The sequence below is a fragment of the Kribbella sp. NPDC058245 genome (assembly GCF_042882005.1).
Classification (GTDB): Bacteria; Actinomycetota; Actinomycetes; order Propionibacteriales; family Kribbellaceae; genus Kribbella.
The window spans coordinates 102593-158386 of record NZ_JBHVWY010000007.1; the positions used below are offsets into that span (position 1 = coordinate 102593).

Here is a 55794-nt window from a genome sequence, read left to right on the forward strand (position 1 = left end):
CGGATGCGATCAGCGTCACGGCGTACACGTGATGGGTGAACGCGTCCGCATTCTGGAACGCGCTCTGGAATGCGATGCTGAGCAGGAACGCGAACAGGATCTGCGTGCCGGTCTGCGCCAGCCGGAGCTCCTGGAGCAGCTCACTCCATTGCCGGTCGAGTCGCTCACCGGCGTCTTCCTCGGGGCGGCTGTATCGCTCGTGCTCGGTCATCGTGCCCCATTGTCGCAATACCGGCCGGGGACAAGGAAAGGGCCACACACCCGAAGGTGTGTGGCCCAATCTTTCAGTTTCGAGAAGAGCTGATCCGAAGATCAGATCGGGCGGATGTTCTCCGCCTGAAGGCCCTTCTGGCCCTGGGTGATCTCGAACTCGACGCGCTGGTTCTCGTCCAGCGAGCGGAAGCCCGAGGTCTGGATGGCCGAGTAGTGCGCGAACACGTCCGCGCCACCGTCATCCGGGGTGATGAAGCCGAAGCCCTTGTCAGCGTTGAACCACTTGACAGTACCGACAGCCATTGTTGTCTATCTCCTTGATGGCTTGTAACAAGACGCGATCCACACCTCATGGACCGCGTGTCGCCGAAAGGCCCCAGACGACGAAACCGGCCGTACAGCACAGCGAAAGTCAGTGGGAGTCCAAAACTGCAACGCGATAACTGTAGCCGATCTGGGGCCGCGGGGAAGGGGTGATCGAGAACACGTGTCGCTGATTGTCGCCGGTTGCCACGCTCCGTGGTCGGATGAATTCGCCGGCCGGGCGCTCGCGACACCCCGGTACGGCGGGGTAATCCCGCGCCGACCTGCTGATTCGTGCTCCGGAGTGGGTCGGAAGCGATGGCAACGTGAGACAAAGCGGCCGGTACGGCGGGTAATGGGCGCGCGTTGATGATCGAATTTTCCGGCGTGTCGCGCGGCTCTGGACATTCGTTGCACGGCACGCAATCGTGGTGGCCCACCGCCCCGAGGAGTGCTCTTGATCGTCACCGTGACCCGCAGTGGAGGGTTCGCCGGGCTCGTCGCCCAGGGCTCGCTCGACACCAGTAGCGAGCCCGATTCCGAGCAGCTGGAGGCCGCCGTACAGGCTCTGGCCGACGCGGACCTCGGGACCGGCCAGCCGCAGCCTGATCGGTACGTGTACCGGCTGGAGGTGCGCCCGGCCCCGGATCGGGACGCGACGCACCACACAGTCGCCGAGCAGGACCTGGACGAGTCCACGGCCTGGCTGCTCGAGCGCATCCTCAGCTAGCGCGCTCAGCGCTCAGCGCTCAGCGCCAGGCGATCTCCGGTGCCCGGTAGAAGTTGACGCTGAGCGCGTCCCAGCGCGAGCCCTGACCGGCCAGCCGGTCCTTGTACGCCGTCCAGTTGAGCGCGGACGCCTGTGACCAGCCGAGCTCGGCGATCCCAGGCAGCCGCGGAAACGCCATGAACTCGACCTTGTCGATATCGTCCAGCGTCTCCGACCACACCGGTGCCTCCACCCCGGCCACCGCGCTGGCAGGCAGGTTCGGGATCAGGGCCGACGGATTCCAGCTGTAGGCCTTCTCGACGCTGACCAGGCCGGCCCACGACAGGCCGTACGGGGTGTCCTTGTTGTACTTCATGTCGAGGTAGGCGCGGTTGGCCGGCGACATGACCACCGTGGCGCCCTTGGTCGCCGCTTGGCGTGCGAGGTCGCGCGACGCGGTGTCGTCGGTACCCCAGTACTGGACGATGCTCCCGGCCGGGAGAGCGGTATCTCCGATCTCGTGCCAGCCCATTACCCGCTTGCCCTTGCTGGCGACGATCGTCGATGCCTTGTTGAGGAAGGTCACATAGTCCGCGTGCGGCGTGGAGTGCGCCTCGTCGCCGCCGAGGTGGACGATGTCGCCGGGCGTCTGCGCAGCGATCTCACCGAACACGTCGTTGAGGAACGAGTAGGTGACGGCCTTCCCGACGCACAGCGAGCTGAATCCGACATTGGTACCGGTGTAGAGCGGCGGGGCGACCCCGTTGCAGTTCAGATCCGCGTACGACGCCAGCCCGGCGTTCGTATGACCAGGCGTGTCGATCTCCGGGATCACGGTGAGATAGCGCTCTCCGGCGTACCGGACGATCTCTGCGAAGTCGGCCTTCGTGTAGTAGCCGCCCGGCGTACCGCCGACCTCAAGGCTGCCCCCGTACGTCGCCAGTCGCGGCCAGCTGTCGATCTGCAGCCGCCAGCCTTGGTCATCGGCCAGATGCAGGTGCAGCTTGTTGAGCTTGTAGAGCGAGGCGAGGTCGATGTACCGCTTGACCTCGGCGACCGAGAAGAAGTGCCGGGAGACGTCAAGCATCGTGCCGCGGTAGGCATAGCGCGGTGAGTCGGAGATCGCGGTCCCGGCGATCGTCCACGGACCGGCCTGCGTGGTGGATGCGTCCGCTTTGGCGGGCAGGAGCTGCCGCAAGGTGGTGACGCCGCGGAACAGGCCCTCCGGCGTGGCCGCGGTGACTGTGACGGCCGTGCGGTCGACCCTGAGCTGGTAGCCCTCAGCGCCGAGGGAGCTTGCCCCGTCGGTCGAGAGCCGGATCGTGCCGGTGCTGGCGAGTGGGACAGTGAAGCCGGTCGAGCGCCGCAGCTGGGCGGACAGCTGTTCGGCCACCTTGGTGGCAGCTGCGCGTTCGTCCGGGCTCGCGACGACGCTGACGGCCGTCGACGACTGCAGCGTGAATGTCTCGCCGGCGAGGGTTTGCTGGGAGACCGGCTTCGGGATCAGGGCGGGCGCCGATGCTGCCGCGGCCGCGGGTGAGAGGGCGAACAGGGGAGTTGCCAACAGGGCGGCGGTCAGGAGACCGGTCAGAGGACGACGGGGGCGGAGTAGTCGCTTCATGACCGTAAGTGTTCGGGCAAGCACTCTCCCCGTCAACGCTTTGCAACTACCCGGGGTGATCTCCTTGACCGATCAAGCAGGCGTGTCGAAAGGTGCGAACTGTCCCATCGACCTGTCATCGTAGGCGGCCGGGCCTTCTGACCAGAGGGGCCCGATAGGTCCTGCCCCGACAGGGGCAGGCTGTCGAAGAGAACGAAGCTGGAGGACAGATGACGCAGGTGGCAGAGCAGCCGGGCAGTACTGCCGGGCGGCTCGGCTCGGTGGTTCTGGATTGCCCGGACCCGCTGGAGCTCGCCCGGTTCTACTCGGCGCTGCTGGGGCTGGATGTCGACGAGAACGGTGACAACGACTGGCGGAGCCTGACCGGCCCCGGGTCGTCGCTCGGTTTCTCGACCCTGGCCTTCCGGCGCTCGGAGGAGTACTTGCCGGCCACGTGGCCCGGCACCGATGCGCAGGATCTCCACCTCGACCTCATCGTCGAGGATCTTTCCAGCGGCCACGCCACTGTGGTCGCGCTCGGAGCGGAGCCGCTGGACCCGCTCGACCCCCCTCCGGCCGACAATGCGCGCGGCTGGCGGATCTATGCCGACCCGGCGGGACACCCGTTCCGGATCTGCCTGGAGTAGCACCCGACTGATGAAACCCAGCCCGTCCCGGCGCACCTTGCCGGGGCGGGCCTTTTACTGACCTTCGAGGTATGCGACGGCCTCAGCCTGCTTGAACCATCGCGCCCATCCCAGTACGTCGGCCTGGAACTGGCCGTCGGTGATCGACAGATCGGCCCCGTGCGCGACCAGGTACCGCAGCGTGTCCAGCGTGCCGGTCCCCGCCGCAAGGTGCGCCGCAGTAGCACCGCTGGTGGTCTTCGCGCTGACGTCGAAGCCCTTGTCGGCGAGCTGCGGGATGAGCTCCCACTGCTTGGCCGCGGCCGCCTCAGCCACGAGCGTCGGTCGTTCGGCCGGCGTGACCTCGCCAGCGAGCGTCGCGAGGTCCACGGGATGCGTCCCGCGGTAGAAGTCGCGGACAGCGCCCACCTCGGCGCCGTGATGGATCAACTCGTCCAGGATGTGCAACGCGAACGCCGTACCGTCATCGGCCGCGTAGGGTCCCGCGATCGGACCCATCGGCCGAGCCAGATCCTCCTGACTGAGTGAAGCCAGTCGCCGCCGCCAAACGCCGTACGCGACCTCGAGCGCGCTCCGCGCAGCGTCGGCAGACCCAGGCACCGCCGGTACGCCGTCCTCCGGCTCAGGCTGGTGACCGAACCATGTCGCCGTGCGCTCGGCCTGCAGGATGTCGACGATGTGCGCGATCCGCCACGCGAGCGTCGTGAACGGCGCCGGCTCCGGCGCGATCATCACGTAGTCGGCCGCGAAACCGTCGTCGGTCTTGCGGACGCTCCAGGAGCCGTCGAACGGCTCCCAGAAGTACTCCTCGTCGGTCATGCCCTGGATCCGCGTCCGCAGCCGCTCCCAGGCGAAGTCGGACAGACCGAGCAGATTCTCCAGTGTCGTGGTCATGAACCCACCGTAGAACGACCTGCGGACAGGATCGGTCCGCAGCTTGCGGCAGACTGAACTTCATGGACACCGCGACCCGGCTGCTCCGACTCCTGTCGCTGCTCCAGTCCCGCCCGCAATGGGACGGTGCCGAGCTCGCGACCAAGCTCGACATCACGCCCCGGACGGTACGGCGCGATGTCACGAGACTGCGCTCGCTCGGTTACCCCATCGACGCCGAGGCCGGTATCGGCGGCGGCTACCGCCTAGGCCCCGGCGGACGCCTCCCACCACTCCTCCTGGAAGACGAGGAAGCAGTCGCGGTCGCAGTCGGTCTCCGCGCCGCAACCACCACGACCGTCTCCGGCGTCGAAGAGGCAGCGATCTCCGCCCTGGCCAAACTCAATCAGGTCCTGCCCATGCGGCTCCGGGAACAGGTAGCCGCGATCAGCGCCCAGGTAACCCAACTACCGCAGGGCGATCTCCCCACCATCGACGGCGACGTCCTCACCACCCTCGCCGCCGCCTGCCGCGACACCGAGGGTCTCCACTTCGCCTACCGCACCCACAACGGCACCGACACCAACCGCAGCGTCGAACCCCTCCGCATAGTCCACACCGGCCGCCGCTGGTACCTGGTCGCCCGAGACCGCGACCGCAATGCCTGGCGCACCTTCCGCGTAGACCGCATCACCAACCCCGAACCAACCGGCATCCGCCACCACTTCACCAACCCACCGGACCCTCTGGCCTTGGTTGCCGAAGGCACCAACATCGCCCCCTGGGACCTGGTCGCCCGCATCCTCGTCCACGCCAACGCCGCAACCGTCACGCGCCACATCCCCGCCAACCAGGCCGTCGTACACCCCATCGACGCCACCACCTGCGAACTCCGCTTCGCCGCCAACGACCTGGCCCCCCTAGTCACCCAGGTCACCCGCATCCCCTGGCCCTTCGAAATCCTCGACCCACCCGAACTCCGAACCGCCGTCCAAGCCCTAGCCCACCGCCTCCTCAACGCCTAACCCCCGCCGCCGCCCGCCCATTTGATGGGTCCACCCATCAGCGTGTGGGTTCACCACCCGCATGCAGTTGGTGAACCCACAATCTCGTGGGCCCACCCACCAAATGGCGTCGACCGGTCGCCTCCTCAACGGCGAACAGGAGGCTCCCGCGGCTAGCGTCCGAAGGATCGCAGTACGTCGTCGGCGTGTTTTTGGACGCTAGCGACCCCTCAACGCAGCGGCCTGATCCAGCAGAACGGCGGGAGTGCGGACGTGAGCCACCGACTAACCTCGTCCAGGCCGCCCGGTCAACGCTTGGCCAGGCGTGGCGAGGAGTGCGGTCGCGGACTTAGACGGTGCTGGCGGTCCGGGTGAGATACCTCGCGTAGATGGTGAACAGCGCGAACCCGAGTTTGCGGTAGAGCGGCAGGCCTTGGTCGGTCGACTGCAGCAGCACCACGTGTGCGCCGTACTCGAACCCGGCCCGGACTGCTGCCCGAGTCACCAATTCGGCATACCCCAGGCGCCGGGCGTCCGCGCGGGTGGCGACCCAGTAGACACCCGCCTCGCTGCCCGACAGGACAGTCATCGCGCACGCGACCGGTCGGCCTCCGGCCCGTACGACGAATGCCGCCACCTCGGGCGCAAGCAAAACTGCGGGCGACGCGAAGTGCGCCACGGCTGCGGCGTCCCCAATGAGGCTTTCGTGAACCGCAGCGAAGCCGGCCGCCCCCGCCGAATCAGCAACTCGCTCCAGCTCCGCGCCGCACGGGACCACGAATGGACCGGGCGGTTCGTACGTGGCCATTCCAACGGCGGTCGAGCGAAGATGCAGGCCCGAGGCAACCGCTGCTCGGATCAGGTCTTTATCGCGCCGAGTCGACGCCCACAGGATCAGCTCGCGGGAGTGCTGAAGCGAGAACGACAGGACTTCCTGCACCACCGCGTTCGCATCCGCGCCCGGGTCGAGGCGAAGCCCGGCATTGTGAAACGCACCAACGAAGGGCGTGGCGGCCGCCACGAGCAGGACGGCGGCATTCTCCGCCACAGTGGCGTTCGCCGCGAAATGCCGCAATGCCGCCGCGACATTCCGGTCCGCGGCGGCGTGCAGCATCAGGACTGGGCGAGGGCTTTGCGGATGCGCTTTTCGGAGACCGGGTACGGCGTGCCGATGGTTTGGGCGAAGAGGCTGATCCGGAGCTCTTCGAGCATCCAGCGGACTTCGAGGAGTTCGGGGGAGGGGTACTTGCCGGTCGGTACGGCGCGCAACCGTTTCTCGTACTCGTCCGTGAGGGTCTGGACGATGGCCATTCCGGAGCGGTCGCGCATCGCGTTGGCGCCGATCTTGTCGAGGCGCTGCTCCATTCCGCGCAAGTACCGCACCAGATCAGGCAACCGCGCAGCCCCGGTGCGCGTGATGAACCCCGGGTTGATGAGCGCCTCCAACCGACCGCGCACATCCGACAACGCCGCCAGTAACGCCGGCGATGACGCCCGCGAGATCGCCTTGTCCACCGTCCGCGCGTGCCCGAGCACCTGCTCCACCTGCCGCAGGATCCCGAGCACGGTGTCCGCCAGATCCGACCGTACGGCGTCTCGCAGTACCGAGAACGCGGTCAGGTTCCAAGCCGGCCCATGCGCCGCCGCCATCAACTGATCGACCGCAGCAGCGATCGCGTCATCAAGCAGTTCACCGACATTGCGATGCGGACCGGCCATCAGCGTCAGCTTCTGCGCGCTACTCAAACCACGCTGTACGACGTCGATCACCGACGGCATCGTGAGGAGCAGCAACCGGCGGGTGCCGTCCCACATCGCGGCGGTCTGGTCGCGCTCGGACTCCTGGAGCCGGATCGCGACCGTCTTGCCCTCGTCGACCAACGCCGGATACCCAGCCACAGTCAGCCCGTTGCGATGCTCCGAGAAGCTCCGCGGCAGATCACCAAACGTCCAGTCCGTCAGCCCCGAACGCTCCAAACCGCTGACGGCCTTCGACGCGACTTTGGAGATCGCGGCTGTCGTCTTCGGCTTCAACCGTTCCTTGAGCTTGGCGAGATCCTTGCCCTCGGCCACTGTCTTGCCCTGGTCGTCGACCACCCGGAACGTCATCCGGAGGTGCTCCGGCACCCGGCTCCAGTCCCAGTCGGTGTCGTCGATGATCACTTCGCGCAGGTTCCGCAGCTCGTGAGCCATCGCCGTTGTCAGCGGCCCAGAAGATGGATCGAGGAACGGCAGGATCTGCCGCGCGTGATCCGGAGCCGGCACGATGTTGCGCCTGATGGCCTTAGGCAACGACTTGATCAGCGTCGTGACGAGCTCCTCGCGGAACCCGGGCACACTCCACTCGAACCCGTCGGCGCTCACCTGGTTCAGCACCAGCAGTGGCAGATGCACGGTCACCCCGTCGGCGTCCGTACCAGGCTCGAAGGCGTACGTCAGATCGAAGGTCATCCCGTTCTGCGACCACTGCAACGGGAATTCTTCTTCGCGAACCTCCGCACCCTCGCGCACCACCAGCGACCGCTCGAAGTCGAGCAGGTCGGCATCGCGCTGCCGAGCCGTCTTCCACCACGTGTCGAAGTGCCGCCCGGTGACGACGTCCGCGCCGATTCGCTCGTCGTAGAAGGCGAACAGCGTCTCGTCGTCGACCAGCAGGTCGCGGCGACGGGTGCGCTCCTCGAGCTCCTCGACCTCCGCGATCAGCTTCCGGTTCTCGTGGAAGAATTTGTGATGGGTATCCCAGTCGCCCTCGACGAGCGCGTGCCGGATGAACAGTTCGCGCGACGTCTCCGGGTCGACCTTGCCGTAGTTCACCTTGCGCCGGGCAACGATCGGTACGCCGTACAGGGTGACCTTCTCGTAGGCCATCACCGCGCCGGCCTTACGTTCCCAATGCGGTTCGGAGTAGCTGCTCTTGATCAGGTGCGGCGCGAGGTCCTCGGCCCACTCGGGCTCGATCTTCGCGTTCACCCGCGCCCACAGCCGCGAGGTCTCGACGAGCTCGGCGGCCATCACGAACTGCGGTGGTTTCTTGAACAGGCCGGACCCGGGGAAGATCGCAAAACGTGTGCCCCGGGCACCGAGGTACTGGTTCTGGTTCGCCGGATCCTTCATCCCGAGATGCGAGAGCAGCCCGGCCATCAGCGAGATGTGCACGCTCTGCGGGTCGGCCGGCTCACCGCTGTTCAGCGTGACGCCGATCTGCGAGGCGACCTGACGGAGCTGCGCGAAGATGTCTTGCCACTCACGGACGCGCAGATAATTCAGGTACTCGCCACGGCACATCCGGCGGAACTGGTTGCCGGACAGATCCTTCTGCTGCTTCTTCAGATAGGCCCACAGATTGAGGTACCCGAGGAAGTCGCTGTTCGGGTCGCGGAAGCGCGCATGCGCCTGCTGAGCCTGGGCCTGCGCCTCGGTCGGCCGCTCGCGCGGATCCTGGATCGACAGCGCCGCGGCGATCACCATCACCTCACGGACACACGAATGCTTGTCCGCCTCGACGATCATCCGCGCCAACCGCGGGTCCAGCGGAATCTGCGCGAGCTGCTTGCCGGTCGGCGTAAGCCGCCGGTGCCGCTCACCACTCTTGGCCGGCTCGATCGCCCCGAGCTCGGTCAGCAGTTGCAGGCCGTCGGTGATGCTGCGCTTGTCGGGTTCGTCGATGAACGGGAACGCCGCGATGTCGCCCAGCCCGATCGCGGTCATCTGCAGGATGACGGAGGCGAGGTTGGTGCGCAGGATCTCCGGGTCGGTGAACTCCGGCCGGCTCTCGAAGTGCTCCTCCGAGTACAGCCGGATGCAGATACCGTCGCTGGTTCGCCCGCAACGCCCCTTGCGCTGGTTGGCGCTGGCCTGCGACACCGCCTCGATCGGAAGGTGCTGCACCTTCGTCCGATGGCTGTACCGCGAGATCCGCGCCGTACCGGGGTCGATCACGTACTTGATCCCAGGCACCGTCAACGACGTCTCGGCCACGTTGGTCGCGAGCACGATCCGCCGATTACCGCTCGTCTGGAACACCCGATGCTGCTCGGCATTCGACAGCCGCGCATACAACGGCAGCACCTCGACCGCGCCGGGCCGTCCGCGCTGAGCGGCGTACTTGTCGTTCAAGGCGTCAGCGGTGTCCCGGATCTCCCGCTCGCCGCTCAGGAACACCAGTACGTCGCCGTCCGCCTCGTACTCGAGTTCGTCGACAGCGTCCAGGATGGCCTGCGTCTGATCGCGATCGATCGTGGCCGGGTCGTCCGGATCGTTGATCGGCCGGTACCGCACCTCGACCGGATACGTCCGCCCGGACACCTCGACGATCGGCGCCGGCGTGCCCTTGCTGTCCGCGAAGTGTTCGGCGAACCGCTCCGGGTCGATCGTCGCCGAGGTGATGATCACCTTCAGGTCGGGACGCCGGGGCAGCAGCTGCTTGAGGTAGCCGAGGATGAAGTCGATGTTGAGGCTGCGTTCGTGCGCCTCGTCGATGATGAGCGTGTCGTACCGGCTGAGGTCGCGGTCGCGCTGCAACTCGTTCAGCAGGATGCCGTCGGTCATCAGCTTCACCAGCGAGCGCTCGCTCACCTTGTCGGTGAACCGCACCGCGAACCCGATCGTCTCGCCGAGCTCCGTGTCGAGCTCCGAGGCGATCCGCTCCGCCACCGTCCGCGCCGCCAGCCGCCGCGGCTGCGTGTGCCCGATCATGCCCCGGATCCCGCGCCCGAGCTCCAGGCAGATCTTCGGCAGCTGCGTCGTCTTGCCCGACCCGGTCTCGCCGGCCACGATCACGACCTGGTGCGCCTGGATCGCCGCCGCGATCTCGTCCTTCAGCTGGCTGACCGGCAACTCCGCCGGATACGTGATCTCCGGTACGGCGGCCTTCCGGAACGCGACCCGCCCTTCGGCCTGCTCGATCGCGCCGATCACGCCCTGCAGCGCGTCAGCCCGCTTCCGCGCATCCTGCGTCCCGCGAACCCGCTCCAGCCGCCGCCCCAACTGCTCCCGGTCATACGCCGTCAACTCACCCAGCCGAGCAACCACCTCAGCCAGATTCACCTCCGGTACGACGTCCGCCGAGCCCGCGCCGCCAGCCGTCTCTTGCCCAGCGCGCGCGCCACCGCCGTCGCGCGGACCTCCCGGCTTGTTGCCGCCCGAGCGTCGCCGACGCCGCGGCCGCCCACCGCCGCCCGGGGAGCCACCACCCGGAGCGCGATCGCCTTCGGCGCGTGGGGCAGAGCTTGGGGTAGGCGTGGGGGAGTCCTGGGAAGGACCGGGGACTGGGGAAGGACTCGACAACTCGGTCCGGGCATCAGGCATGTCACCACCAAGTTTAGGCGGCCCGGCCCACCCGCTCACGTGGTTTACCCGTTCAGCAGTCGCGATAGATGCTGGCCAGCTGCTCCCGCGACAACGGCGGCTCCGGCAACGGGTGTGCCGCGGTCGCCCGCAGCCCGTCCAGGATCAACGCGAGATGACGCCGCCAAACCGTCGTACCGGACCCGGCCGTCGCCTCGATCGTGCGCGTGATCGACCACGTCACGAACGCCATGTCTTCGAGCGTGAAGTCCTTCCGCAGCCCGCCGTCCGCGCGCGCTCGAGCCACGATCCGGCTCATCAACTCGTACCCGCGCGCCAAATCCGCGGGGGAGGACGACCCGGCAAGCTCGTTGTACCCGCGATCCGCCGCCTGCAGTTGACTCACCTGCTCGACGAAGTAGACGAAGCCGTCCCCACGGATCCGCCAGCCCGAGCGCGTGCTCACCGAGCCGCGCCACCGTCTCCACGTTGTCCGCGAACGCCGCTCGAACCAGGTCGTGGCGAGTGGGGAAGCGTCGCCCGCAACACCGGCACGATCCTCATCCCCGGCGGCCTCAGCGGCAAATACCCCATCCCCATGCTCGGCGCCCTGGCCCCCGTTTCCGCCGCCCTCCGCATGTATGTCCTCACCCTCAACGCGGCCCTCAAGGACACGGGAGTCCACGCCGCCACCCTCACCATCGGTGGCCTGATCGAAGGCGGCGACATCCACGCCACCGCCACCCAGTTCCACCCAGAGCTCGACCTCCCCACCCTCAACCCCACCGAAATCGCCAACACCGCCTGGACGATGTACGGCGATCGCACCAAGCCAGAGGCCGAGTTCGCAGCCATCCCCATCCCGACGCACTGAGCACCCGCCAACCAGCTGGTCGACGGGTGTTCAGGGTGCAGCTGGTACGGCGTCAGTCGTCGTGGGGCGCGGCGGCCTTGACCGCGAGGACGGGGACCGGGGACTCGAGGAGGACGCGCTGGGCGGTGCTGCCGAGGATGAGCTTGCCGACGGGGGAGCGGCGGCGCAGGCCGAGGACGATCAGGCCGACGTCCTCGGCGGCGGCTGCCTTGAGGAGTTCGCCGGCGACGTCGCCGTTCGAGACGGCCTGCTGGATGGTCACCTCGACGCCGTGCTCGCGCAGTTTCGCCGAGGCGGTTTCGAGCTCGGCCTCGTTGGCGTAGCGGGCGTCGATGTAGGCGTCGCCGCGGCTGGTGTTCAGCAGCAGCACCGAGGCGCCACGGAGGGCGGCCTCGGCTCCGGCTGCCACCAGCGCGGCCTCACCCTCGGGCGTGGGCACGTAACCGACCAGGATCTTCACAGGGCCACCCTAGTCGTCCTCGCCGAACGTCAGGCGCTGGTGGGCGGGCTGAGTGCCGCGGATCCGGGCGACGATCCTGGGCAGGTACGGCACGAACAGCGCGAGCACGGTCAGCACGATGATGACCAGGCTCAACGGCCGGGTGAAGAACACGCTGCCGTCGCCGTTGGAGATGACCAGTGCCCGGCGGAACTGCTCCTCCATCGTCGGGCCGAGGATGACACCGAGGATGACCGGTGCGATCGGGAAGTCGAGTTTGCGCATGAAGAAGCCGGCCACGCCGATCACGAGCGCCATCAGGACCTCGTAGCCCGAGCCGGACAGCGAGTACACCCCAAGGCACGCGAAGACGAGAATTCCGGCGTACAGGAGTGGCCGCGGGACCTTCAGGACCTGCACCCAGATCGCGATCAGCGGCAGGTTCATGATCAGCAGGATCAGGTTGCCGATGTAGAGCGACGCGATCAGCGTCCAGACCAGCGTGCTGTTGTTCTCGAACAGTTGCGGCCCGGGCTGCACGTTGAAGATCTGGAACGCCGCGAGCATCACCGCGGCCGTCGCCGACGTCGGGAGACCGAGCGTCAGCAGCGGGACCAGTACGCCGGAGAACGACGCGTTGTTCGCGGCCTCCGGGCCGGCGACGCCCTCGATCGCGCCGTTGCCGAACTCGTCACGACCCTTCTTGCGCGCCTGCCGCCGTTCGATCGAGTACGACAGGAACGTCGGGACCTCGGCGCCGCCGGACGGGATCGCGCCGAACGGGAAGCCGAGCGCCGTACCGCGCAGCCACGGCGCCCACGAGCGCTTCCAGTCCGACTTGGTCAGGTACCCGGTCCGCAGCCGGCCCTTCTCCAGTACGGCGGGCCGATCCGGCGTCGATCGCAGTTTCGATGCCACATGCAACGTCTCGCCGATCGCGAACAGACCGACGATCACGATCACCACGTCGATCCCGTCGAGGAGGCGCAGCGAACCGAACGTGTACCGCGGTGCACCCGACAGACTGTCGAGTCCGATCAGCCCGATGAACAGGCCGACCGTCAACGACAGCAACCCGCGGACCATCGAGTGACCGACCAGCGCGGTCACGGCAACCATCGCGAGCAGCGTGACCGCGAAGTAGTCGGTCGCCTGGAAGTGGCTGGCCAGGCTGCCGATCGGCTTCGCGACGAACGTCAGCAGCACGGTCGAGATGGTGCCGGCCACGAACGACCCGATCGCCGCCGTCGCCAGCGCCGCCCGGGCCCGGCCCTTCAAGGCCATCTTGTGGCCCTCGATCGCGGTCGCCACCGAGGCGGACTCGCCGGGTGTGTTGATCAGGATCGAGGTCGTCGAACCGCCGTACATGGCGCCGTAGTAGATCCCGGCGAACATGATGAACGCGCCGATCGGGTCGGAGAAGTTGAAGGTGATCGGCAGCAGCAGCGCGATCGTCAGCGCCGGGCCAATGCCGGGCAGGATGCCGACGAGCATGCCGAGGGTGACGCCGAGGACGGCCCAGAGCAGGTTCATCGGGTCGAGGACAGTGCCGAATCCGTGCAGCAGGTCGCCGCCGACACCGAGCGCGATCACAGGCCGAGCACCCCTTCCGGCAGCGAGATGTCGAGGAAGCGGGTGAAGGCGATATACACCACGACAGCCAGTACGACGGCCACTACCGCATCACGCCAGAGTTGCCGACTGCCGAGCACTCGGGCCGCCGCGAAGAACAGCAAGGCGGTCGCGATCACGTAGCCCAGTGGGACCACCAGCAACGCGTACAGCACCAGGAGCGCTGCGAGCGCGACCGGCTCGAACCAGCTGCGGTCGCCTTCAGGCTTGACCTTGGGTGCGCGCAGACCCTCGATCAGGTAGCCGATCGAGAAGAGCAGCCAGGCCGTTGTCACGAGCAACGGAAAGAACCGCGGTCCGGCCGGGTCGAAACCCTTCGGGCTGCGGATGTCGAAGACGCCCACCAGGAACGTCGCGCTCAGGACGATCAGCACGATCGCCGCGATGATCCGGACCAGCCGCGACGCCTCGACCTCTACATCGGCGGCCTTGGGGGCTTCGACTTCTTCGGTGGCACTCATACGATCCCCAGCTCCTTCAGGAGAGCCTGCACCCGGGTGGTCTCATCGGCGATGAACTTGCTCGCGTCGTCACCGGTCTTGAAGAAGTCCGACCAGCCCTGCTTCTTCCGGATCTCGTCCCACTCCGGCGAGTTGTTCACCTTCGTCACGAACTCGACCAGCCGTTTCCGGTCCGCGTCCGGGATCCCGGGCGGCGCCACGATCGCACGCCAGTTCTGGACCTCGGCGTCGTACCCCTCGGACTTCATCGTCGGCAGCTTCTTCCCGTCGACGGTGAGCTGCTCGGCGCCGGTGGTGGCGAGGACGCGCATCTTGCCGGCGGTGATCTGCTCCTCGAACTCGCTCATCCCGGAGATGCCGACGGTGACGTCACCGGACAGGATCGCCGCGGTCGCCTCACCGCCACCGGAGTAGCTGATGTACTTCACCTTCGACGGATCGGCGCCGGCGGCCTTCACCAGCGTGCCCGCCGTGATGTGGTCCGTCCCGCCGATCGTGCCGCCGCCCCAGCTGACCTTCGCCGGGTCGGACTTGTAGAGGTCGACCAGGTCCTTCAGGGTCTTCAGCGGGGAGTCGGCCTTGACCACGATCACCTCCTGCTCGGCGGTGATGGTCGCGATCGGGGTGGTGTCGGAGACTTTGATCTGGGACTGGTTCAGGGTCAGTGCGCCGACCATCACCAGCCCGGTGATCATCAGCGTGTGCGGGTCTTTGCGGTTCTTGGTCACCAGTTTGGAGATGCCGACCGCACCACCCGCGCCGGTCACGTTGACGACCGAGACCGAACGTTCGCCCAGCAACTTCTTCTCCTGGACCACGTGCTGGAACTGGCGGGCCGTCAGGTCCCAGCCGCCACCAGGGGCAGCGGGCACCATGATCTCGACATTGCGGCTCGGGAAGTCGCCGGCGACGCTGCCGCCGTCGAGTGTCTTCGACAAGGCCGAACAACCGCTGAGCAGCAGGCTGCCGGCCAGGCCCGCGGCGACCAGCGCCGTCCTGTGTCGCGCCATGGGATGCCTCCGGGGCGTGAGGGGTCGATGGGTGGGAAAGTAGCAGCATTCCACCAGGAGGTACAGAGATTCCGTTCTACGGTACGGCGGGTTATCGTCGAACCGCTGGTTGAACTGCGAAGCGTGGGAGATGGGGACCGATGGCCGACGGCGACGGGGTTCGGAGCGTGCACCGCGCGCTGGACCTGCTCGAACGCTTCGATGACGAGCACCCTAGCTGGACGCTGGCCGCACTGACCACGGCGAGTGGGTTGCCCAAGACAACGGTTCTGCGACTCGTGACGACGCTCGAGCAGCGCGGCCTGGTCGCGGCGATAGGCCCGGGCAAGTATGCGATCGGGCCGGGCTTCCTCCGGTGGTCGCGGCTGAGCAGCGCCACGATGGAGATCCCGCCGGCGGTTCGGGCCGCGATGGGACGGCTGGCCGCCGATACCGGTGAGACCGCCAACCTCTATATCCGCGTCGGGCGTGCGCGGGTCTGTCTCGCGCAAGCCCTGGGCACGTTGAGCATCCGGCACTCGATCGCGGTCGGCTCGTCGATGCCGTTGTGGAGCGGTGCCGCGTCGAAGGTCCTGCTGACCGACCCGCCGGTGCTGTCGGTCGATCCGTCCGTGATCGAAGAGATCGCTCTCGAAGCACCCCGTCCACCGGGCTTCGCCAAACGCCTCCGCGCTGCCGCGACCGATGCCGCCGCTCGAGGCTTCGCCATCAGCCATGGTGAACGCGAGCTCGGCGCCTCCGGCGTCGCTGCTCCCATCCGTCGTCCCGATGGCCGCGTCGTGGCTGCCATCGCCATTGGCGGTCCGACCACCCGGTTCAGCGACGACCGCCTGCCCAACTACATCAACGCCGTACGCCGCTGCGCCGCCACGATCATCACCACCAACTGGAGCGGCTTCAGTGCGACCTGATGCGGACCTGCTGGTTGGGGTGCGAGTGCTCGACCTCACCAACGTGCTGGCCGGTCCTTTCGCCGGTTACCAGCTCGCGCTCATGGGTGCGGAGGTGATCAAGGTCGAGGTCCCGGGAACCGGCGACCTGGCTCGCAACCTCGGGGGAGACCCTGAGCTCTCCGCAGCAGGTCTCGGCATCTCGTTCCTCGCTCAGAACAGCGGGAAGCGCTCTCTCACCCTGGATCTCAAGAACCCGGCCGGCCGCGAGGTCTTCGAGCGCCTGGTCGGCGAGGCCGACGTACTGCTGGAGAACTTCCGTCCCGGCGTCCTCGCCCGCCTCGGCTTCCCAGCCGACACGCTGCGCGAACTGAACCCGGGCCTCGTGTACTGCGCTGTCTCCGGTTTCGGCCAGACCGGTCCGATGCGCGGACGACCGGCGTACGACCAAATCATCCAGGGCCTGTCCGGGATCATGAGCGTCACGGGAACGCCAGAGAGCGCTCCAACGCGTACCGGCTTCCCGATCGCCGACACCCTCGGCGGGTACGCCGCCGCCTTCGCCATCTCGGCCGCACTCGTGAAGCGCTCTCGCACCGGCATCGGCAGCTTCCTCGACGTGTCCATGCTGGAGACCGCGGTCGCCGCCATGGGCTGGGTCGTTTCCGACTACCTGGTCGGCGGTCGGGTCCCACGGGCCATGGGCAACGAAAACGCCACCTCTGCCCCGTCCGGCACCTTCCGCACCGCCGACGGCGCGCTGAACATCGCCGCCAACAAGCAAGAACAGTACGTCGAACTCTGCCGCGTCCTCGACCGCCCGGACCTGCTCACCGACGAACGCTTCGCCACTCGCGAGTCCCGCAAGACCCACCGCTCTGAACTCAAAGCCGAACTAGAGAAAACCCTCGAACGCCATTCGGTCGCGCACTGGGACAACCTCCTCGCGGACACCGGTGTACCGGTCGCTCCCGTGCTCTCCGTCGAGGAAGCGCTCACTCTGGATCAGCTGAGCGAGCGAGAGCTCTTCCACGAGGTCTCCATGCCCGACGGCAGAGAGCGCTCTCTGCGCGTTCTCGGCAGCAGTGTCCACGTAGACGGCCAAGCCGTCGGCCCCACCACCCGCCCACCCCGCCTGGGCGAACACACCACAGACATCCTCACCGAACTCGGCTACACCCAAGCCGAAATCGAGTCCCTAGCCAAGGAAGGCGCCACATGACCAGTACGACGGACGCCGCCGACTGGTGGGCGACGGGGATCTCGGACATCGCTCCCGGGACCATTCGCTTCCACGGCTACGCGATCGAGGACCTGATCGGTGCGGTGTCCTTCCCGCAGATGATCTGGCTGATGGTCCGCGGCAACCTCCCGACCGCAGGCCAGACAAGCCTCCTGGAACGCACACTCGTCGCCGCCGTCGACCACGGCCCCCAAGCGCCCTCGATCGCCGCCGCCCGCATGGCCGCCTCCTGCGGCCTCCCGCTCAACAACGCGATCGCTACCGGCGTCAACCTCCTCGGCGACATCCACGGCGGCGCCGGCCAGCAATGCCTAGAACTCCTCTACGACCTCGACCGTACCGGCCAGCACCCCGCCGACCTAGTCGCGTCGTACAAGGCCCGCAAGGCCTACCTCCCCGGCTTCGGCCACCGCTTCCACCCCCACGACCCCCGCCGCGACCCCCTCATCGAAGCTGCCCACCAAGCCGTTGCCGAAGGCACCATCTCCGGCCACCACCTGCAAACCGCCCTCGCTCTGGAGAGCGCTCTCGCTCCCGTTCCCATGAACGTAGACGGCGCCACCGCCACCATCTACGCCGAACTAGGCTTCGACCCCCCACTCGCCCGAGGCCTCTTCATCCTCTCCCGCTCCGTAGGCCTCCTGGCCCACGCCCACGAGCAATCAAAAGAACCCACCCGCCTCAAAGGCCCCCTGCCCAGATCCATCCTCCCCACCTACACCGGCCCCCCACCCCGCGACCTTCCGGCCTCCTGACCTACTGAAACTTGTTGCGGAGGACTTTGCCGGTGGCGTTGCGGGGGAACTCGTCCACGACCACGATCTCGCGGGGCGTCTTGTAGCGGGCCAGTTCGCCGCGCACGTGGGCGATCAGCTCACCCGGTGTTGCCGGCGAGCGCAGTACGACGTACGCCACGAGTCGCTGACCGAAGTCGTCATCCGGTACGCCGATGACCGCGGCCTCGGCGACGGCCGGGTGCCGGGCGAGACACTCCTCGACCTCTACCGGGTACACGTTCTCGCCACCCGACACGATCATGTCGTCCTCGCGCCCGTCGATGAACAAGCGCCCGGCCCGATCGAGATGGCCCATGTCCCCGGTACTCATCCGCCGGCCAACGACAGCCTTGCTCGACCCATCCGAGTACCCGCCGAACACCAGCCCGCTACTCACAAAGATCCGTCCGGTCTCACCCACCGGCACTGGCTGACCGGCATCATCCAGGATCCGCACCGAGCTCCCAAGACACGCTCGGCCGACCGTCCCCGGCGCAGCCAGCAGGTCAGCCGACGAAGCAATCGTCGCGATCCCCACCTCACTCGAACCGTAGGCATCACACAGCACCGGCCCGAACCGCTCAATGAATTCCGACGCCAGCGAAGCCCCCAAGGCCGACGCCCCGGACAGCACCACCCGCAGAGAGCTCAGATCGCGCGGCCCAGCCTCCAGCAGCCGCCGCAACATCACCGGTACGGCGACGATCACGCCGACCCGATGTTCCTCGACCTGGTCCAACACCGCCTCCGCGTCGAACTTCCGCGCCAGCACCAACGGCGAGCCCAGGAAGAACGCCATCATCGAGGTCAGCAACCCCAGCCCGTGGAACAGCGGCGGCGCGATCACCATCGGATCGCCGGACCGCAGCCCACAGCGCCCCAGCGCACTTGCCATCAACCCGGCCAGGCCCATCGCGGTCGGCACCCGCGGCGCACCCTTCGGCGTACCGGTGGTTCCTGACGTCAGGATCGTGATGTGCCCCGGGCTCTCCGGTTTCGGCGCCTCGGGAGCATCCGATGCGACCAGTGCAGCCAGATCAGACGGTACGGCGGGAATCCCGGCCGGCACGGTGAATTCCGCATCATGCACGAGCAGGTCCGGCGCATGCCGTTCCAGCACGGCCGCGAGCTGTGGGGGAGCGAACTCCGTGTTCACGAACAACACTTCCGCCCCGACCCGGGACGCGGCCAGCGTCGCCTCCAGGAACCCGCGATGGTTCCGGCACAGGATCGCAACCTTGCTCCCGGCAACGATCTTGTGATCCGCATGCAGACCCGCCGCGATCCGCTCCACGCGCCGATCGAGTTCGCCGTACGACGTGGTTCCGTTCTCGTCGATCACGGCCGCCCGCTCGGGATACCGCACCGCGGCCACCGCACCGAGCGCAGCCATCGACTGCCCCCACTGCCGCAGCGCCCGTTCGATCCCGATCACGTGTGCCGGATGAATCGGCCGCCACAACCCGGACCGAGCCACCGCCAGTGGAACCCCGGCGGCCTCCAGCAGCGCCCTCATTCCGAACTCCGCGGCTTCCGCACCCGATCCGATCGCCGGAAGTACCCCTCCAGCAACCGATCCGTCGGCACCCGGAACAGATTCCCCAGTACATCAGCCGGCCTGACCATCGGCGGGGTGATGTTATTGGGGCGAGTAGCGATCGCCGTACAGACCTGATCCGCCGCCTGCTCCGGACTCAGCCCGGGCATCTTGTTCAGCATCGGCGTCGGCTCACTCATTCGCGTGTGCACCAGGCCCATATAGACAGTCGACGTCGTCACCCCGTCGCCCCGGATCTCCTGCGCCACGCACCGCAACCACACATCGAACGCCGACTTCGACGCCAGGTACGCCGACCATCGCGCCATCGGGGGAGTCCGCACCCCGGCGGTGGACACGTTCACGATGTGACCGGAGCGGCGCGACCGCATCGACGGCAGCAACTCCAGCACGAGCTTGGCCGGCCCGAGGTAGTTGACCGCGTTCGTCCGCTCGATGTCATGGAACCGCTGATAGGAATCAGCCACCGACCGCCGGATCGACTTCCCGGCGTTGTTCACGAGGACATCGACGTGCCCGTGATCGTCAAGAATCGTCCGAACCAGCGCTTCAACAGCAGCCGGCTCGGCCAAGTTCGTGGGGTAGGCAAAAGCCTTCCCGCCGGAAGCATTGATCTCGGCGGCAACCGCCGAGAGTTGGTCGGCCGTCCGCGCCACCAGCAAGACGGTCGCGCCGGCTCGCGCCAGCCGGCGTGCGGTCGCTTCGCCGATCCCGTACGACGAGCCTGTCACCAGCACCACGCGGTCACGCACCGAGGCCGCGAGCCGGTCGTCCGGGATCCGGGACCGGCCGTTCGTCAGAGCGACGAGCAACGGCCATCCGGGCGGGCGCTTCGCGGTCACCATGCACGCGACATTACCCGCAAGTAGTCCCCAGCGACAGGGGAAAGTTAAACCGAGTTTACAGCGGAGCTGCCGGGGTCGGCGGCCACCGGACCCCGGCCTTCCGCACGAGCTACTGCGAACTTCAGACGGTCCCGCCGGCCGCGGTCGGCGCCGTCGGGTCGCTGCCGCCGTCGCCGACGGTCTCGCGGGCCATGAAGTCCTCGAGGTGGAACAGGTTGTCGCCGGCCCGCTTCGCGACGTTCACGAGCGTGTTCATCGCGGCGACCTCCTCGACCTGCTCCTTGAGGAACCACTGCATGAACTGCTCGCCGACGTAGTCGCTCTCGTCGCGCGCGGTCCGGGCCAGCGTCTCGATCTGCTTGGTGACGGTGATCTCCTGCTGCAGCGCGAGCTCCAGCGGCTCGAGCGCCGACTTGAAGTCCGACGCCACCTCGCCGACGCTCGGGATGTGCGGCCGGATGTCCTTGTCCAGCAGGTACTGCACCATCATCATCGCGTGGTTGCGCTCTTCCAGGGCCTGCTTGTAGAAGTGCGCGGCCAGCTGCGGAAGGTCCTGGTCGTCGAACCAGACGGCGACCGCCACATACTGCTGGGAGGCCGTGAACTCATTGCGGATCTGCTCTTGCAGAAGCTTCTCGTACGTGCTCATGCAGCCAATGTAGCCATCCCGCGCCGATTTATCATCGTTGGTTTGGCTGGCCTAACCACCGAGCGTGACGACCTCGGAACCCCCGCCAGGCAGCGTGATCCGCACCGTCCTGCCGTCCACGGCAACATCGATGCCTTCGGCAAGCGCTTCCGGCCGGAGCGCGTCGCGGGTCAGCACCACAGCGCTCACAAGCACCAGCGGTTCGCCGTGATGCGGAGCAGTCAGGTACGGCGTCGCCGAGTGCGAACCGAAGGCGTTCGCCCCGAGGCCCCGGTGGATGCCGGCCTCGTCGTACCCGTGCAGGCCGACGATCGCGGAGAGTAGTCCGTCGTCGTTCCGCGCGGACGCCGCCGTACCGGAAGCAGTTGCCGAGGGCAAGGACTCGCCCGCGACCGCGAAGCCGCCGCTCCGGACGAGCGCACCGGACGGCCCATCGACGAGCGCGCACCGGATCTCCCATCCGCCGTGCACCACCGACGTGGTCTCGATCCGCCACGGCCCCTCGGTTCCGAGCCAGGCGTTGTGCCACGAGGACGCCGTACGGGCGGTGATTCCCAGCCGACGGATTCGCCCGCGTCCGCTCGCCTTGCCGTCGGCGACCAGCGTGATCAGGTTGTCGATCCGCGGTGCCTCGTCACTCAACTCGGGCCCGGCGTGGTTCGCATAAGCGAACCGGTTGTAGTGCGGGTCGCCCAGCGGCTCGACGCCCTCGGGCTCGGCCAACGGCTGCTTGTCCGAACCGTGGTTGATCAGTTGCACCACCTGGTCGTGCCGGCTCGCGTGCACGATCCAGCCTGGCGCCGGCATCGACCGCACCTGGTCTGCCTCGTCGAGCGGAATCGTGTCCTCGGGATCCGCCCAGACCGGGTGCTCCGGCGGCAGGATCAGCCCGACGAACCCCTTCGAAGCCCAGTACGGCGAACCAGGTCCGGAATACGACTGAGTCGTCGGCAGGAAGGTGTCGTACCAGCCGAGTGTCAGCAGCCCACGCTCATCCGGTACGCCGTGCTCCACGAAATGCCGCGCGATCCCGGAGCACAGCCGCCGCGTCTGACCGGGCGACAGGGGAGTGGAGTCCAGCAGTGCACCCATCCAGTACGGCGCCGCCGCGGCCATCCGGTAGGTGAGCGACCGACCCTGGTAGATGGGCGCTCCGTCGTTCCCGACCAGGTGGACGGCGTCCTCGAGGAACAGGTTGATCCGCTCGCGATAGACCGCCAGCCGATCCTCGTACGCCGCTCCCGGGGTGGCCGCCGCCATCCGGGTCCACAGCGCCGGGTAGAGGTGCATCGCCCAGCCGATGTAGTTGTCGAAGGCCTGCCCGTCGCCATCCGAGTACCAGCCATCGCCGACGTACCAGTCCTCGATCCGGTCGAGCCCGCCGTCGATGTCCTCCTGCGAGAACGGCGCACCGACCGATGCCAGGAACTGCTCACTGACAACCTGGAACAGCCGCCAGTTGTTGTCATGCGTGGTCGATCCGATGAACCCGCCGAGCCACTCGGCGACATGCTGCTGCGCCCGGTCGTCCAGCCGCTCCCAGATCCACTCGCGGCTCTCGTGCAGCGCGACCGCGATCGCCGCCGCCTCAACCATCTGCTGCGACCGAGGGGTCAGCCGCAGCCACGACTCCGGGTGCTCGGGATTGGCGCCATTCGCGACACCACGCGCGTACCGCTCGATCAGCGCCTCACACCCCTTGCCCTGTACGCCGGCGATCCGGAACGCGGCAAGCATGAACGACCGCGCGAACCCCTCCAACTGGTCGGACGCCGTACCGGATCGACTCGGCCGACCCGGCAGCGCGATCAGCGCCGAACCAGGGGAGAAGTACGGCACCAGCGAGTCGAGCAGGTGGTCCGACAACGCCTCCCAGTGCGCACGGGTCCAGCCCGTCTGCCGGGAGAGGACGCGGTCGGTGTCAGGCAGGATCAGGCGGGTCGCGCGGGTCATGCGAGCCTTCCGAGTTCGGCGGGGCTGATGGAATGGCGCAGGGGCTGGCGGGCGGACAGGAGCTCCAGCTCGCTGACGGCGAGTTCGCCGAGGCGGGCGATCTCGTTGCCGACGGCACCGGCGACGTGCGGGGTGATGAAGACGTTCGGCAGGTCGAGCAGCGGCGAATCCGCCGGCAGCGGCTCAGGATCGGTCACATCCAGTACGGCGTCGATCCGCCCCGACACGCATTCCGCCTCGAGCGCGGCCGCGTCGATGATCTTCCCGCGCGCGGTGTTGATCAGCACGGAACCGTCCCTGAGCTGGCCGAGCAGGTGCGCATTGACCAGCCCGATCGTCTCCGGCAGCAGCGGAGCGTGCACAGAGAGGATGTCGCTGCGCCGGAACAGTTCGTCGTTCGACACCAGTTCGGCGCCGAGCCCGGCCGCCTCGTCCGCGTTCAGGTACGGGTCGCTGATCAGGACCTCGAGGTCGTACGTCTTGAGCCGCTCCGCGACCAGGCGCGCGATCCGGGACGCCCCGAGCAGGCCGACCGTCGTACCGTAACTGCCCGGCATCCCGTGCGGGTCGGCCTTGCGGCGCTCGATCCGGTACTGCGCTGCCAGGCGGAAGGCGCGTTTCCCCGAGAGCACGATCGCGGCGACCGTGAACTCGGCCACCGGGAGTGCGTTCGCGAAGGCGGCGGACGAGACCTGGATCCCGCGGTCGAACGCGGACGGGTCGACGATCGCCTTCACCGAACCGGCCGCGTGCAGGATCGCCTGCAGCCGCGGCGCCGCGTCCAGGACCTCGGGCCCGATCCGCGGGCAGCCCCAGCCGGTGAGCAGGACGTCGACGTCCGGGAGTGCGGCGGCGACGGCCGGGTCGTCGAGGAACGACGTACCGGGGCCGACGGGCAGCACTTTGGCGACCGCGTCGAGGCGGGCCCGCACATGGGGGACCAGGACGCGTTCGCGGCTGGCCTGGTTCATGGCCAGCATCACGGTCAGGGCGGGAGCGGAATCGGTGCGCACGACAGCAACTTAGCAAGCGCTTTCCAAGGCTGTCTCCTGGTGTACCGCATCCCGGGCGTGGCGCGCGGAAATTCGGTGAGGTTTTTTCCAGAACCCGGAATGTCCGGCCGGAGTTCGGACGTTGTCACCTGACAGGGCAGGATGGAGATGCGCTACCCCGCCCGGATGGCGACGATGAAGGAGACGACGATGCTGCGACCGGACGACCTCTACGAGATCGTCGACGAGTCGGTGGCGACCGGCCCGGCGGCGACCCCCAAGGTGCTCGTGCACTCGCTGGACGGGTTCATGGACGCCGGCCAGGCGGGCCGCGTGACCGCGGACCACCTGCTGGAGACGCTCGAGAGCCGCCTGCTGGTGCGCTTCGACGTCGACCTCCTGCACGACTACCGCGCCCGCCGGCCCGAGGTGACGTTCTCGGAGGACCACTTCACCGAGTACACACCGCCGCAGCTGAACCTGTGGATCCTGACCGACGACGCCGGAGTGGACTTCCTCCTGCTCGAAGGCCCGGAGCCGGACAACCACTGGAACCGGTTCGCCGGTGCGGTGCGCCAGTTGATCGAGCTCTACAACGTGAACCTCACCATCGGCGTCCACGGCATCCCGATGGGCGTCCCGCACACCCGGCCGCTCGGCCTGACCGCCCACGCGACCCGCCCGGAGCTGGTCACGCGCTCGAACATCTGGGACGGCGAAATGCGCCTCCCGGCGAGCGCCGGCACGATGCTCCAGGTCCGCCTCGGCGAGGCCGGCAAGGACGCGATGGGCTTCGCCGTCCACGTCCCGCACTACCTCGCGGAGAACCGCTTCCCAGGTGCCGCCCTGGCCCTGGTCCACGCGATCTCGGCCGCGACCGGCCTGCTGCTCCCTAGCAAGGCCCTGCTCGACGAGGCAGCCGTGACCGGCCGCATGGTCGACGAGCAGGTCGAGGCCTCCGACGACGCCTCCGCAGTCGTCAACGCCCTCGAAACCCAGTACGACGCAGCCGCCGGCTCCGTCAGCCGCAAGAGCCTCCTCGCCGACTCCACCCCCTCCGCGGAGGAGCTGGGCGCCGAGGTCGAGCAGTTCCTGGCCGAACTGAACCGCGAAGACGACAAGTAACCCCACAAACGGCGTCGGCCCACCCCGGGGCGGGGGCGGGCCGACGCCCTCATTTGCACCGGCCCACCCAGCACGAACGACTGCAGGTAGTGCCGGCCCCCGCGGCTCCCGTCCCCGTCCCACCGCTCAACCGCGCCCGACCTCCCCACCACGTGCAGTCCTTAGCGCACCCGCCTCGCGCCACCTTCCTGACCGCACGGGGATGCCGCCGACCAGCACGACCGACTGCAGGTAGTGCCTCGCTCCGAGGTTCCCCTCGCGGTCCCGCCACCTAGCCACGCGTCCGACCTCCCCACCACGTGCAGTCCTTAGTGCACCTGCACCACGCCACGCTGCTGTGTGCACGGGGATCGCCGCCTACCTGCACGACCGACTGCAGGTAGTGCCTCGCCCCGAGGTTCTCCTCGCCGTCTCCGCCGCCTGACCGCGCCCGACCTCCCCACCACCTGCAGTCCGTCGTGCACCTGCGACCCACGTGGCGCAGCCCGGCCGTGCCGTGCATCTGGACGGCCCGGCCAGATCCGCCGTACGTCGGTCTCCCGCCCCGGGGACCGGGTCCGGGGGGCCGCGCATTTCAGGGGATATCCGTTCGAGTCGTCCCTTCTCTGCTCAAATTTCGAGGGGAGAAGGGGGGCAATTTCAGGGGTCATCGGCAAGGCCGGTTAGTTAGTGGGTCGGCGGCGGTGTCAAGCAGCCCGCCTGGCGTTGACGTCCGAAAGAACTGCGGGCGTGGTCTCCGGATGTTCGGACGTTGGGTGTGGTGAGCGCGGTGGGGTCGGGTTTGCGGGGTGCTGGTTTCGCTGGTGGTTGTCGCGCTGTGGCTCCCCAAACCGGTTTGGGGAGGGTTTGCCCGGCCCGGAACGGGATCTGGGGAGGATTTGCCCCCCGAATCGGTCCTATATCCTCCCCACATCGGCTGGACGCCGACCCGAGTCCTCCCCGGAACCGGCGACGGCGCCGCTTACGTCCGAAGACACGCCGTACCAGGCCTGCGGGTTCTTCGGACGTCAGCTCGGCGGCAGGCCCGTTGACACCAACCCTGACCCACTAACTAACCGGCTTTGGGGTCATCCGTTCAGATTGCCGATGACGGGGGTCGCGTCAGGCGGTGGCTGACTCTCGGGCTGGGGTGCGGATGATGAGGTGGTCGAGGCTGAAGCGGTCGGCACGGATGGCGCCCGCTCCTCATCTCCGGACGCACTGCCCAGTTCGCCCCACCTTCACCTGCCGTGCCCATCCCGACCTGCCGTCCGCCCACCTTGCCCGCGTGACCTCACCCGCGGTGGCCCCTCATTCCCTGGGTAGGCAGGGAAATCAGGGGTTCGGTACGCGCATGAGGGTGTAGGACCCCCGATTTGGCTGGGTAGGCAGGGAAATTGGGAGGGGTCAGGCGGGGACTGATTCTCGGGCTGGGGTGCGGATGATGAGGCGGTCGAGGCTGAAGCGGCCGGGGCCGACCACCGCGACGGTGAGGGCGAAGAGGCCTAGGGCGGCGACGAGTTCCCAGCCGCCGTCACTCGCGAAGACGCCGTTCGGGGCGTGGACGAACAGGAACGCGCCCAGCATGTCGAGCGTCAGGAGTACGCCGGCGATTGGGGTGAGGACGCCGAGGATGAGCGCCGTACCGGCGATCAGTTCGGCGCCGGTCGCGTAGTACGCCGAGATGGTCGGGGACGGCACGCCCATCCCTTGGAAGGCCTGTGCGGTGGCGTCGATGCCGTTGGTCTGGAACTTCTGCCAGCCATGCGCGACGAACACGATGCCGACGCCGACGCGGGCGATCAGCAGGACGACGTCCTGAGCGATGGGGGGCAGCTTCACAACAGGTCTCCTCAATCAAGTGCTTGGTCGTTGAGCTCTCAATCATAAGTTTACCGAAGGCGACCGAAAGCTCACCGAAAGCGTCCGCGTGACGGGACCCACAGCCCACCGGAGTGGAATGACGCCGACGCAGGGGAGCGACCTGTCAGGATGAGGCATGCCTGAGTCGCTGGAAGACCTGGTCGAGCTGCTCGACCTGGAGATGATCGACGTCGACCTGTACCGCGGGCGGCAGCCGCAGACCTCCCTGCAGCGGGTGTTCGGCGGGCAGGTACTCGGCCAGGCGCTGGCCGCCGCAGGGCAGACGGTCGACAGCGGGCGGCTCGTGCACTCGCTGCACGGCTACTTCCTGCGCGGCGGCGACACCGCCGTACCGATCATCTACCGCGTCGAGGGCACGCGGGACGGCGGCAGCTTCTCCAGCCGGCGGGTCGTGGCATCGCAGCACGGCAAGCCGATCTTCTACATGTCCACGTCGTTCCAGAAGCCCGAGCCCGGGCTGGATCACCAGGAGCCGATCCCGGCGGACGTCGTACCGCCGGAAGAAGCGCCGACGCTGTCGAGCGTGCTCGAGGCCCAGTCGGGTCGCGCGGCCGCCGATTGGGATCGCGAATGGTCCGCTCTGAACGTCCGGCTGGCTGGTGTCACCGGGCGACAGTTCTGGATCCGTGCCGCAGGCAAGCTTCCGGACGAACCGGCGCTGCACGCGTGCGTGCTCGCCTACGCGAGCGACCTCACGCTGCTCGGCGCGAGTCTCCTGCCGCACGGCATCGTCATCGGCGACCGCCGGATCCAGCCGGCATCCCTGGACCACGCGCTCTGGTTCCACCGCGAGTTCCGCGCCGACGAGTGGCTCCTCTACGACCAGACCTCACCGTCGGCCTCGGGTGCACGCGGCTTCGCGCTGGGCCGGCTCTTCACCGAGGACGGCCGCCTGGTCGCGTCGGTCGCGCAGGAGGGTCTGATCCGGCCAGTCGGATTGGACTTGAGCAAATGAGCTGCGGTGGCTAACGTAGTGAGCATGTTGCAGCGCGCAGTAGAGACGACGACGCCGGAGTTTGTCCCGGCGCGCTGACACCTGACTGTCACTGAACCCCGGGGCGAGTGCCCCGGGGTTTTTTCATGTCTGCCTCGTGGTTCGCCCCATCTCAACAGGAGATGAACCATGTACGACCACCGCAAACTCGGCCGCGAGCTCGGCCTGTTCGACTCTGACCCGCTGATCGGTGCAGGTCTCCCGTACTGGCTTCCGGCGGGCGCTGCTGTCCGGCACGCCTTGGAGAGTTACATCGGCGAAGTCGAACGACGCGCCGGCTACCAGCAGGTGTATTCGCCCGTTCTCGCGAAGAGAGCGCTCTATGAGATCTCCGGCCACTGGGACAAATACAGCGACGACATGTACCCACCGATGGACATGGGCGGTGAGGAGCTGGTCCTGCGGCCGAGCATCTGCCCGCACCATGCGCTCATCTACCGGTCTCGTGCTCACAGCTACCGCGAGCTCCCGCTGCGCTTATCTGAACTAGGCGGTCAATATCGCTCCGAGCTGTCGGGCGTGATCGGCGGCCTCAGCCGGGTCCGCGCCATGCAGTTGAACGACGCGCACATCTTCTGCCGCCTCGACCAGGTCGCCGAGGAAGCCCAGGGAGCGCTCTCTCTGATCAACCAGGCGTACGTCGATCTCGGGATCAGCGCGGCTCGTTACGTGCTCGCGCTCCCGGCCGAGGACGCCGTCATCGGCAGCCCAGACAGCAAGTACGTCGGTGATGCCGCGAGCTGGGCGCATGCCGCCGGGCTCCTGCGTGACGTGCTGGTCAACGCAGGTGTCGAATACGTCGAGTCGCCGGGTGACGCCGCGTTCTACGGACCGAAGATCGACGTCCAGGTGGTCGATTCGGCCGGCCGCGAGTACAGCCTGTCGACCATCCAACTCGACTTCAACCAGCCGGCGCGCTTCGGCCTCGAATATATCGGTGCTGACGGCAACAAACACCGGCCGGTGATGGTGCACCGCGCGATCGTCGGGAGCATCGAGAGAGCGGTTGCTCAGGTGATCGAGGTGCACGGCGGCGCGTTCCCGGCCTGGCTCGCGCCGGTGCAGCTCGTGGTGCTGCCGATCTCGGACGACGAGGAGAAGCTCGCCATCGAGGTCGCCCGGCGGGCGTCATCCCGCGGACTGCGGGTCGAGGTCGCGCACGCCGACGAGGGAAACCTCGGGGCGCGGATCCGCGAGAACCGGTTGGCGCCGTACCAGGCCATCCTCGGCGCTCGCGAGGCCGCAGCCGGCCAGCTCGCCATCCGCGAACGCGACGGCAGCCGCCGCGACGCAGCACCGATCGGCGAGGTCCTCGACCGGGTCGCGCAGGAGGTGATCCCCGGCGCGCTTCAGTCTTCCTGGAGTTGACCGATCAGATGGGTGACCTCGTGAGCGTCGTCGTACAGGACGAAGTCGGTGGTCTTGCCACCAACGGCGTACCCGAACTGCACACGCGAGGGCAGCAAGAGCGGCTTGCGGAAGTCGACCCGGACGGTGAACTCCTCCGGAAGCTTCGCGGCCCGCTCCAGCGATGCGAGCGCGGCCGCCTTCGCCCACATGCCGTGCGCGATCTGGCGCGGGAACCCGAACGCCTGCGCAGTCAGCTTGAACAGGTGAATCGGATTCCTGTCGCCAGAAGCGGCGGCGTACCGACGACCGAGGTTGCCGCGTAGATCCCACCAGGCCTGCGGCGGCAGCTCGGGGTCCGGCAGCAGATCAACATGACCCTCCGACCCCTTGGCACGACTCAGCAAGGTCGTCAGATCGGTCCACACCACGTCGCCGTCGACCAGCACCTCGCTGACGATGTCGAAGACAATCCCCTTCGGGTGCGGGCGTTCCGGCGTACTGTGCACGCGAATCGCCGGCTCCGCATGGATCGGCAGCGGCCGCTTCTGGGTGATCGTGTTCGACAGATGCACGATCCCCATCGGCTTGTAGGGGAACGACGGATCCGACATCAGATCGAGGTGCAGCGGGAAGGCCAGGACGTGCGGGTACGTCGCCGGTAACGCCGGACCGGCCGGGAACCCGGTTACATCCCGGTACGCCGCGAGGTGGTCCTGGTCGATCGCCGAGTGCGGCAACTCCAGGGTGAGACCGTCCTCCGATGGCTCGTAGTCCGCACGCCGCAGCGTCGCCTTCACGGTCTTCGCGTACAGACCGCCCAGGCCGGGAGAGTCGTCGTACCGGCGGGTCGGCATGTCAGGCGCCCAGCATGCTCTGGCCGCAGACCCGGATGATGTTGCCGGTGACGCCGGCCGAGGCCGGGTCGGCGAACCACGCGATCGTCTCGGCCACGTCGATCGGCAACCCGCCCTGCTGCAGCGAGTTGATCCGGCGGCCGACCTCGCGAATCGCGAACGGCACCTTCGCGGTCATCTCGGTCTCGATGAACCCGGGCGCGACCGCGTTGATCCGGATCTGCTTGTCGGCCAGCTTCGGCGCGAGTGCCTGCACGAGCCCGATCACGCCGGCCTTCGAGGTGGCGTAGTTCGTCTGACCGTTGTTGCCCGCGATCCCGGCGATGCTCGCGACCCCGATGATGGAGCCGCCGGCCCGGATCGTGCCGGACTCGACGAGGTGCTCGGTGATCCGCTCCGGCGCACGCAGGTTCACATCCAGTACGGCGTCCCACGTGTCGGTGCGCATGTTCGCCAGCCGCTTGTCCCGCGTGATGCCCGCGTTGTGTACGACGATGTCGAGACCGGCGTACTGCTCCTGGGCGTGAGCAGCGATCCGCTGTGCGGCATCGACCGCGGTCACATCGAGCAGGAGCTCAGAACCGCCGAGCCGAGTCATCACCTTGCGCAGCGGATCCGCGTTCTGCGCGACGTCGACGCCGAGGATGGTTGCGCCGTCCCGAGCGAGCGTGTCGGCGATCGCGGCACCGATTCCACGGGCCGCACCGGTCACGAGCGCGACCTTGCCGGCCAGCGGGCGATCCGGATCGTTGCCCACCAGGGGTCCGGTCCCGACCCGCGCCACCTGGCCGTCGACGTACGCGGACTTGGGGGAGAGGAAGAAGCGGAGCGTCGAGTCCAGCTGCTCGTGGGCGTCCGGGGCGACGTACACGAGGTTGACCGTGGCGCCGCGCTTGACCTCCTTGCCGAGCGAGCGGGTGAAGCCCTCGAGCGCGCGCTGAGCGATGTGCTGCTCGGTCGACGTCGCGAGCTCCGGCGTCCGGCCGACCACGATCACCCGGCCGGCGGCCGCGAGCTGGCGGATGACGGGGGAGAAGAAGCGCTGGAGGCTCGTCAGGTCGGCCGTCGAGGTCGCGCCGGTCGCGTCGAAGACCAGCGCCTTCGGGCGGATCTGGCTCGACGCGACGCCCTCGGTCGCCGTACTGAAAGAGGCGCCGATGTCGCGCAGCAACGCCTGGATCGCCTTGCCGGCCTCGGTTTCACCGATCGCGCCGAACACCACCGAGCCGTCGATGACGCGCGAACCCTCGGTCCAGCGCTGCAGCGGCACCGGGTCGGGCAGGCCGAGGTTCTTCACCAGCGTCTGACCGAGCGGGGTCCGGGTGAAGGTCTGGTAGCGGTCCGTCATGGGTCTGCTCCTACTTCTCGAGGATGGCGACGACACCCTGGCCGCCCGCGGCGCAGATCGAGATCAGGCCGCGGCCACCGCCGTTCTCGTCGAGTTGCTTGGCCAGCGCGGCGACGATCCGCCCGCCGGTCGCCGCGAACGGGTGGCCCGCGGCGAGTGAGCTGCCGTTCACGTTCAGCTTGGCGCGATCGATCTCGCCCAGCGGGGCGTCGAGACCGAGCCGCTCCTTGCAGAAGATCGGATCCTCCCACGCCTTCAGCGTCGAGAGCACCTGGGAGGCGAACGCCTCGTGGATCTCGTAGTAGTCGAAGTCCTGCAGCGTCAGACCGGCGCGCGCGAGCATCCGCGGTACGGCGTACGCGGGAGCCATCAGCAGGCCCTCGGCACCCTTCACGTAGTCGACCGCCGCGGTCTGCGAGTGCGTCAGATAAGCGAGCGGCCGCAGCCCGTGCTCCTCGGCCCACTCATCAGTGCTCAGCAGTACGGCGGACGCCCCGTCCGTCAACGGGGTTGAGTTGCCGGCCGTCATGGTCGCGGTCTCACCCTTGCCGAACGCCGGCTTCAGCTTGGCCAGCTTCTCCAGCGTCGTGTCGGGGCGCAGGTTCTGGTCCTTCTCCAGGCCGAGGTACGGCGTGATCAGGTCCTGCTGGAAACCGCGGTCGTACGACGCGGCCAGGTTCACGTGGGAGCGGTACGCGATCTCGTCCTGCGCCTCACGAGTGATGCCCCACTCGAGCGCGGTCAGCGCCGCGTGATCACCCATCGACTTCCGCGTGCGCGGCTCGGCGTTGCGCGGGATCTCCGGTACGACGTCCTTCGGCCGCACGCGGGCGAGGACCTTCAGCCGGTCCTGGAACGTCTTGGCCCGGTTCAGATCGAGCAGGATGTTGCGCAGCTTGTCGTTGACCGCGATCGGCGCGTCCGACGCGGTGTCGACGCCGCCCGCGATGCCCGCGTCGATCTGGCCGAGCGCGATCTTGTTCCCAACGAGGATCGCCGCCTCCAGCCCGGTCCCACAGGCCTGCTGGATGTCGTACGCCGGGGTCGTGGCCGCGAGCTTCGACCCGAGCACCACCTCGCGCACCATGTTCCAGTCGCGGGCGTGCTTGAGCACCGCACCGGCGACCACCTCACCGATCTCCTGACCACCGAGCCCGGTCCGGTCGACCAGGCCGTTGATCGCGGCGGTCAACATGTCGGAGTTCGAGGAGTGCCGGTACGTCTTGTCCTGGCGTGCGAACGGAATCCGGTTGCCGGCGACAACAGCCACTCTGCGGGGCTCGGTCATGGTTTGTCTCCTGCTCTGCGTGCTTTCTTCGGAACCTCATAAGCGAAGCGCCCCACTGCGGTTGCCAAGGTCGCGGTGATCGCGGTCGCCCGCACCGTCGCCACCTCGGCATGATGCACCACCGGATGTCCCGGCTTCCCGCTCGACACGATCAGCCCGACCCTTGCCATGTGCAACGATCCGAGCGTCTGTGTGTACAGATGGTTGGCCAGGTACGCGGTGTCCGCCTTCGCGAACGCACCCGACCGCTGCCCGGCTTCCAGTACGACGGCAATCCGGCCGAGCGCGGAAGCCATCGCCGTACCGAGTGTCACCATCACCGGCTCGGTGATCTCACCGAACAACTCCTCACCGGTCCTGCGCAGCAGACTCATCGCGCAGTCGGTGAAGGCCGGGAACTCCAGACAGAAGTCGACGAACACCTCACTCAGCGCCTTCAGCCGGTTGAGCGGCGTTTTGCGGGGATTGTCGACGGCGCTGAGGCGGTCGTCCAGCTCGCCGAGGTAGTCGACCAGCGTGAGCGCGAACAGCTCTTCCTTGCCGGAGAAGTGCCGGTAGATCAGCGCCTTGTTGATCCCGACCCGCTTGGCGATATCGTCGATCTGAGCGTCGATCGTGCCCCGCTCGTCGAACAGCTCCCGGGTGGCCCGGATGATGTCCCGCTCCCGGTCGCGCCGACGCTCCGCCGTGGTCCGGCGGCGTCCGATCGCGAGCAGCGCGGAGCTCATAGGACCGATCTTAGCCATACCGGTACCCCTTGGTGCAAACGACGGTTACACTCATCGGTAACATATGCTTTCGGACGTTCCTGCTTTCGGATGTTTCGGTGCCCCCTGTAGTTGCCGGAGGATGTTGATGACGATGACCGACCCCAAGCCCGCCGTCTCCACTGATGTGATGGCGCTGGCCGGTGAACTAGGTGCCGAGCGGTCCAAGCCAGGCTGGAGTCCCTTCTCGTTCGCCCTGAACGACGAGCAGCGCGAGATCCGCGACTGGACCCACGCCTTCGCCGCCGACGTGATGCGCCCGGCGGCCGCCGAGTGGGACGAGCGTGAGACGACCCCGTGGCCCGTGATCCAGGAGGCCGCCAAGATCGGCCTCTACGGACTCGACATGAACATCAACCTCTTCGTCGACCCGTCGGGCCTGCTGATGCCGCTGGTTCACGAGGAGCTCTTCTGGGGCGACGCCGGCATCGGCATGTCGCTCAAGGGCACCGGCCTGGCCTCGTCCGCCATCTTCTCCAACGGCACCCCCGAGCAGTGGAGCCAGTGGATGGGCCGCTGTTACGGCACGCCTGACGACGTTCGCGTGGCCGCGTTCTGCTCCTCCGAGCCAGGCGCCGGCTCCGACGTCTCCGCGATCCGCACGCGAGCGACGTACGACGAAAAGACCTCTGAATGGGTCATCAACGGCCAGAAGGCGTGGGCCACCAACGGCGGCATCGCCGACATCCACGTGGTTGTAGCCACCGTCGACCCTTCGTTGGGCACGAAGGGTCAGGCCGCGTTCGTCGTACCGAAGAGTGAAGTGAAGGGCCTGGAGCAGGGCACCAAGCTGCGCAAGCACGGCCTGCGCGCCTCCCACACCGCCGACGTCTTCTTCGACAACGTCCGCATCCCCGCCGCCAACGTCCTAGGCGGCAAGGAGAAGCTCGACGAGCGCCTCGCCCGCGCCCGCGCCGCCGCTTCGGGTGAAGCCAAGGTTCGCAACGCCTCCATGGCCACCTTCGAGATGACCCGCCACATCGTCGGCGCCCAGGCGGTAGGCATCGCCCGCGCCGCCTACGAGTTCGCGCTGGACTACGCGAAGGGTCGCGAACAGTTCGGCCGCCCCATCATCGACAACCAGGGCATCGCCTTCAAACTCGCCGACATGGCCATGGAAATCGACGCAGCGCGTTTGCTGGTCTGGCGAGCCGCCAACATGTCAGCGGCCCTGATGCGAGGCGAAACCCCCGACTACCGCCACGGTGAAGGCTCGATGGCCAAGCTGAAGGCCGGCGAGGTCGCCGTCAAGGTCACCGAAGAAGCCATCCAGATCCTGGGCGGCAACGGCTACACCCGCGAGTACCCGGTAGAGCGCATGCACCGAGACGCCAAGATCTACACGATTTTCGAGGGTACGTCGGAAATCCAGCGACTGGTCATCTCCCGAGCCATCTCCGGCATGCGCATCAGGTAGGTAAGCACAGGCCCCGCACGCGGACGGCTGCCGCCGGCCACCGTGCAACCAACCGCTCGTGCTCGGCGTGGTCCCGCAGCAGAACCGGGATCACGCCGAGCCATCGCCCGCCCGTGCCGATTCGCGCTAAGCGTGGGGTCGGTGTGGGGAAAAGCCCTAGAAGCTCGCTTCGGCAGTGACCTTGTCGAACTTCTTCGTGTACGTACCGTCCGGGATGCAGTTCATCGCTTCTGTCTGACCGGGCTCCAGGTCGCCGGTGTTGCACATGACGTTCGCCAGCACCTCGTCGCCCTTGAGAAACTTGATGTGGGTGAACATCGTGCTGGTCTTGTCATCGGTGTTCTTCGCCTTACCGACGATCGTCATGCCGAAACCGGAGTCCTCGATCTTCCAACCGGCCATCACGGTGTGCGAGCCGAGCTTGAATGCTGAGCCGACCTTTCACGGTGCACGGCTTCGACCGATCCTCCTGGTCCTCGCACGTGAGCTTCGGCTCTGCGGGCTTGACCGGCACTGGCTTGGCTGTTGTCTTCGGCACGGCGGGTGCGGTCGTCGGAGCGACCGGTTTCGGCGCAGGGGCCGTAGCCGATGCTGTTGTCGTGGGCTGGTCGCCCGCCGTCGAGTCGGGGTCGGCGTCGTTGCCGCCAAGCGAACCCAGGATGCCGATCAGGACAAGGCCACCGACGACGGAGCCGACGATGATCAGGGCTGTTTTGGTGCTGCTGCTGTTCTTCTTCTTCGGCGGCTGCATCGGCACTTGCCCATGCGGCGGCTGCGGGTACTGCTGTGTCATGAATTCCCCCCAAGATGGACGGGCCAGTCCGGACCCGATCCGGAAGCCTGCCCGAGCGGATACGCTCAGTCGGCAACTGACTGCTGCAGTGGACTGATCCGTGACTCTATGCAATCGGGGCGTGCTGCGTCAGAGGCTTTAGACCTGCACACCGCCCTAACGATTGCTGACGGCCGACCCGTTGTCGGAAGGCAGCCGACCGGCCTCGCGACCCATGAGCACGGCCTCGCTGGAGGGATTCGTGTCTTCGTGCCTACCCGACCCGGCTGAGCATTCGACCCGCCATGACGGTGTTCCCGGAGCGGTGCAGATCCGGTTGAGCGGGCTACCGGTTGCGCCAGGCAAGTGGTGAGACGGTGAGAGCCGCGTCGGCGAGGCGTTTGCCGAAATCGGTTCGGAGATTCGAGCGTGAGGATTCGATCCAGCCGTCTACTCGGGTGTAGCCGGATTCCTGGTACTCGATGGCTTGCAGAAGGCATTCGAGGCGACCTCAATGTAGGGGCGGGCGCTGTGGGGGATGTCACCGATGCGGGCTTCTTGGGAGTCGTGCCACATGCCGAGGTAGGCGGCACGGGCAGGATCGCCGCCTTCCTCTGCTGCGATGAGGGCGGCAAGTTGGGCGACGCGAAGGCTGTGTTCGGCGACCGACTCAGGATCCCGGACACTGACGTGCCACCACCCGGCCCGACGGAGGCGTTTGAGGACGCCCAGTTCGTAGGCGAAGGCGATGGCCCCCGCGGCGTGGGAGTCGCTGGTGTCGTCGGCCACGGTCCCTTCGCCAGCGGTCAGCGGGATGACTGCACGTAGCAGACTAAGTCAGAGCTGCCTGGCGGCATCGGATCGGAGCGCGCTCAAGGCGACCATGCCTGACGCCGAGCTCCCAAGGTGGTCACGGCGGCTCTGGCTGGGGCGTGACTTCTCAGAATGGTGGCGGATCCGATGAGCTAATGCGGTCTGCTGGTTGCGACGCACCTGGCGGTTCCTGTCTCGGGTCGTCGGCGTGAGGTTGCTGCGTGTGTGGGGGTTGGTGTTGGTGGTGTTGGATCGGGCCGCGGGCGGGTGGGACGGTGGTGTAGCGGTGGCCGGTGGGTGTGGTGAGGGTGATTGATCCGTCGGGGTGGTTTTGGGTGTGCCAGCCCCAGGCGGGGGTGTCTTTGATGAGGTGGTGGTATTGGCAGTAGGGGGCGAGTCCGGCCAGGCTGGTGGTTCCGGAGATGGCGAAGCGGGTGCCGTGGTCGCGGTCGCATTCGCGGGAGGTGCGGTTGCAGCCGGGCCAGGCGCAGACGGGGTGTCGGGCGAGGAGGGTTTCGCTGACGAGTGTGCCGGGGTCGTGGCGGGTGGTTGAGGCTTCCAGGACGGTGCCGTTGATGGGGTCGGTCAGGAGGCGGCGCCAGGTGCCGTTGGTGGCGATGCGGCGGCCGAGGTCGGCGGGGATGGGTCCGTAGCCGGTGAGTTCGCAGGGGTCGTTGTCCAGGCCGAGCAGGGTGCTGGCTGGGATGACTACTTCGATGTGTGGGCGTCTTTTGTGCTGGTCGGGTAGTCGGCGTCCGAGCCAGTCGAGTCCGTTGTGGAGGATGTGCTCGAACAGGTCGGTCACGGCGTCGGCTCGGCGTTGTGGTGCGGTGCGTTCGTCGCGTGGGCGTGGTTGCTGGCCGGGCTCGGTGTTCGTGGTGGCGGGATCAGAATGGTTGCCCAGGGCATCATCGGCCAGTGTGTCGGCGTCTGTGCCGCTGCCACCGCCGCTGCCGCCGCTGCCACCGCCACCGCCGCTGCCGGTGCCGGTGTCAGTGTCGGTGTCGGGCGTGGTGTTGACACCAGGCGTGTTGGCCGTCGGGTCGGGCTCGCGACCGGGAGTCGCGCCGGTGTTGACGCTTGTCGCAGCGTTGGCGTCGGTCTCGCTCGGTGTGGCCGGGTCCGTGGCGGGCTCGGAGTCGGCGGTGGGGCTGACGTCGATGGTGGGATCGGCACTGGTGGTGGGTTCGGCGTCTGCGGTGGGGCTGGCGTCGGTGGTGGGCTCGAAGTCGGTGCTGGGGCCGGTGCTGGTGGGCTCGACGTCGGCGGTAGGGCTCGCGGCCGTCGCGGAGTTGGTGGGGCGTTTGGAGAGGTCTGCGATGGCTTGGACGGCGACCCATATTTGCTGGATCTTGTCGGCGGTGTGGACGATCCAGAGGCCGGCCATGCCGCCTGCCAGGGGGACGATTTTGCAGGTGCGTTCGCGGAGGGCTTCGCGGTGTTCGTCGGCTTGTTCGGCGGCGGTGTGTTTGGCGACTTGGCGGCGTAGGGATTTGCGCAGGTTGGCGTGGGTCTGGGATGGCGCGCGCCGCAGTACGTGTGCTTCGACTGCTTGTGCTGATTCGTCGGGCAGGTTGCGGGTGGCTTCTGAGATCGACAGGGCCTTGGACCAGGACAGGGCGCCGGATCGTAGTGCGGTGTTGGTGGCTGACAGTGGTCCGGTCAGGTGGAGTGCGGTCTCGATGTGGTGGACGGCGGTGTCTGCGGACAGGTGCAGGGCTGCGCCGACCTCGGCGGCCCAGGATCGTTCGGGGTCGACGGGTCGGCCGGAGGAATCGGTCTGGGCGGGTCGCGGGTTGTCGGCGTACTGGGCTTTGCGCTGGCGGAAGAACGTGGCCATCGCTCCTGCCTTCATCGATTCGGCCCAGGAGGCGAGTCGTGCTGCTGCTTTCATCAACTCGATCAGCACGATCGGGGACTCGGTCTGTGGGCGTACCGGTTCGAGTGCGGTGGCGAGTTCGCCGCCTGGGGGCAGGAACACCCAGGCCGGCGCGGACCGGCGCAGCATCTCGCGTTCGGCCTCGTCCTGGTCGAGGCCGGACCACAGCTCCCATTCGAGGTCGTCGACCTTGTTGGCCTGGTAGGGCTCGCCGAACAGGTCGTCGGCGCTGAGAGCCACGATCGCGTCGGGGTCGTCGGGGTCGTAGGGGGGTGAGGAGTCGGGGTGGTCGGGCCATTGCTCGGGGGGCGGGTTGAGATCGGGCTGCGCGGCGAGATAGCCGGCGTACAGCTCCTCGTCGGTGGCGCAGATCGATCGACTCGTCATGCGCCAACAGTAGAACAACTGTTCGAGTACATCAAATCGGGAACACTCGAACAGAACACTCGAACCACTGGTCACATGTCGGGAGCGTGCGGACAAAACGTGGAGGAGGAGCGGTCGGGTCTGACTACACCGTCGCGGCGTCGTTGCTGGTTCACCAGATGTGACAACAGTGAGGTCGAGGGCTCTCTCGGCGACTAATCTCGTGGCTGTTCCTATGGGTTCTGTCATCGATGAGAGTGGCTATGAGCGACGAGCTGCACGAGGTCAACCGATGCCTGGCTCAGTACGACGTCGTGATGTACAGGGATGACGACGGCAGGCTGCGCATTTATGGCGACATCAACCGCATCCAAGACATCATCTTCGGTCCTTGCCTGGCCAAGTTTCCGCCTGGCGGCAGGAAGGAGCTGGATGCGTTCTTCGCGGAGGAGGTCGACTTTCGCCTCGCCCGGATCATGCGCCGTGAGGGCATCGACGCAGTCATCGATCTGTCGGAGAGTATTGGTATCGAGATCAGGGGAGAGCCTCCGACCGATGAGCTTTACGAGGCGTGCTTCAAGGAGCTCCATGACTGGTATCGGATCCCGCCAGGGGACCGGCCGGTTGAGGTCGTGCCCGCGGTGAAGCCGACGTCTATCGGCGTCAAGGAAGGACCGCCGAACTGATGGAGTGGGAGAACCTTGGTGAGAGGGCTGTCTATGAGAACCCTTGGTTTCGGGTGAATCTGGCGGATGTTGAGCTGCAGGGGGGCGCTGGTGGCCTACTACGAACCCCTGAAAATGAACTACGAAACCCTGGGCAACTCAAGCCCTCATCTTCATGCGCACTTGGTTCCGAGATACGTGGAAGACCCGCGGCCCGGGCAACCGTTCCCGCTGCTGGCCAAACAAGGCTACGAGCAGCAGATCCTCGAAGAGCACTTCCTGGCCGAGGTCAAGGGTTTGCAAGAGATGCTGCTTTGACGGCTGGTCTCATCGCTCGAACTAGGTGCTCGATCCGGCCGAGAAGACGAGTCGATGCCTCGGCCGGTGGGATGTGTCGAGGCTCGAGTCAGCGGCGGAGCGTCTTGCGGATTTCCTCGGCGAGGGCAGGGTCGCTCGTAGCGATGAACTTCTGCTTGCCCGCCATGGCCTGGCTTATTTCGGTGATGCTGTTCCAGCCGTAGTCCAGGCCGATCGGATTGCCTTCAAGGTCGATGGCAGTGCCGCCAGCGGCGTGTAGGACGTAATGTCCCGGCAGGAAGTCCCAGGGCGCAAATCCCTTCTGGATTTCGAGGGTTGCGTCGGTGAACCCCGCTGCGACGTGGCACAGGGAGGCCGAGCCATGGCCGACGCCTATCCGGCCCGTTCGCTTACCACCAGGTCCCTCTGCACCGAGTGCCTTCAGAAGGTCCTCTTGTCGAGCGAGCGGCAGGAGTCTCGCCTCGGGCCGCATCAGGTAGTTGGTCACCAAGGCCTCCGACAGGGCGACCCTCGGTCTACGCGTCATAGCGTGCCATTCGCCATCCCTCGTGACGGCGAAGGCCCGATCAACTCCGTCGTCGCCTAGAGCAGCTACATATAACTGAACATGGTGAAAGATGTCGCCGACGACAGAAACTATGGGCCGCTCTCTAGAGAGCGAATAGACCATGACGTGCGTATAGCCCTGGAGTGCACGTACCGCGAGCTCACTGGTGTCCAGCGGATCTACAAGCACGCACCAGTCCGGACTCTCGTTAGAGCCAACCACCTCCAGATCCGATTCCTCGGAGGCGTAGATGAACGACGGAAGGAACTCGGCGAGGCGCTGCTTGTAGAGATCATGCATGAGGAGTCGTAGCCAGACAGGAAGTTGTCCTGATGGCGATGGTTCTCAGTCTCGGCACGGCGGCCGGTAAGGGCAGCTTTCAGGAGCTTGGGACGGAGGTCGTCAAGCATCGAGCGAACCATGTTGACGACGTCCTGCGCCAACTCCGGAATGCCGCTCTGAGCCACGTCTATCCACCTTCATATCGGTCTTGGGGACAAGTACTACCGATTCCGCCATGTGAGCGGTGAGACGGTGAGAGCCGCGTCGGCGAGGCGTTTGCCGAAATCGGTTCGGAGGTTGGTGCGGGAGGACTCGATCCAGCCGTCTACTCGGGTGTAGCCGCTCTCGCGGTACTCGACGGCTTGCAGAAGGCACTCGAGGCGGTCGGCGTCCTTGGCACAGCGCGCTTCGAGGGTGTCTTGGGTTTGGTATTCGGCGACTGCCTCACGGATGCTCTTGGCGGCAGTGTCGGGTAGGCCGGCGACCTGGTCCTCGGTGATGCGCTCGTTGGAGGCGACCTCGATGTAGGGGCGAGCGCTGTGGGGAATGTCGCCGATGCGAGTTTCCTGCGAGTCGTGCCACATTCCCAGGTAGGCAGCGCGGGCCGGATCGCCGCCTTCCTCGGCCGCGATCAATGCTGCTAGTTGGGCTACACGGAGGCTGTGTTCGGCGACGGATTCGGGGTCGCGGACGCCGACGTGCCACCAGCCGGCGCGGCGAAGGCGTTTGAGGACGCCCATCTCGTAGGCGAAGGCGATGGTGCCTGCCGCGGACTGGTCGGTGGTGTCGTCGGCCACGGTGGTCCCTTCGTCAGTGGTCAGTAAGTTGCACTGCACGTCGCAGGCTAGTCAACTCGTCACGGAAGGTCTGGCAGTTGCCATGCCGTGTCCGTGCCATCAAGTCGCACCAGTTGGGCTCCGGGTGTGATGCGCAAGCTGAACTGCTCGCGTGAGGGGCGTCCGAGGTCGGTCCACCGTCGATGTGCGACCTCTAGGAGGTCCCAGACATTCTGTGGGCCGCCTTGGGCGACAGTTTGCTGGTCGATGCGTGCCCACGAACCATCCGGGACGATGAATATCGCGACTCCGCTGTCTGAGAGCTTGCTCAGGAAGCGGAGGCCCGGTAGGGCGAGGGCTTGTATGAAGCGGAAGTCGCTGTCGAACCAGATTGATTCGTCTAGCTCTGTTGGTCGCACTTGCGCGGCTGCTGACGTGATTTCGGTGATCTGACCGCTGAGATCGGCTGGCCGCGGCGCGGGCCGCAAGGGCATGAAGAACGCAGGGCCGGCCAGGAAGCGCCCGGTTCCGTGGTGGTCGGCGTCGAAGTCGATGACTGCGATTCCCGTGGCGATGGGTGTGACGATGCGGCTGCCGCTTTGCGTCTGGTCGATCCATGACTGCGGGGCCCGGTTTGGGGCGCAGGTGGCGATGATGCGGTCGTACGGAGCCCCGCCGACCCATCCGTCTGCGCCGTCGCCGATGGCGAGTGTTGGGTGGTAGTCGAGCGAGGCCAGGTATTTGCCAGCGGCATCGATCAGGTCGGCCGCGATGTCAACGCTTACGACATTTCTGTCACCGAGTCGGTGACATAGCAATGCGGCGTTGTAGCCGGTGCCGGTGCCGATCTCGAGCGTCCGATCTCCGTCTGCCGGGTCGAGGGCTTCCAGCATGGTCGCCATCAGGCTGGGTACGGTGCTCGACGACTTCACATCGGGGGAGACGACCAGCAGTTGGTCGCTGTAGACGCCTGCGAGCCACTCGTCAGGCGTGCCTGCGTCGACGGTCGACTGGTCGGCGGGCGTCTGGCGATAGAAGACCGGGACGAAGACATGGCGCGGTACCTCGTTGAAGGCGGCTCGCCACTCGTGTGAAGTCAGTGCGCCCTCGGCTGCCAGCTCGTTGACCAGTTGATGGCGTAGCTTCTCAGCCTTGCGTTCGATGAGCGTCGCCTTCACTCGGCTGCGCCTTTCTCCAGGATGTCTGCCAATGCTGCACTGATCGGTAGTCCGAGTGCTTGCTCGATCCATGCCCACTGCCCGTTGGGTTTGACCTCTATGAAAACCCATTGCCCGTCGGGCCGGACAATGAAGTCAAAGGCACCGAACAGAAGGCCGAGGCGATCCATCATCGTACGCACCGCGGCCGTGATCTCGGTAGGAACGCGCGCCAGTGTGTATCTGACTGCTCGACCATGGGCTCTGATATCCAGGTCGCCGCCGGGATCATCCGGCTCGATGGCAGCAGCAAAGCATTGCCCGGCAACATATGTCAGGCGTACCTCGTAGTCGCGGTCGACCACTTCCTGGAACAGGTGGGCCGTCGCTGTGATGGCAGGATCTGCCCAGTCTGTTTCCGGTACCTCGGTGGTGTAGAGCAGCCCCTTGCCAACCCGCGGGTCTTCGTAAACGACAGTGGACAGGGTCTTCGTCACGATGCGTCCCATTCGCCGGCCGAAGGCAACGACATCGTGCGGGCGGTTGGTGAGCAGTGTCCGTGGTGTCGTCAGGCCGACAGTTGCTGCGACGGCGAGTTGGTATGGCTTAATGCGGGCATCGGCCATCTTGCCGGGACTGTTCAGCCAAGTGACCTGCGGTAGGGCCGCGAGTACGCCGTAGAGGGCGTGTCTTGCCTGCGATCTCACAAAGGCAGCCTCGGCACCGGGGAGGTCTTTGGGCGTCTTGAAGCCCGAGGGTCGGCGGTAGTACACCGCTCGTATCTCGCCGAGTTCCGCAAGGCGCAGCGGCCCGAGGACTTCTCCGAACCAGGACCCATCGAAGCCTGCGGACAGGTCCAGGGAATCGGGGAAGTCGCCGGGGTCCAGGCGCCAGAACTCGACGCCTCGCTCATTCAGGTGGTCGAGAACGAAGTCAGCAGTCGGGTCACAGATCTCTGTCAGCACCAGAACTTGAGGGCTTGGGCCGCTGTGCGGTTTCACTTGTCGTCCGTCATCCAATCGAGGCTGATTACGTCCTTGCCGTCGCTCTCGACCGAGCAGGTAGTGCCGGACATGACCATGTCGCGAAGTGGCCGATCACCGAAGTAGCCGATCTGTGAATCAGGGTCCAGGCTCACGAGTTCTCGCTGGTTTTCGAAGTGCGGTTGCGGTCGAGCAACAGAGACGCCGAACGGCCTAAGGGTCTTCCCTGCTCCGGGGCGCAACGCACTCCCCACGGGGAAGCGCTCGGCATCCAGATCGATCGTCGGTGTCATCGTCAGGTCCTCTCGTGTGCGGGCGTGATGGTCACCCGCAGTGCTCACATTGACTCCGTGAGTGAAGCTGGAGAATAATATGCTCCGAGCATAATGTGCAATACTCGACCGCAGTTGTCCCCTTCTAGAGGAAGCGGTGTGCCCCATGAAGCTCACTAGAATCTGCAAGTCGGCCGATTCGCAGGTCGCAGGCCAGTGTCCGGCCATCTACGTTGCCGATACACCGGCCGTGATGGTTAGCCAGGGCAAGCGGCTCGACCCGCAGACCACTGCGGAACTCCGTGATGTGGCCGACGATGAGACGGCGGTGGAGATCCCGACCGAAACCCTCCTTCGGGCTGCAGGCCTCTTCCTTGCTGAGCGCGGACGGCCCGCGGTTGCTGCTGAGGTTGAGGCGTTCCTGGCTGCCGAACTCGACGGAGGGCAGGGGTGAGCCGTTGGATCAGGCCGGCTGATACGGCGGAGTGGCTGAGTCTGTTCGCGGATTTCAGCCAGTCAGCATTCAGGCTCGAGGGCCTGCAGACGTACGACGCGACAGGCGAAGAGGAGGCAGTGGCCCGATTCCTTGCCGATGGTACGTATGACTTGGACCTGTCGTGGTGGACCTCGATGGCCAGGAGGCACGCAGACGCTGGACACAAAATGGCCAGGGTTCGGGTGATCGTGGAACCGCTGACCGACTACACCCGCTTCGAGCTCGCAGGCTACCCGCAGATGGATGCTGCCGGTGATGAGATTCGCATCATCGTTGCGCCCGAGGGTACCTGGCCTGAAGGCGTACCCCAGCACGACTACTGGCTCTTCGACGAGCGTTACGTGTGGCAGATGCACTACGACGAGGTCTTTGCGTTTGTCGGCGCTGAACTCGTGACTGACCCCGATAAGATCGCCCAGCACCTGAGGTGGCGCGATGCCGCCATCGCGCAGTCGGTACCGCTGGAGACCTACCTCAACGAACGCCAGCAACAGACCTGAACCCGGAGGCCATCACCGGTGGATTCCCCGACATCCAGTAGCCAGGCCCTTGGCCTACTCGGTGCCAGACTCCGCGCTGTCCGTGAGCAGGCGGGCATGTCCGGGATCGAGTTGGCCAAGAAGCTTGGTGCTGGGTGGTGGCAGCCCAAGGTCTCCAAGATAGAAACCGGTCGGCAGCTTCCGACCGATGCCGAGATCTCCGCGTGGGCGGAGGCGACCGGAGCAGATCTGGCGCCGCTCCTCGCACTTCGCGACAAGGCTGCCGCGCAGTACGGCGCCTGGCGCGATCGGGTTGCGGACGCAGGCAGTCCGACTGCTCTGCAGTCCGAGATCGGCGCCTTGGAGACGGCCTGTGTCTTTCTTGCGGAGTACCAGCCCGCGATGGTTCCGGGCCGATTGCAGACACCGGCGTACATCCAGGGGATGGCGGACGGAGACAAGTTCCTGGCCGAGCATGGGATCACACCCGAGGACGTCGGCCGAATCATCGCTGCCAAGGTTCGACGGCAGAGCATTCTCTACGAGCCGGGACGGCGGATCATTCACGTCGTTGGCGAAGCTGCGCTCCGGACCCGATTCGGGCGGATCGGCGTGGGGACTCTTCGCGCTCAGCTCGCGCACCTGGCCGAGATGGCAACCTTGCCCGGTCACGAATTCGGTGTTGTCCCCTTCGGTGTAGCTTCACCCGTCAACCCAGGTTCGGGCTTCGGCATGTACGACCGCGATCTCGTGGTCGTGGAAACCGTCGCCGGAGATATTCGGCTGACCGAGCCGGAGGTCGTCGCCCACTTCTCCTACTGGATCGATGAGCTGCTCGATGTTGCACTGACAGGCAGCGACGCTGCTGCGTTCTGCCTGCAGATCGCCGACGAGTTGGCTCAGTCGGACGGTGATTGATCCGTCGTGGAGTGGAAGAACCTTGGTGAGAGGGCTGTCTATGAGAACCCTTGGTTTCGGGTGAATCTGGCGGATGTCGAGCTGCCGGATGGGCGGCACCTTGATCACTTTGTGATTCGTCAGCGGGCGTTTGCGTTGACCGCGGCGGTCAACGCGAAGAACGAGGTACTGCTGTTGTGGCGGCATCGGTTCATCACGGGGACGTGGGGATGGGAGTTGCCGGCTGGGGTTGTTGATGAGGGGGAGAGCGTGGTTGAGGCTGCTGCGCGGGAGATGCTGGAGGAGACGGGGTGGCGGGCTGGTCCGCTGCGGCATCTGATGACGGTTGAGCCTGCGAATGGGCTGTCGGATGTGCTCTGTCACGTCTATTGGGCCGATGGGGCCGAGTACGTGAGTCATCCGGTGGATGATTTCGAGTCGGATCGTCGCGAGTGGGTTTCGCTTGAGCGGGTGCCTGAGATGGTGCGCGGGGGAGCGATCAGGTCTGCCAACACTGTTGCGGCGTTGATGCTGCTTCACCACATGCGAAAAGGCTGACGTTCTCCACACCCGAGAGCTTGTCGCGACGATCGATATGGGGGTGGGAGCGTCTCCCACGGCAGCGTGTACGGCCGCCACCCTCTGGCATCGGCACATCTCTCTCGGTGTCGTTCTTCGGAAGCGCGCAGGCAAAGGCCCGACCGAGCTTCTGCCCGAAGATGCTGAGATGGCCGCACGTTGAGGGAGCCGTGTCTGAGGTCGTGACAATGCTGTTGCTGCGATCAAGACTGGTGTTGCTGATCGGGGCTTGCCTGGGGAATTTCGTGACTGGCGGTCTCCAATTGGTCATGCGCTGCCAGGGGGCAGGGGCGAGAACGCTATAGGACCGCGTGCTCTTCGCTGGTCTGTGTTCATGAGTGCGGCAAGGGGAGAAGCGGTGGGGGAGATGCATCATGTCAGGTTCAAGTACGCCTGAAGGTGGGTTCCAGATCAGTCGGCGCCAGGCTCTTGTGGCGCTTGGTTTGGCGGGGGTTGCCAGTGTTGACGCGGTCGCGGGGACGCCGAGTGCCTACGCCGAGAACCGCGGGGGCGTGCCGACGATCAGTGGCCGAGTCGTCGCGGTCGGTATTCCCGGTGCGTCGGCGGTAGCTCCGGTCGGCACGTTCCTGCCGGGCAGTCCGATCAATACCAACCCCGTGCTGGCGGCATTCACGCAGCCTGGCAGGGTGTGTGACCCGACCCGCATCCTGGTCGGGAGTACGTCGAACTTCGGCGCGCCGAAGGCGAATCCGGACCAGGCGGCGGGTTCCTTCCTTTCCATCGATCCGGACAGCGCCGATCTCGCCGTGCCGGACCGGTTCGCGGCCGCTGGCGGGCAGGCGTCCGCGCTGGGCGGGGCCGTCCAGATGTACAGCGCGCAAAGTCCGAACTGGCGCAACGGTTTCTACGCACCCGCTGCCGTGACCGCGGCCCAGACGGCGGTCGCGAATCCGCTCGGCATGTCGATCAACAATGCGTTCGGCCGGTTCTGGCCGGCCAATGCGCCGTACGGGCTGAACGGCCCCGGCTCCTCGTCGATCGCGGATCCGGACGGGCGTCCGTTGAACAATGCGCCCAACCCGAGCACAGGTGGTGTCTACTTCGACGATGTCACCGGTCGTGCCCCGACCCAGGTCGTCCCCGGCGCGATCTCCAAGGCGGCCGTCGGTACCGCCCTCATCGGCCGATCGCCGGACGGCAGCGGGCGCGCCGTGTTCGCGGTGGTGGTGGCCGATGGCAGCGTCGTACAGGAGCACACGGCGAAGGCGCTCGACGGCATCGCGCCGCCGCGTACGGTCCAGCCGCTCGTGCATCGCTCGTGGGGTCACGACAGGGGACACCGCGGGCCGGTCTCGCTGCCGCGGCTCGGAGTCTTGATGAGCTACGCGCCCGAGCTGATCCTGTACGTGAGTCAGCCCTTCGATGATTCGATCAAGGTGATCAGGCTGACGATCGGTCGCCCGCAAGGCAACGAGGTGTTCGTGCCCGACGGACTGCGCACCATCAGGTCATCGGCCTTCCAGCAACCGCTCGACCTGGCTCCGGTGCGGATCGAGACCACGCACCCTGACCGTGCGAGCAACACGACGCTGCAGCCGGGCAGCGACTTCTACGTCTGCAACCGAGGCAGCGACACGATTGTCCGGATGCGACAGGACGGCACGATCGTGGGCGTCCGCACAGTTCGCCTGGGGCGTCACTCGCTCGGTGTCGCGCGCCTGAACGGCATCGCAACCTCGGCCGACGGATCGAGGATCTGGGTGACCTACGTAGGCGCCTTGCCCGGCAGTGACGACGACCGAGGAGGCGTCCTCGAACTCCCCGCCTTCTGAGCCGACCGAACAACGCCGTACGAAAGAGGATCGAGATGCGGAAGTACTCGAGGTTGTGCGCCACAGCTCTGGCGGCCGTGGTGGTCTTGATCGGCTCAACCCCAGCTCCAGCAGTCGGTGGACCGTCAGGCGGCGATCGTTACTACCTGTCGCTCGGTGACTCGCTGGCTTTCGGCTTCCAACGACCGAAGGTTGATGCAGGGCTGCCACCTGCCGCGTTCGAAACGGGCTACTCGAACCTCCTGGCCGGTCGCCTCGAGCACGGAGGCCGGCCGTTGACGCTGGTGAACTACGGATGCCCGGGCGAGTCCACAACCACCTTCGCGGCCGGCCCGTGTCCGTGGAAGGCCGCGGGTCTTCCCCTGCACGATTCGTTCATCGGCTCTCAGGAAGAGGCCGCCCTGACCTTTCTTCGCAGCCATCGCGGCAAGGTCGACGTCGTCACTGTGTCCTTGTGGGGCAACGACGCGAACGCCTTCGTTGCCTCCTGCAACGGCAACGTGCAATGCATCGTCGACGGAGCCCCGGCCGCCATCGCTGGGATCGCCTCGAACCTGGCCGGCACTCTGGGCAAGATCCACCGGTCCGCGCCAGACGCCACGGTCGTCGTACTGGGCGCGTACGACGCCAACATCGGCGCGTTTCCGCTGACCCATCCGATCATTCGGCAACTGAATCTCGCCATGGCCGATGCCGCCGCAGCGAATCGAGCGGGCTTCGCCGACCCGTTCGCGGTCTTCGATCCCGACGGGGACACCGGCGCCGCCTTGTGCGTGCTCACCCTACTGTGCAGCGACGGCGACGGTCATCCGTCAGACGCCGGATATCTCGCGATCGCGGAACTGCTCAAGCGGCAACTCGGTCACTGATGGGATGGATGATCAAACCATGGGCAAACCAGCTGATCTGCAGTCGATGGTGACCGGCTTTCGCGTTTCGGCGGCACTCAGTGTTGCGGCCGAGCTCGGGCTGTCCGACCAGCTGGCCGGAGGGCCGCGCGCGGTCGGTGACCTGGCCGCCGCGGTGCAGGCGGACGAGGATACTCTTCGCCGGCTGCTGCGGGTGCTGGTCGCGGTCGGGGTCTACGCCGAGTACGACGGTTCTTTTGCGAACACGACAGTGGGCGAGGAGCTGCGGTCCGACCGGCCCGGCAGCCTGCGGCCCTTAGCCCGGCTCCTTCAGGATCCCGCCATCTGGGCGGCCTGGGGGCACCTCGGCCACAGCGTCCGGACCGGTGCGACCGCGTTCGAGGCTTTGCACGGTATCGACCTCTGGACACATCGGCAGCGCAATCCAGAGCAGAACGCGATCTTCAACGACACGATGGCCGCGCTCAGCTCGTACGTCGGGGATGCGGTCGCGAATGCCTATGACTTCACTGGCCTCGCGAGTGTCGTCGACGTCGGCGGCGGCCAGGGGGTCCTGCTGGAGGCTGTGCTGGCTCGCCACGAACACCTCACCGGCACGGTGTTCGACCTTCCGCATGTGGTCGCGAAGGAGCCAAGGTCGAGCGCACTGGAATCCCGGTGGTCGGTCGTGGCCGGCAGCTTCTTCGAGGCGGTACCGGCTGCCGACGCCTACCTCGTCAAGTCGATCCTGCACGACTGGCCGGACGACCGCTGTCTGCAGATTCTCCGCAGCTGTGCCGCGGCGCTGAACCCGGGCGGGGTCCTGCTGGTGGTCGAACTGGTCCTCGGCCGGCCGGGCAACGAGCTCCAGGCAGCCCTCACGGACCTGAACATGTTGGTGGTTGCGGGCGGCCGGGAACGCACGGAGGCCGAGTACGCCGCATTGTTCGAGGCTGCCGGTCTGCGACTGACTCGCGTCGTCGACACCGGAATCCCGATGTCGATTCTGGAGGCCCGTCGATCGTCAGGTGGGTCCTGATGCATGGCTGGCGCGGCGGTGGTTGTCCACTTCGGGCATGTGTGTTTCGGCCCAGTCGCGGAGCATTGCGAGCGGTTGGTCGAGACTGAGGCCCAGTTGGGTTACGCCGTACCAGACTTGTGGTGGAACGGTCGCCTCTACGCGGCGGTTGAGCTATCCACCTCAGTGGTCGCAGTGAACGGAACTGAGCTCAACGTCGCCGTGACCGGCAGCGGCCCCGCCGTCGTGCTGCTGCACGGTTGGCCGCATACGTGGCGAGTGTGGGAAGCCGTCATCGGCCGGCTGGCCGAGCAGTACACCGTGTTCGCGCCCGACCTTCGCGGCCTGGGCGACAGCGCCCGCCCAGAATCCGGGTACGACGCCTCGACCATCTCTGGCGATATCACCCGCCTGCTCGACAGGTTCGCCGTACCGGATGCTTCGGTCGTTGCCCTGGACGCCTCGGTACCTGCCGCCTTCCTGCTGGCCATGCGATCTCCCGCGTGTGTTCGACGCCTCGTGCTGATGGAGTCGCTGCTCGCCCCGCTGCCAGGCGCGGAGGCGTTTCGGCCACCGTGGTGGTTCGGTTTCCATGCGGTCCCCGGACTGGCCGAAACGGTTCTCGCCGGGCATGAACGCGAATACATTGAATGGTTCCTCCGGGCCGGAACGCATGATGGGCAAGGCGTCGACGCGGCGGTGCGCGATGCGTTTGTCAGCGCCTACACCGGCCAGGACTCATTGCGCTGCGGCTTCGAGTACTACCGAGCCTTTCCCACCAACGCCGCCCAGATCCGCGCCGCCACAGCAACGAGCAGGCTGACCGTTCCTACCCTGGCCATCGGAGCCAACGCTGTGGGCGACGCCCTCCACCAGCAACTCGAGCCGATCACCGACCCACTCACCGGACACGTCATCCCCAACTGCGGCCACATCATCCCGCTCGACCAGCCAGACGCGCTGCTGGACCTCCTCATCCCGTTCCTCGCGAATACCTGACAGCGCCGAGCTAGAAGCGGAATCGGACGATGCGGGTGGACCGCCTCATGCCTGGCAGCAGGTTCAGGAGGCGGTACATGCGGCGTACGTTCGTGGGCGCCTTGGCCATCAGTAGTGGTGAGTCGTTCATCGGTGTTTCGTCGACGTACTCGAGACGTGGATGCCAAGCGGCGATGCTTGCTGGGTCGTCGAAGCCGCAGTGAAACCGGGTGCCGTACTTGCGGAGCGTGGGATCCCATTTCGAGGTGCGCCAGGCCCAGACCGCGACCGTGTCGAACTGTATTTGGCCAGTTGGGAAGGTGTCGACGCCGGTGGTCAGCAGTCGCCGGAGGTCGGTCTCGGTGAGGTAGGGCACCAGCCCCTCGGCGATCATCAGGACAGGCCGGTCGTGGGGTACACGGTCCAGCCAGGTCAGGTCGGTGACGCTGGAAGCGATCAGGGTGTAGTGCTCTCGTGGTGGGAGGAATTGTTGCCGCAGTTCGATGACGGCGGGGTAATCGAGGTCGTACCAGTCGACGGTGGCCGGCGGGTCGATCCGGTACACCCGGGCGTCCAGGCCGCAGCCCAGATGGAGCACCACTGCGTCAGGGTGCTCGTCGAGGAACGTCCGGGCCCAGTCGTCGTGAGCCTTCGCCCGTACGACGGCCGCGAGACCGATCTGGCTGGTGCCGAACCGGCCGGTGTCATACCCAGGATCGAGGCGACGCATTGCCTGCTCGGCGTACTTGTCGCCGAGAATCGGGTCCGGCAACAGGTTGTCCAGTGCCTTCGCCCTGAGGACGGGGCTGAGGGTCTTCTGCGCTCCGACGAGTTCGACCTCATCCATCTGATCAAAACTACTCTCACCTAAGTGGTGCAGTAGACCTGAGCTGTTCTTGGTAGCCGCGGTCGGCGATTGCCTTGTACGACGGTTCGACGTACCCGCGTTGCACGGCTCGGGAGATGACGAAGGTGTACATCTCGAGCTCCAGAACCGGGGGCGGTCAGAGCTGGTGCTGGCCAGGCTCGCCTCTGACCGGGCACCTCACCTGACGTCAAGAAGCTCATGCGTATTAGTCAAGGCATCAGCACAAATCAGCGACGGCGCGCCGTACGCATACTGGCGAAAACGGCGGAAAGTCTTACCCTGAAGGGAATACCCGACGGTAGCGACACGCTGCCCGCAGCAACGGGAGGGCGAACATGCCCACCTCACCTTCGCAGGACCTGAAGTCCCTGAGCCCCGCGCTCCACTGGTACCTGACTGAGCCTGGTCGCAGCGTCGTCGACCTCGGGCAGCTCGCGACCGCCCGGTCCGTACTGCGCAACGCACCCCCTGGCGATGGGCATCCGGTGCTGGTGCTACCTGGGCTGCTCGCATCGGACACCTCGACGAGGTCGTTGCGCAGGTTCTTGCGTCGGTTGGACTACCGGGCGTACGGCTGGAAGCTCGGACGAAACCTCGGTCCGACCCCGGCTGTCGTCCAGGGGATTCGCGATCGTCTGCACGAGCTGGCGAACCGTCATCAGGCGCCGGTCAGTCTGATCGGCTGGAGTCTCGGCGGGGTCTACGCCCGGGAGCTGGCCAGGCAGTCACCGGTCGAGGTGCGCGACGTCATCACGCTGGGCAGTCCGTTCCGGCTGGAAGGTCCGGTGAACATGCCGGCGTACCGGGTGTTCCGGATGTTCTCGCACTTCCATGATCCACAGGCGGCGACACCGCCGCCTGAACACACGCGGCCGGCACTGGTGATGCCGGCAACGTCGGTCTACTCGGAGCGCGACGGCATCGTGCCGTGGCAGTTCTGCGTGGACACACCGGGGCCGCGCCGGCAGAACGTCGCCGTGACCGGAAGTCACCTCGGGTACGGCCACAACCCCGCCGTACTGTGGCTCGCGGCTGATCGGCTGGCGCAACCGCTGGGTGCATGGCGTCCGTTCGACCCACCGACTGCGCTGCAGCGTCACTTCCCGGCCGACCTGTCCGGCGGGCTCACCTGGTAGGCAGCGGAGGTTCTTCGATCGGGTGATTCGGTCCCCTGCGACCAACTAGCGTCAGGTCAGGACTCCGTGGCCGGGATGATGGCGACGGGGCATTCGGCCTGGTGCAGGACGGTTTGGCTGACTGAGCCGATCAGCATGCCGGCGAAGCCGCCGCGGCCGCGGGCGCCGAGGACGATGAGGGCGGCGTCGTCGGAGTGGCGGAGCAGCTGCTCGGCGGGGTGGCCGGTGATCTGGACGAGTTCGGCGTCGTGGCCGTCACGGGCGTGGACCGCCTTGGTCAGCTCGGCGGCGGTGAGGCTGTGCAGCTCGGTGCCGAGCGGCTGCGCGGCGACGACGCGTACGGCGAGGTCGTGGAAGCGGGCGTGCTCGATGCCGAAGGTGAGTGCGACGTCGGATGCGGGGGAGCCGTCGTACCCGATGACGACGTGGGTTCCGGTCGGGTGGCCGGGATCCGGCCGTACGACGACGACCGGGCAGTGTGCGTTGGCCGCCAGGTCGAGTCCGGTCGAACCGACCATGCCACCGGCCCGGATGCCCAGCCCGCGACTGCCGATCACCACGACTTGTGCGGTGCGTGATGCCCTGATCAGGCTGGCCGACGGCGCTCCGGACTCGATCTTGGTGTCGATCGCGATTCCGGGCGCGATGCTGCGCGCCAGATGGACGGCCTTGTAGACGACGTCACCGGCGTCGGACGACGTCGTCCCCGGGCGAATGGCGTGGACCAGCCGGAGCTGGGCATGCATCCGCGCGGCCTCGCCCGCGGCCCAGCGAGTGGCGACTTCTGCCGCGGGTGAGTTGTCGATTCCGGCGACCACCGGCATCATCACCAGGACCGGATCCGGCGTCGTGGTGTCCATTGGTGCCCGCTTTCGGTCGGTGGCTGCTGCTTCCAGACAATCAGCGGGAGACCCCGTGCAGGAGGGCCCGACGTCCCGAATGGGCCGGGCCGGTCGGCACGGGCGCCGGAGGTCCCGGGACCGACGGGACCATCGGCTCTGGTGCCGTGCCCGCGGTGGGGCGATGATGCAACGACAGTTGCCGTACGGCGTGCAATCCGAGGAGACGGTCGATGACGATCAAGGTGTTCCTGCTCGACGACCACGAGGTGGTGCGGCTGGGGCTGCGCCAGTTGCTCGAGTCCGAGCCCGACATCGAGGTCGTCGGCGACGGCGCGACTGCTGCCGAAGGGATCGCCCGGATTCCGGCGACCCGTCCGGATGTCGCCGTGCTGGACGTCCGGCTGCCCGACGGGGACGGGATCTCGGTCTGCCGGGAGGTCCGCTCGATCATGGACGAGCCGCCGGCCTGTCTGATGCTGACGTCGTACTCCGACGACGAGGCGTTGTTCACCGCGATCATGGCCGGGGCCGCGGGCTACCTGCTGAAGCAAGTGAACGGCGGAGATCTGGTCGGTGCCGTACGACGGCTCGCGGCTGGTGAGTCGCTGCTGGACCCTGCGATGACCGCGAAGGTGCTCGAGCGGCTGCGGCATCCGATCGCCGACGAAGACCCGCGCTACGCCACGCTGACCGAGCAAGAACGGAAGATCCTCGCCGAGATCGCCGAGGGCAAGACCAACCGGCAGATCGCGCATTCGCTGTTCCTGGCCGAGAAGACGGTGAAGAACTACGTCTCCTCGTTGCTGCGCAAGCTCAACCTCGAGCGCCGTACCGAGGCCGCGGTCTTCGCGATCGAGCACTCGAAGAAGCGGGGCCGGGCCTGATCGGTCAGGCGTTCACGACGTCGAGCGTCTCCCGGGCGATCTGCCATTCCTCGTTGGTCGGTACGACGAGGACCGCGACCTGACTGTCGTCGGTGGAGATGAACCGGGCCTCCGTGGACGCCGATTGGTTGCGCTCGGCATCGACCGTGATCCCCAACCGCTCGAGCCCAGTCACCGCCGTCGCCCGCACCTCGGCGGAGTGCTCGCCGACGCCGGCGGTGAACACGACGGCGTCGACCGTGCCCAGTACGGCGTAGTACGCGCCGATGTATTTGCGTAGCCGATGGCAGTAGACGTCGAACGCCAACTGAGCCCCAGGATCACCGTCGGCCCGAAGCCGACTGACCTCGCGGAAGTCGTTCGCACCGGCGAGCCCCTTGAGACCGGAAGCGGAGTTCAGTTGCCGGTCAACCTCCGCCGTCGTGAACCCGAGCTCCCGGGTCAGATACGCCGGTACGGCGGGATCGAGGTCGCCGGATCGGGTTCCCATCACCAGGCCCTCGAGCGGGGTCAGCCCCATCGACGTCTCGACCGAGCGACCGCCTTGGACGGCTGAAGCCGAGCAGCCGTTGCCCAGGTGCAACACGATCACGTTCACCTCGGCCGGGTCCCGGCCAAGCAACCGGGCCGCCTCCTGGGAGACAAAGGCGTGCGAGGTCCCGTGGAACCCGTAGCGACGGACGCCGTGGTCGTCTCGCCAAGCCAGCGGTACGGCGTACGTGTAGGCGTGCTCGGGCAGAGTCTGGTGGAACGCGGTGTCGAAGACCGCGACCTGCGGGAGGTCGGGGAAGAGCCGGCGCGCGACCTCGATGCCTTCGAGGTTGGCGGGATTGTGCAGGGGTGCGAGCGGGACCAGATCGGTGACCGCGGCAACCAGTTCGTCGTCGATCAGCGCTGGAGCGGCGAATTGCGATCCACCATGAACGACCCGATGGCCGACTGCTGCGAGGTCGATCCCGTCGAGAGACGGCCCATGGGACTCGAAGGCGTCCAGGGCTCCACGCAACGCGTCTTCGTGGTCGGTGATAGCGCGGGTGACTTCGGAGTCGCCGTCCGGACCGTGATGGACATGGCGGCCCTTGTCCTCGCCGATGCGCTCGACGAGCCCGGAGGCGGCTGCCTTGCCGCTGCGTCCGTCGATCAGGCTGTACTTGAGCGAGGAGGAGCCGGCGTTGATCACCAG

57 protein-coding genes (2 of these 57 only partly in view) are annotated in these 55794 nt (G+C 66.8%); 23 read left to right on the forward strand and 34 right to left on the reverse strand.

The genetic code is table 11. The annotated features are described in order from the left end of the window. Both ACFVWG_RS18255 and ACFVWG_RS18260 read right to left on the reverse strand, forming a co-directional pair. Positions 1–211 carry the 5' end (the start) of a DUF6328 family protein gene (locus tag ACFVWG_RS18255; RefSeq protein ID WP_391544470.1) on the reverse strand. It extends 284 nt beyond the left edge of the window, so only the first 211 of its 495 coding nucleotides appear in the window; its start codon is at positions 209–211; its stop codon lies off the left edge, out of view. Between the two features lie 101 nt (positions 212–312). Beyond that, positions 313–516, reverse strand: coding sequence for a cold-shock protein (locus tag ACFVWG_RS18260; RefSeq protein ID WP_012921273.1), 204 nt, complete (start codon positions 514–516; stop codon positions 313–315). 451 nt (positions 517–967) lie between these two features. On the opposite strand from ACFVWG_RS18260, the gene ACFVWG_RS18265 reads away from it, so the two are divergent. Continuing rightward, positions 968–1246 carry a protealysin inhibitor emfourin gene (locus ACFVWG_RS18265; RefSeq protein WP_391544471.1) on the forward strand — a complete coding sequence of 93 codons (279 nt, stop codon included), beginning with the start codon at positions 968–970 and terminating at the stop codon, positions 1244–1246. A gap of 19 nt (positions 1247–1265) precedes the next feature. Here the strand turns inward: ACFVWG_RS18265 and ACFVWG_RS18270 are convergent, their stop codons facing one another. Next, the gene (locus ACFVWG_RS18270) at positions 1266–2846 is read right to left on the reverse strand and encodes a beta-N-acetylhexosaminidase (RefSeq protein ID WP_391544472.1); all 1581 of its coding nucleotides are present in this window, start codon (positions 2844–2846) and stop codon (positions 1266–1268) included. Between the two features lie 209 nt (positions 2847–3055). On the opposite strand from ACFVWG_RS18270, the gene ACFVWG_RS18275 reads away from it, so the two are divergent. Beyond that, positions 3056–3472: a VOC family protein gene (locus ACFVWG_RS18275; RefSeq protein WP_391544473.1), complete on the forward strand. Its 417-nt coding sequence runs from the start codon at positions 3056–3058 to the stop codon at positions 3470–3472. Positions 3473–3526: 54 nt separating this feature from the next. Here ACFVWG_RS18275 and ACFVWG_RS18280 read toward each other — a convergent pair whose 3' ends face one another. Next, on the reverse strand, positions 3527–4366 hold the full coding sequence (locus ACFVWG_RS18280; protein ID WP_391544474.1) for a DinB family protein: 840 nt from the start codon (positions 4364–4366) through the stop codon (positions 3527–3529). Positions 4367–4428: 62 nt separating this feature from the next. Here ACFVWG_RS18280 and ACFVWG_RS18285 point away from each other — a divergent pair, with 62 nt between their 5' ends. Beyond that, on the forward strand, positions 4429–5370 hold the full coding sequence (locus ACFVWG_RS18285; RefSeq protein WP_391544475.1) for a helix-turn-helix transcriptional regulator: 942 nt from the start codon (positions 4429–4431) through the stop codon (positions 5368–5370). Positions 5371–5698: 328 nt separating this feature from the next. On the opposite strand, the gene ACFVWG_RS18290 is transcribed toward ACFVWG_RS18285, so the two are convergent. Genes ACFVWG_RS18290 through ACFVWG_RS18300 form a run of 3 tightly spaced genes read right to left on the reverse strand, consistent with a single transcriptional unit; the run spans position 5699 to position 11101 of the window. After that, positions 5699–6463, reverse strand: coding sequence for a GNAT family N-acetyltransferase (locus tag ACFVWG_RS18290; RefSeq protein ID WP_391544476.1), 765 nt, complete (start codon positions 6461–6463; stop codon positions 5699–5701). After that, a complete protein-coding gene (gene hrpA / locus ACFVWG_RS18295; protein ID WP_391544477.1) occupies positions 6463–10656 on the reverse strand; it encodes an ATP-dependent RNA helicase HrpA in 4194 nt (1397 codons plus the stop codon). The genes ACFVWG_RS18290 and hrpA overlap by 1 nt, the downstream gene beginning before the upstream one ends. A gap of 52 nt (positions 10657–10708) precedes the next feature. Then, complete coding sequence (locus ACFVWG_RS18300) at positions 10709–11101, reverse strand: hypothetical protein (RefSeq protein ID WP_391544478.1); 393 nt, start codon at positions 11099–11101, stop codon at positions 10709–10711. Positions 11102–11233: 132 nt separating this feature from the next. Between ACFVWG_RS18300 and ACFVWG_RS18305 the strand changes: the two genes are divergently transcribed. Further along, positions 11234–11509, forward strand: coding sequence for a hypothetical protein (locus tag ACFVWG_RS18305; protein WP_391544479.1), 276 nt, complete (start codon positions 11234–11236; stop codon positions 11507–11509). A 52-nt stretch (positions 11510–11561) separates the two neighbouring features. On the opposite strand, the gene ACFVWG_RS18310 is transcribed toward ACFVWG_RS18305, so the two are convergent. Genes ACFVWG_RS18310 through ACFVWG_RS18325 form a run of 4 tightly spaced genes read right to left on the reverse strand, consistent with a single transcriptional unit; the run spans position 11562 to position 15051 of the window. Continuing rightward, a complete protein-coding gene (locus ACFVWG_RS18310) occupies positions 11562–11969 on the reverse strand; it encodes a universal stress protein (RefSeq protein ID WP_391544480.1) in 408 nt (135 codons plus the stop codon). A gap of 9 nt (positions 11970–11978) precedes the next feature. Further along, a complete protein-coding gene (locus ACFVWG_RS18315) occupies positions 11979–13541 on the reverse strand; it encodes a tripartite tricarboxylate transporter permease (RefSeq protein WP_391544481.1) in 1563 nt (520 codons plus the stop codon). Next, positions 13538–14041 carry a tripartite tricarboxylate transporter TctB family protein gene (locus ACFVWG_RS18320; protein ID WP_391544482.1) on the reverse strand — a complete coding sequence of 168 codons (504 nt, stop codon included), beginning with the start codon at positions 14039–14041 and terminating at the stop codon, positions 13538–13540. The genes ACFVWG_RS18315 and ACFVWG_RS18320 overlap by 4 nt, the downstream gene beginning before the upstream one ends. Continuing rightward, positions 14038–15051 carry a Bug family tripartite tricarboxylate transporter substrate binding protein gene (locus tag ACFVWG_RS18325; protein ID WP_391544483.1) on the reverse strand — a complete coding sequence of 338 codons (1014 nt, stop codon included), beginning with the start codon at positions 15049–15051 and terminating at the stop codon, positions 14038–14040. Before ACFVWG_RS18325 ends, ACFVWG_RS18320 begins: the two co-directional genes overlap by 4 nt. 140 nt (positions 15052–15191) lie before the next feature. On the opposite strand from ACFVWG_RS18325, the gene ACFVWG_RS18330 reads away from it, so the two are divergent. From ACFVWG_RS18330 to ACFVWG_RS18340, 3 genes are read left to right on the forward strand one after another with little or no spacing between them, the layout of a single operon-like run. After that, positions 15192–15962 (forward strand): IclR family transcriptional regulator, encoded by a 771-nt coding sequence (locus ACFVWG_RS18330; protein ID WP_391544484.1) that lies wholly within the window; start codon positions 15192–15194, stop codon positions 15960–15962. Next, entirely contained in the window at positions 15952–17163 is a 1212-nt protein-coding gene (locus ACFVWG_RS18335; protein WP_391544485.1) for a CaiB/BaiF CoA transferase family protein, read from the forward strand. The genes ACFVWG_RS18330 and ACFVWG_RS18335 overlap by 11 nt, the downstream gene beginning before the upstream one ends. Next, positions 17160–17939, forward strand: a complete 780-nt coding sequence (locus tag ACFVWG_RS18340; protein ID WP_391544486.1) for a citryl-CoA lyase — start codon at positions 17160–17162, stop codon at positions 17937–17939. Before ACFVWG_RS18335 ends, ACFVWG_RS18340 begins: the two co-directional genes overlap by 4 nt. Position 17940: 1 nt before the next feature. Here the strand turns inward: ACFVWG_RS18340 and ACFVWG_RS18345 are convergent, their stop codons facing one another. The 5 genes from ACFVWG_RS18345 to ACFVWG_RS18365 all read right to left on the reverse strand — a co-directional run bounded on the left by ACFVWG_RS18345 (position 17941) and on the right by ACFVWG_RS18365 (position 23978). Continuing rightward, positions 17941–19476 carry an AMP-binding protein gene (locus ACFVWG_RS18345; RefSeq protein ID WP_391544487.1) on the reverse strand — a complete coding sequence of 512 codons (1536 nt, stop codon included), beginning with the start codon at positions 19474–19476 and terminating at the stop codon, positions 17941–17943. Then, positions 19473–20363, reverse strand: coding sequence for an SDR family NAD(P)-dependent oxidoreductase (locus ACFVWG_RS18350; protein ID WP_391544488.1), 891 nt, complete (start codon positions 20361–20363; stop codon positions 19473–19475). The genes ACFVWG_RS18345 and ACFVWG_RS18350 overlap by 4 nt, the downstream gene beginning before the upstream one ends. 121 nt (positions 20364–20484) lie before the next feature. After that, positions 20485–21012: a ferritin gene (locus ACFVWG_RS18355; protein WP_391544489.1), complete on the reverse strand. Its 528-nt coding sequence runs from the start codon at positions 21010–21012 to the stop codon at positions 20485–20487. A 51-nt stretch (positions 21013–21063) separates the two neighbouring features. Continuing rightward, a complete protein-coding gene (locus ACFVWG_RS18360; protein WP_391544490.1) occupies positions 21064–22965 on the reverse strand; it encodes a DUF2264 domain-containing protein in 1902 nt (633 codons plus the stop codon). Further along, positions 22962–23978: a hydroxyacid dehydrogenase gene (locus tag ACFVWG_RS18365; protein WP_391544491.1), complete on the reverse strand. Its 1017-nt coding sequence runs from the start codon at positions 23976–23978 to the stop codon at positions 22962–22964. The genes ACFVWG_RS18360 and ACFVWG_RS18365 overlap by 4 nt, the downstream gene beginning before the upstream one ends. Before the next feature lie 147 nt (positions 23979–24125). On the opposite strand from ACFVWG_RS18365, the gene ACFVWG_RS18370 reads away from it, so the two are divergent. Further along, complete coding sequence (locus ACFVWG_RS18370; RefSeq protein ID WP_391544492.1) at positions 24126–25082, forward strand: proteasome assembly chaperone family protein; 957 nt, start codon at positions 24126–24128, stop codon at positions 25080–25082. 1386 nt (positions 25083–26468) lie between these two features. Here ACFVWG_RS18370 and ACFVWG_RS18375 read toward each other — a convergent pair. Further along, a complete protein-coding gene (locus tag ACFVWG_RS18375) occupies positions 26469–26903 on the reverse strand; it encodes a DoxX family protein (protein WP_391544493.1) in 435 nt (144 codons plus the stop codon). Between the two features lie 157 nt (positions 26904–27060). Between ACFVWG_RS18375 and ACFVWG_RS18380 the strand changes: the two genes are divergently transcribed. Then, entirely contained in the window at positions 27061–27900 is an 840-nt protein-coding gene (locus ACFVWG_RS18380) for an acyl-CoA thioesterase (RefSeq protein ID WP_391544494.1), read from the forward strand. Positions 27901–28068: 168 nt separating this feature from the next. Beyond that, positions 28069–29307, forward strand: a complete 1239-nt coding sequence (thrS, locus tag ACFVWG_RS18385; protein ID WP_391544495.1) for a threonine--tRNA ligase — start codon at positions 28069–28071, stop codon at positions 29305–29307. Here the strand turns inward: thrS and ACFVWG_RS18390 are convergent. Genes ACFVWG_RS18390 through ACFVWG_RS18405 form a run of 4 tightly spaced genes read right to left on the reverse strand, consistent with a single transcriptional unit; the run spans position 29289 to position 33507 of the window. Continuing rightward, positions 29289–30143, reverse strand: a complete 855-nt coding sequence (locus ACFVWG_RS18390) for a MaoC/PaaZ C-terminal domain-containing protein (RefSeq protein ID WP_391544496.1) — start codon at positions 30141–30143, stop codon at positions 29289–29291. The two genes, thrS and ACFVWG_RS18390, sit on opposite strands and share 19 nt — an antisense overlap. Position 30144: 1 nt before the next feature. Further along, a complete protein-coding gene (locus ACFVWG_RS18395) occupies positions 30145–31491 on the reverse strand; it encodes a 3-oxoacyl-ACP reductase (RefSeq protein ID WP_391544497.1) in 1347 nt (448 codons plus the stop codon). Between the two features lie 10 nt (positions 31492–31501). Next, positions 31502–32779, reverse strand: a complete 1278-nt coding sequence (locus ACFVWG_RS18400) for an acetyl-CoA C-acetyltransferase (protein ID WP_391544498.1) — start codon at positions 32777–32779, stop codon at positions 31502–31504. Then, positions 32776–33507: a TetR/AcrR family transcriptional regulator gene (locus ACFVWG_RS18405; RefSeq protein WP_391544499.1), complete on the reverse strand. Its 732-nt coding sequence runs from the start codon at positions 33505–33507 to the stop codon at positions 32776–32778. The genes ACFVWG_RS18400 and ACFVWG_RS18405 overlap by 4 nt, the downstream gene beginning before the upstream one ends. Before the next feature lie 127 nt (positions 33508–33634). Here ACFVWG_RS18405 and ACFVWG_RS18410 point away from each other — a divergent pair, with 127 nt between their 5' ends. After that, positions 33635–34963: an acyl-CoA dehydrogenase family protein gene (locus ACFVWG_RS18410; RefSeq protein WP_391544500.1), complete on the forward strand. Its 1329-nt coding sequence runs from the start codon at positions 33635–33637 to the stop codon at positions 34961–34963. 156 nt (positions 34964–35119) lie between these two features. Here the strand turns inward: ACFVWG_RS18410 and ACFVWG_RS18415 are convergent, their stop codons facing one another. From ACFVWG_RS18415 to ACFVWG_RS18430, 4 genes are all read right to left on the reverse strand, one after another. Next, positions 35120–35329 (reverse strand): hypothetical protein, encoded by a 210-nt coding sequence (locus ACFVWG_RS18415; protein WP_391544501.1) that lies wholly within the window; start codon positions 35327–35329, stop codon positions 35120–35122. Next, the gene (locus ACFVWG_RS18420) at positions 35313–35756 is read right to left on the reverse strand and encodes a hypothetical protein (RefSeq protein ID WP_391544502.1); all 444 of its coding nucleotides are present in this window, start codon (positions 35754–35756) and stop codon (positions 35313–35315) included. Before ACFVWG_RS18420 ends, ACFVWG_RS18415 begins: the two co-directional genes overlap by 17 nt. A gap of 429 nt (positions 35757–36185) precedes the next feature. Continuing rightward, positions 36186–36524: an HD family hydrolase gene (locus ACFVWG_RS18425; protein ID WP_391544503.1), complete on the reverse strand. Its 339-nt coding sequence runs from the start codon at positions 36522–36524 to the stop codon at positions 36186–36188. Positions 36525–36675: 151 nt separating this feature from the next. Continuing rightward, a complete protein-coding gene (locus tag ACFVWG_RS18430) occupies positions 36676–38814 on the reverse strand; it encodes a DUF222 domain-containing protein (RefSeq protein WP_391544504.1) in 2139 nt (712 codons plus the stop codon). A gap of 242 nt (positions 38815–39056) precedes the next feature. On the opposite strand from ACFVWG_RS18430, the gene ACFVWG_RS18435 reads away from it, so the two are divergent. Beyond that, on the forward strand, positions 39057–39479 hold the full coding sequence (locus ACFVWG_RS18435) for a hypothetical protein (RefSeq protein WP_391544505.1): 423 nt from the start codon (positions 39057–39059) through the stop codon (positions 39477–39479). Between the two features lie 90 nt (positions 39480–39569). Further along, on the forward strand, positions 39570–39776 hold the full coding sequence (locus ACFVWG_RS18440; RefSeq protein ID WP_391544506.1) for a hypothetical protein: 207 nt from the start codon (positions 39570–39572) through the stop codon (positions 39774–39776). A gap of 88 nt (positions 39777–39864) precedes the next feature. Here ACFVWG_RS18440 and ACFVWG_RS18445 read toward each other — a convergent pair whose 3' ends face one another. From ACFVWG_RS18445 to ACFVWG_RS18465, 5 genes are all read right to left on the reverse strand, one after another. Further along, positions 39865–40623, reverse strand: coding sequence for an inositol monophosphatase family protein (locus tag ACFVWG_RS18445; RefSeq protein WP_391544507.1), 759 nt, complete (start codon positions 40621–40623; stop codon positions 39865–39867). Between the two features lie 203 nt (positions 40624–40826). Beyond that, positions 40827–41441: an HD family hydrolase gene (locus ACFVWG_RS18450; RefSeq protein ID WP_391544508.1), complete on the reverse strand. Its 615-nt coding sequence runs from the start codon at positions 41439–41441 to the stop codon at positions 40827–40829. A gap of 20 nt (positions 41442–41461) precedes the next feature. Next, positions 41462–42559 carry a methyltransferase domain-containing protein gene (locus ACFVWG_RS18455; RefSeq protein WP_391544509.1) on the reverse strand — a complete coding sequence of 366 codons (1098 nt, stop codon included), beginning with the start codon at positions 42557–42559 and terminating at the stop codon, positions 41462–41464. Beyond that, positions 42556–43539 (reverse strand): MvdC/MvdD family ATP grasp protein, encoded by a 984-nt coding sequence (locus ACFVWG_RS18460; RefSeq protein WP_391544510.1) that lies wholly within the window; start codon positions 43537–43539, stop codon positions 42556–42558. The genes ACFVWG_RS18455 and ACFVWG_RS18460 overlap by 4 nt, the downstream gene beginning before the upstream one ends. Beyond that, positions 43536–43814 carry a hypothetical protein gene (locus ACFVWG_RS18465; RefSeq protein ID WP_391544511.1) on the reverse strand — a complete coding sequence of 93 codons (279 nt, stop codon included), beginning with the start codon at positions 43812–43814 and terminating at the stop codon, positions 43536–43538. The genes ACFVWG_RS18460 and ACFVWG_RS18465 overlap by 4 nt, the downstream gene beginning before the upstream one ends. Positions 43815–43959: 145 nt before the next feature. Here ACFVWG_RS18465 and ACFVWG_RS18470 point away from each other — a divergent pair, with 145 nt between their 5' ends. From ACFVWG_RS18470 to ACFVWG_RS18500, 7 genes are all read left to right on the forward strand, one after another. Further along, positions 43960–44247 carry a hypothetical protein gene (locus ACFVWG_RS18470; RefSeq protein ID WP_391544512.1) on the forward strand — a complete coding sequence of 96 codons (288 nt, stop codon included), beginning with the start codon at positions 43960–43962 and terminating at the stop codon, positions 44245–44247. Next, positions 44244–44789 (forward strand): DUF6879 family protein, encoded by a 546-nt coding sequence (locus ACFVWG_RS18475; protein ID WP_391544513.1) that lies wholly within the window; start codon positions 44244–44246, stop codon positions 44787–44789. The genes ACFVWG_RS18470 and ACFVWG_RS18475 overlap by 4 nt, the downstream gene beginning before the upstream one ends. 18 nt (positions 44790–44807) lie before the next feature. Further along, positions 44808–45686 carry a helix-turn-helix domain-containing protein gene (locus ACFVWG_RS18480; protein WP_391544514.1) on the forward strand — a complete coding sequence of 293 codons (879 nt, stop codon included), beginning with the start codon at positions 44808–44810 and terminating at the stop codon, positions 45684–45686. 6 nt (positions 45687–45692) lie between these two features. After that, entirely contained in the window at positions 45693–46223 is a 531-nt protein-coding gene (locus ACFVWG_RS18485; protein WP_391544515.1) for an NUDIX hydrolase, read from the forward strand. A 395-nt stretch (positions 46224–46618) separates the two neighbouring features. Further along, positions 46619–48037, forward strand: a complete 1419-nt coding sequence (locus ACFVWG_RS18490) for a hypothetical protein (RefSeq protein WP_391544516.1) — start codon at positions 46619–46621, stop codon at positions 48035–48037. A gap of 35 nt (positions 48038–48072) precedes the next feature. Beyond that, entirely contained in the window at positions 48073–48906 is an 834-nt protein-coding gene (locus ACFVWG_RS18495; RefSeq protein WP_391544517.1) for an SGNH/GDSL hydrolase family protein, read from the forward strand. 19 nt (positions 48907–48925) lie between these two features. Continuing rightward, positions 48926–49924: a methyltransferase gene (locus tag ACFVWG_RS18500; RefSeq protein ID WP_391544518.1), complete on the forward strand. Its 999-nt coding sequence runs from the start codon at positions 48926–48928 to the stop codon at positions 49922–49924. Here ACFVWG_RS18500 and ACFVWG_RS18505 read toward each other — a convergent pair. Beyond that, positions 49910–50020 carry a hypothetical protein gene (locus ACFVWG_RS18505; protein ID WP_391544785.1) on the reverse strand — a complete coding sequence of 37 codons (111 nt, stop codon included), beginning with the start codon at positions 50018–50020 and terminating at the stop codon, positions 49910–49912. The genes ACFVWG_RS18500 and ACFVWG_RS18505 overlap by 15 nt on opposite strands. Positions 50021–50125: 105 nt before the next feature. Between ACFVWG_RS18505 and ACFVWG_RS18510 the strand changes: the two genes are divergently transcribed. Further along, positions 50126–50902 (forward strand): alpha/beta fold hydrolase, encoded by a 777-nt coding sequence (locus tag ACFVWG_RS18510; RefSeq protein ID WP_391544786.1) that lies wholly within the window; start codon positions 50126–50128, stop codon positions 50900–50902. 10 nt (positions 50903–50912) lie between these two features. Here the strand turns inward: ACFVWG_RS18510 and ACFVWG_RS18515 are convergent, their stop codons facing one another. Further along, the gene (locus ACFVWG_RS18515; protein ID WP_391544519.1) at positions 50913–51728 is read right to left on the reverse strand and encodes a class I SAM-dependent methyltransferase; all 816 of its coding nucleotides are present in this window, start codon (positions 51726–51728) and stop codon (positions 50913–50915) included. Between the two features lie 356 nt (positions 51729–52084). Between ACFVWG_RS18515 and ACFVWG_RS18520 the strand changes: the two genes are divergently transcribed. Further along, entirely contained in the window at positions 52085–52885 is an 801-nt protein-coding gene (locus tag ACFVWG_RS18520; protein WP_391544520.1) for a hypothetical protein, read from the forward strand. 56 nt (positions 52886–52941) lie between these two features. Here ACFVWG_RS18520 and ACFVWG_RS18525 read toward each other — a convergent pair whose 3' ends face one another. After that, entirely contained in the window at positions 52942–53745 is an 804-nt protein-coding gene (locus ACFVWG_RS18525) for a universal stress protein (protein ID WP_391544521.1), read from the reverse strand. 212 nt (positions 53746–53957) lie between these two features. Between ACFVWG_RS18525 and ACFVWG_RS18530 the strand changes: the two genes are divergently transcribed. Further along, entirely contained in the window at positions 53958–54611 is a 654-nt protein-coding gene (locus ACFVWG_RS18530) for a response regulator (RefSeq protein ID WP_391544522.1), read from the forward strand. Positions 54612–54615: 4 nt separating this feature from the next. Here the strand turns inward: ACFVWG_RS18530 and ACFVWG_RS18535 are convergent, their stop codons facing one another. Then, positions 54616–55794 carry the 3' portion of an acetate/propionate family kinase gene (locus tag ACFVWG_RS18535; RefSeq protein WP_391544523.1) on the reverse strand. 15 nt of this gene lie beyond the right edge of the window, so 1179 of the gene's 1194 nt are visible here — the last part of the coding sequence; its start codon lies off the right edge, out of view — the gene reads right to left on this strand; the stop codon is at positions 54616–54618.

Coding starts and splice junctions, on each gene's coding strand:
- ACFVWG_RS18260 (WP_012921273.1), bottom strand. CDS start 516: ATGGCTGTCGGTACTGTCAAGTGGTTCAACGCTGACAAGGGCTTCGGC.
- ACFVWG_RS18270 (WP_391544472.1), bottom strand. CDS start 2,846: ATGAAGCGACTACTCCGCCCCCGTCGTCCTCTGACCGGTCTCCTGACC.
- ACFVWG_RS18275 (WP_391544473.1), top strand. CDS start 3,056: ATGACGCAGGTGGCAGAGCAGCCGGGCAGTACTGCCGGGCGGCTCGGC.
- ACFVWG_RS18280 (WP_391544474.1), bottom strand. CDS start 4,366: ATGACCACGACACTGGAGAATCTGCTCGGTCTGTCCGACTTCGCCTGG.
- ACFVWG_RS18285 (WP_391544475.1), top strand. CDS start 4,429: ATGGACACCGCGACCCGGCTGCTCCGACTCCTGTCGCTGCTCCAGTCC.
- ACFVWG_RS18290 (WP_391544476.1), bottom strand. CDS start 6,463: ATGCTGCACGCCGCCGCGGACCGGAATGTCGCGGCGGCATTGCGGCAT.
- hrpA (WP_391544477.1), bottom strand. CDS start 10,656: ATGCCTGATGCCCGGACCGAGTTGTCGAGTCCTTCCCCAGTCCCCGGT.
- ACFVWG_RS18305 (WP_391544479.1), top strand. CDS start 11,234: ATGCTCGGCGCCCTGGCCCCCGTTTCCGCCGCCCTCCGCATGTATGTC.
- ACFVWG_RS18320 (WP_391544482.1), bottom strand. CDS start 14,041: ATGAGTGCCACCGAAGAAGTCGAAGCCCCCAAGGCCGCCGATGTAGAG.
- ACFVWG_RS18325 (WP_391544483.1), bottom strand. CDS start 15,051: ATGGCGCGACACAGGACGGCGCTGGTCGCCGCGGGCCTGGCCGGCAGC.
- ACFVWG_RS18330 (WP_391544484.1), top strand. CDS start 15,192: ATGGCCGACGGCGACGGGGTTCGGAGCGTGCACCGCGCGCTGGACCTG.
- ACFVWG_RS18340 (WP_391544486.1), top strand. CDS start 17,160: ATGACCAGTACGACGGACGCCGCCGACTGGTGGGCGACGGGGATCTCG.
- ACFVWG_RS18345 (WP_391544487.1), bottom strand. CDS start 19,476: ATGAGGGCGCTGCTGGAGGCCGCCGGGGTTCCACTGGCGGTGGCTCGG.
- ACFVWG_RS18350 (WP_391544488.1), bottom strand. CDS start 20,363: ATGGTGACCGCGAAGCGCCCGCCCGGATGGCCGTTGCTCGTCGCTCTG.
- ACFVWG_RS18355 (WP_391544489.1), bottom strand. CDS start 21,012: ATGAGCACGTACGAGAAGCTTCTGCAAGAGCAGATCCGCAATGAGTTC.
- ACFVWG_RS18360 (WP_391544490.1), bottom strand. CDS start 22,965: ATGACCCGCGCGACCCGCCTGATCCTGCCTGACACCGACCGCGTCCTC.
- ACFVWG_RS18370 (WP_391544492.1), top strand. CDS start 24,126: ATGCGCTACCCCGCCCGGATGGCGACGATGAAGGAGACGACGATGCTG.
- ACFVWG_RS18380 (WP_391544494.1), top strand. CDS start 27,061: ATGCCTGAGTCGCTGGAAGACCTGGTCGAGCTGCTCGACCTGGAGATG.
- thrS (WP_391544495.1), top strand. CDS start 28,069: ATGTACGACCACCGCAAACTCGGCCGCGAGCTCGGCCTGTTCGACTCT.
- ACFVWG_RS18390 (WP_391544496.1), bottom strand. CDS start 30,143: ATGCCGACCCGCCGGTACGACGACTCTCCCGGCCTGGGCGGTCTGTAC.
- ACFVWG_RS18395 (WP_391544497.1), bottom strand. CDS start 31,491: ATGACGGACCGCTACCAGACCTTCACCCGGACCCCGCTCGGTCAGACG.
- ACFVWG_RS18400 (WP_391544498.1), bottom strand. CDS start 32,779: ATGACCGAGCCCCGCAGAGTGGCTGTTGTCGCCGGCAACCGGATTCCG.
- ACFVWG_RS18405 (WP_391544499.1), bottom strand. CDS start 33,507: ATGAGCTCCGCGCTGCTCGCGATCGGACGCCGCCGGACCACGGCGGAG.
- ACFVWG_RS18410 (WP_391544500.1), top strand. CDS start 33,635: ATGACGATGACCGACCCCAAGCCCGCCGTCTCCACTGATGTGATGGCG.
- ACFVWG_RS18415 (WP_391544501.1), bottom strand. CDS start 35,329: ATGACGATCGTCGGTAAGGCGAAGAACACCGATGACAAGACCAGCACG.
- ACFVWG_RS18420 (WP_391544502.1), bottom strand. CDS start 35,756: ATGACACAGCAGTACCCGCAGCCGCCGCATGGGCAAGTGCCGATGCAG.
- ACFVWG_RS18430 (WP_391544504.1), bottom strand. CDS start 38,814: ATGACGAGTCGATCGATCTGCGCCACCGACGAGGAGCTGTACGCCGGC.
- ACFVWG_RS18435 (WP_391544505.1), top strand. CDS start 39,057: ATGAGCGACGAGCTGCACGAGGTCAACCGATGCCTGGCTCAGTACGAC.
- ACFVWG_RS18445 (WP_391544507.1), bottom strand. CDS start 40,623: ATGCATGATCTCTACAAGCAGCGCCTCGCCGAGTTCCTTCCGTCGTTC.
- ACFVWG_RS18465 (WP_391544511.1), bottom strand. CDS start 43,814: ATGACACCGACGATCGATCTGGATGCCGAGCGCTTCCCCGTGGGGAGT.
- ACFVWG_RS18470 (WP_391544512.1), top strand. CDS start 43,960: ATGAAGCTCACTAGAATCTGCAAGTCGGCCGATTCGCAGGTCGCAGGC.
- ACFVWG_RS18490 (WP_391544516.1), top strand. CDS start 46,619: ATGTCAGGTTCAAGTACGCCTGAAGGTGGGTTCCAGATCAGTCGGCGC.
- ACFVWG_RS18495 (WP_391544517.1), top strand. CDS start 48,073: ATGCGGAAGTACTCGAGGTTGTGCGCCACAGCTCTGGCGGCCGTGGTG.
- ACFVWG_RS18500 (WP_391544518.1), top strand. CDS start 48,926: ATGGGCAAACCAGCTGATCTGCAGTCGATGGTGACCGGCTTTCGCGTT.
- ACFVWG_RS18515 (WP_391544519.1), bottom strand. CDS start 51,728: ATGGATGAGGTCGAACTCGTCGGAGCGCAGAAGACCCTCAGCCCCGTC.
- ACFVWG_RS18520 (WP_391544520.1), top strand. CDS start 52,085: ATGCCCACCTCACCTTCGCAGGACCTGAAGTCCCTGAGCCCCGCGCTC.
- ACFVWG_RS18525 (WP_391544521.1), bottom strand. CDS start 53,745: ATGGACACCACGACGCCGGATCCGGTCCTGGTGATGATGCCGGTGGTC.
- ACFVWG_RS18530 (WP_391544522.1), top strand. CDS start 53,958: ATGACGATCAAGGTGTTCCTGCTCGACGACCACGAGGTGGTGCGGCTG.